This window comes from Streptomyces sp. NBC_00224 (assembly GCF_041435195.1).
GTDB lineage: Bacteria > Actinomycetota > Actinomycetes > Streptomycetales > Streptomycetaceae > Streptomyces.
The window spans coordinates 7914344-7972014 of the sequence record NZ_CP108106.1; the positions used below are offsets into that span (position 1 = coordinate 7914344).

Genomic DNA, 57671 nt, shown 5'->3' on the forward strand with positions numbered 1-57671 from the left:
CTCGTGCTCCGATCCGTGCACCCCTCCAGATCCCCGCTGCGCTCCCGGTACGCGGGGGCGTTGAGCGCCCTCGCCCTGGCCGCCTCGGGCCTCGTCGGCCTCGCCGCGGCGGCGCCGGCCCATGCGGCGGCGCTGCCGCTGAACCAGTACGTCGACCCGTTCATCGGCACCGACGACAGCAACGCCCCCAACCCCGTGCCGGGCGGCGCCGGGGGCAGCACCTACCCCGGCGCCGTAGTGCCCTTCGGCGGCGTGCAGTTCAGCCCCGACACCCCCACCGCCTCCCCGTCCGGCTACCGCTACAAGGACACCTCCGTCGAGGACTTCAGCCTCACCCACTTCGACGGCGCGGGCTGCGCCAACAACGAGGACCTGCCGCTGCTGCCGGTCACCGGCGCGCTCGGCACCTCACCGGGCTCCAACTGGACCGGCTACGCGTCCGGCTACACTAAGGCGAACGAGGTGGCCGGACCCGGCTACTACAAGACCCGCCTCGACCGCTACGCCACCGACGTCGAGCTGTCCGCGACCACCCGCACCGGCATGGGCAAGCTGACCTACCCCGCCTCGGCCACCTCCCGCCTGCTGGTCGGCACGGGCCGCAGTGCCACCGGCAGCCGCGCCGGAACCGTGCACGTCAACGGAAACGAGCTGACCGGCAGCGTGACGGCCGGAGGGTTCTGCGGCTCGTCCAAGACGTACCAGATCTACTTCGACATCCGCTTCGACCGGACCCCGACCGGCTTCGGCACCTGGTCGGGCTCCACCGTCACGGACGGCTCGGCGAACGCGTCGGGCACCAACACCGGCGCCTACGTCACCTTCGACACCACCGCCAACACCACGGTCCAGTTCAAGGTGGGCCTGTCGTACGTCAGCGTCGCGGGCGCCCAGGCCAATGTGACCGCGGAGAACGGCGGCTGGGACTTCGGCGCGGTACGCACGGCGGCCGACGACTCCTGGAACCAGATGCTCAACCGGCTCCAGGTCTCCGGCGGCAGCACCGCGGAGCGCCAGAAGTTCTACACCTCGCTCTACCACGTCCTGCAGAGCCCCAACGTCTCCAGCGATGTGAACGGCGACTACCGGGGCTTCGACAACGCCGTGCACAACTCGGCCCGGCCGGTGTACCAGAACTACTCGGGCTGGGACATCTACCGCTCCTGGGCGTCGCTGATAGGGCTGATCGCGCCCACCGAGGCCAGTGACATCGCCAAGTCGATGGTCCTGGACGGTCAGCAGGGCGGACTGCTGCCCAAGTGGTCGCAGCAGACCAACGAGGACTTCGTGATGACGGGCGACCCGGGCCCGATCATCGTCGCCAGCCTGTACGCGTTCGGGGGGCGCGACTTCGACACGAGCGCGGCGCTCGCCCTGATGGAGAAGGCGTCCAACGGCGGCACCACACAGGGCAGCGCGATCCGCGGGCGCCAGTCGACGTACATGAACCTGCACTACCTCGACGACCCATCCGACTCCCTCGAATACTCCGCGTCCGACTTCGCGGTGGCCCAGTTCGCCAAGGCGCTCGGCAACACCTCCAGCTACACCACCCACATGAGCCGCGCGCAGTGGTGGCGCAACACCTTCAGCCAGGAGTCGTCGTACGTCCAGCAGCACAAGAGCGACGGCTCCTGGACCTGGCCGCTCGACCCGGCGAGCCAGTCCACCTTCACCGAGGGCAACGCCTCCCAGTACACCTGGATGGTCCCGTACGACTTCGCCGGCCTGATCAACTCCATGGGCGGCCGGCAGACCGCCGTCCAGCGCCTCGACCACCACTTCACCGAGGTCAACGCCGGTCAGAGCAGGCCGTACTACTACATCGGCAACGAGCCCGAGCACGGTGTGCCGTGGGCCTACAACTACGCCCGCCACCCGGCCGGAGCCTCGGACGCGGTGCGCAAGGTGATGGCCGAGTCCTTCACCACCGGCGCCGGCGGTCTGCCGGGCAACGACGACCTCGGCGCCACCTCCGCCTGGTACGTGTGGGCGGCGCTCGGTATGTATCCGGCCACGCCGGGCGCGGACACGCTCGCGCTGCACGGGCCGCAGTTCCCGTCCGTCCTGATCCAGCGCGCCGCCGGGAACATCACCATCAACACCTCCGGCTCCGGCCCCTATGTGCAGGGGCTCGGCGTCAACGGCACCGCCACCAGCCACAGCTACCTGCGCTATCCGGACCTCGCGGCCGGTGCCACCCTCACGTACACCATGGGCGCGGCGCCCAGTGCCACCTGGGGCACCGGGGCGTCCGACGTGCCGCCCTCCTTCCAGGACGGCGCCACTCCGGTACCGGCCGCGCCCGAGCTCGGCGCCGACCTCGCCCAGGGCGCGACGGCGACCGGATCGGCCGCCTGCGCGTCGGCCGAGTCGCCCGACAAGGCCGTGGACGGCTCGTTGAAGAACAACAGCAAGTGGTGCTCGGCCGCGAGCGGCCCCTCGCTCCAGGTCGATCTGGGATCCGCCAGGACCGTGTCGTCGTTCGTCGTGAAGCACGCCGGTCTCGGCGGTGAGAACACCGGCTGGAACACCGGTGGCTTCCAGATCCAGACCAGCAGCGACGGCTCCTCCTGGACCACGGCGGCCACCGTCACCGGCTCGCGCTCCAGCCGGACCTACCACCCGGTCCCGGCCCGCTCGGCCCGCTACGTCCGGCTGCTGGTCACCAGCCCGTCCAACACCTCGGGCAGTGCGGCCCGCGTCTACGAGCTGGAGGTGTACGGCGGCGGGAGCGGCAACCTCGCCCTCGGGCGGGCGGCGACCGGCTCGGCGCCGTGCAACGGGTCGGAGACCCCGGACAAGGCGGTCAACGGAAGCGTCAGCGGCGGCAACAGCGACAAGTGGTGCTCGCTCGCCTCCGGCACCAAGGACCTCCGGGTCGACCTGGGCGCCTCCCACCCGCTGAACTCGATCACCGTGCGCCACGCGGGCGCGGGCGGCGAGAGCGCCGCTCTGGACACCAGGGACTTCGACCTGAGCGTCTCCGCCGACGCGGCGACCTGGACCACGGTGGCCCAGGTCCGCGGCAACAGCGCCGACTCCACCACCCACCCGGTCGCCGTCTCCGCCCGCTATGTGCGGCTCTCGGTCGTCACCCCCGCACAGACCGCGGATCAGGCCGCCCGGATATACGAGCTGGAGGTCTACGGCACCTGACGCACGGGCCTGGTCGACGGGATGTCGTCGCGCGCCGCCGGGCACGTGAGGTCGGCGTCCGGCAGTCGCCCGTCGGCCAGGTAGGCGTTGACCGCGCCATTGACGCAGGCACTGCCGTAGGCGATGCCGTACACGGCGTGCCGGTAGGAGTTCTCGACCGTGATCAGTCGGGAGCTCGGCCACTTGGCGTGCATGGCCAGGGCCTCGGAGTACGGGACGCGAGGATCGCCCGTGGCGTTGACCATGAGCGCCGGGATGTCGTTGTCCACGACGGTCGGCCGCTCGCGCGGTGCGGTCCAGAAGGGGCACGGGGTGATGTCGTTGAGGACCGGACCGAACAGCGGATGGGCCGCGCGGCTGCGCTCGACGGCCCGCCGGAAGACCTCCGGGTCGCTCGGGCCGGGGGTGTCGGCGCACAGATACGCCGTCTGGGTGCTGCCGTAGGCCGAGTACTGACCGGTGAACAGCGCCGGCAGCAGCTCCGCGAGGCCGGGGTCCGGCTCCGCGTGGCCGGTCTCGGCGGCCCGCTTGAGGGTTCCGACCATGACGGCGATGTCCGCGTCGCTCCGCGCCAGGTCGTCGCCGAGGACTCCGTACACGAGCAGGGGCAGGAGGTGCTCGTCGATGCGGTAGGTCCCGACCGTGAACGGGCGGCGGGTGGCGGCCGCCTGGATGCGGTCGACCGTCGCGAGGACCGCGTCGGCCGTGGTGCCCAGGCCGTAGGCGGCGTCGCGCGGCGCGGCCCACCGGGCCCAGTGGCGCAGGGCGTTCTCGTTCACCTCCTCCGTTCCGTACTCGGCCCAGGGGGCGAGGCGGTGCGGCTCGTGCACGCCGTCGAGGACGACCCGGTCGGTGCGGCCCGGGAACATCGCGGTGTACACCTCGCCGAGATAGGTGCCGTAGGAGATCCCCAGGTACGAGATCCGCCGCTCGCCGAGCACCGTGCGCACCATGTCGAGGTCGCGTGCGGCGTTACGGGTCGACGCGTACGGCAGCAGACCGGCCGCGTTGCGGCGGCACTTGGCGGCCAGATCGCGCTGGAAGGCCGTCATACGGGCGAAGCCCGCCCGGTCCTTGCCCGCCGCGCGGAAGTACGTGCTGGTCGGCCAGCGGCAGTCGATGGGTGCGTTGCGGCCGGTGAACCGGGGGTCGACGCCCACCACGTCGTACCGGGCCGCGAGTTCGCCCATCGCGGCCCGGCGCTCCAGCAGGTAGTCGATCACCGGGTCGGCGGGGCCGCCCTCGTTCACCACGAGCGCGCCGATCCGGTGAGCGGTGTCGGCGGCCCGGATGCGGGCGACCGCGACGGTGATGCCCGGGCCGCCGGGGCGGGCGTGGTCGAGCGGGACCTTCACCTCGGCGCACCGGGCGCCCGCCTTCTCCAGCTCCTGGCCGGAGGTGTCCTGGGCGTCGCGCACACAGCTGTGCCAGGCGGGGACCTGGCGGGCGGGATCGGCGGGGCGGGCGGCGGCCGTCGACGGCGGGGCGGCCGTCAGGGCGAGGAGGGCGGCCACGGCGGTGGCCGCCCCGAGCCGGACGCGGGTGTGCTGGCCGTACGCGATCCTCATGTCACCGAGGGTAGCGGGACGTTTCGCCACTCCGCCGCCAAAGCGGAAATTCCGTCAGAGGACCGCGACGGGCGAGGCGCGCTCGAAGTCCGCGAGGACGATGCCGCCCTCCTTGGTGTCGTCGTTGATGAAGACGATCGACTCGATGGGTACGTTCCGTTCGTCGCTCAGCGCCGCCACCAGCTCCTGTGCCACGACCGTCTCCAGGACGACCCGGGCGCTGGGTGGGCTGTCGGGCAGCCTTACGACGGCGAGGTTCCCGGACGCCTTGACCCGCGCGGTGGTCACCAGCAGGGTCAGATGGCCCGCGGCCGACAGGGAGCGGGCGAGCGCCACCTCGCGGCCGCAGCCGAAGACGAGGTGCAGCGTGTTGCCCGCCGACTCCATCTCGCCGTGCAGGTAGTTGCGCGTGACCGAGGCCGCGGCCGGCATCCGGGGTACCTCGCGCAGCAGCAGCGCCGCCTCCTCCGCGGTGACCCGGGAGGCGCCGGAGGCGACGCAGTCGGCGGCGACGCAGCGCGCGGCGCGGGTCCGCAGCGAGGCGACGGCGTGGGCCGCCCGCGTCCGTACGGCCTCGGCCTGCTCGGGGACGCCGTCCCAGGTGTCCCCGTCGCGGCCCGCGATCACCCCCGCGATCAGGTCGAGGGCGACGACCGTACCGGTGAAGCCGACGGTCGAGGCGCAGGAGTCCGGCTCGTTGCCGAGGTCGACGGTGAGTCCGGCGAGGGCGCCGAGGGGGGAGGGGGTGACGTTGAGGACCGCGAGGGTCGGTACGCCGCGCGCCGCCCGGAACGCCGCGATCGTCTCCGAGCTGCGGCCGCTCTGCGACACGCCGATGAGGAGATCGGTGTCGAAGCCGCCCAGCCCTTCCTCGATCTCGCTGGCGAGCACCCGCTGGGCGGGCACGCCGTGGCCGCGCAGCACCTCGACCGGCAGCGCCAGGGCCGCGTACGAGGCGCCGATGCCGGCGAGGAGCGGGCGCCTGACGCCACGCAGCCGGTCGCCGACGGGACCGTCCAACTGCCGCCGCACATGGGCGATCACGCGCTCCAGCGCCTGCGGCTGGCCGGCCTGGCCGTCGAGGAAGGTGATTCGCGTTCCGGGCATGAGGAGTCCTTTCGTGCGCCCCCGGCGTGAGCGGGCGGGAGCGCGGAGCGGGGGACAGAAGGCGGACGAACCGGGCAGGTAGGGCGTTGAAGGCAGGATCATCCTGCGAAGTGCCGACCGGGGGAATGGCGCCCGGGGAGCGCATGGTGGCGGTCGAGTCCGCCGTGACCGCAGGCGCCTCATCCGCAACGGTGGCGCGCCGGGGCCCACGGCGCACGGCGCCGTGTTCGTGCCGTCCGGCCGGGCGCCGGGTGTCCGCCCATGTACGCGGGCCGTCCCCCGCTCCGAAGAGGCGGGGGACGGCCCGGAAGGTCAAGCGGGGGAGGCGGAGCGTCAGATGAGGTCCATCGCGGCCACCTCGTCGGGGCTGCCATAGCTGACCGGGCCCTGGAAGCGGTGGCGGGCGGTGACGAACCACCACACGGTGGCGATGAACAGCACCGCACCCAGCGCGATCGGGGCGTAGTTGAACGAGGTGGTGGTGATCGGCGAGGTCTGCGGCAGCATGAACAGCACGCTGCTGAGCGCGATCCAGACCACGGCGACCGCCGCCACAGGCTTGCCCCACCGGCCCAGGTTCCACGGGCCGGGCTCGAAGTCGTTCAGGCGCAGCCGCAGGAAGATGGGGACGCCGTAGGCGAGGTAGAGGCCGACGACGTTGACGCTGACGATGGCGGTGAAGGCGGTGTGCGACCACCAGCCGGGGATGATCAGCACCAGTGAGCAGGCCGCGGCGAGCCACACGGCCTTGACCGGAGTGCGGGTGCGCAGCGACACCGAGTGCCACCAGCGCGATCCCGGCATCGCGCCGTCGCGCGAGAAGGCGAAGATCTGGCGGGTGTTGCTGGTCATGTTGGCGAGGCCGCAGAACAGCATGGCGCCGATCACGATCAGCAGGAGCAGCTTGGCGGTGCCCATGCCGAGCGCGTCGACGAGGATCTGCACCGGCGGGGCCGCCGAGCTCGCCTCGCCCGCGTAGTCGCGGATCGCGTACACCAGGGCGAGCATCAGGACCAGCCCGGCGAGCGCCGAGTAGATGATCGCGCGCATGATGCCCTTGGGCGTGTTGACCGTGGCCTTCACGGTCTCCTCCGACATGTGGAAGCTGCCGTCGAAGCCGGTGAACGTCCAGCTGGTCACCAGCAGACCCAGCATCGCCGCGTACAACCCGTTGCTGAACCCGGTGGTGTTGACGAAGTGGTTGGCGAACGACGCGGACTGGTGGTGCGAGGGTTTGAAGCTCAGGGCGGCCACGATCACCACCATGCCGACCAGCAACCACCACACGGAGATACGGTTCACCACGGCCACCAGCTGCACCGTGTACGTGTTGGCCAGCGCCTGCACCACCAGGATCACCGCGGCGATGCCGACGGTCTGCTGGGGCGTCGGGTCGTACGACGGCCACTGCATCGAGACGAACGCCTGGATGAAGGTCGCGGCCGCGTAGTTGGTGGCGGCCGTGCCGCCCACCTGGCCGACGAAGTTCAGCCATCCCGTGTACCAGGACCAGGCGCCGCGGTGCCGCTTGGCGAGCTTGCCGGCGGAGAAGTACAGGGCGCCGCTGGTCGGGTAGGCGGAGGCGATCTCGCCCATCGCCGCGCCGACGAACAGCACCATCACCGACACACCGATCCAGCCGAAGATGAGGATGCGCGGCCCGCCGGCGCCCATTCCGAATCCGAAGGCGGAGAATATGCCGGAGATGATGTTGATGATCGTAAAAGATATCGCGAAATTGTCGAACGCGTGGAATCTGCGGGTGAGTTTCCGCGGGTAGCCCATCGCGTGGAGCGTCGCGTCGTCGTCGAGGGCGACGGGTGCTTCACGGCGAGGGGCTTTCGAGCGGAGCGGGGACGTGCGCTCGGACACTGGGGCAGCCTTTCCTGATGGGGGTGGACAGGGCGCGTCGAGTCTCGTACGGGTGCCGCGGGGACGTGCGGCCGCAGGGGCGGATCAGGCCGGGCCGGGGGTCGGCAGTCCGCAGGACCGCCTGGCCCTGGTCAGCCGCTCCTCGGGGTCGCCGAACGCGCTCCAGGGCATGCGGGAGGCGTAGGGCCCCATGGCCGTGAGCACTTCCCGGGCCTCGAACTCGCGCTTCGCCATGAACAGCGCGTGCGCAAGATACGCCAGGTCCAGGACCGGTGTGAAGCGGTAACTCGCCGTGTGGGGAAACCAGTTCTGGTAGATGCCCAGCGCGGTGGCCGTCCACTGGGGCTGGAGCCAGGTGCTGTCCGCGAGCAGGGCGGCCGGGTCGTAGTCCTCGACCAGTGCGACCAGGGGGAGCAGCCGCAGGGGTGAGTTGAGCGGTGCGCGGTGGCTGAGGAAGGAGGCGACGTCCCAGCGGGCGCTCGCCGAGCCGCCGTGGCGGGTGAAGAAGAAGGCCAGGAACCGGTGGTGGGCCTCGCGGTTCCAGGGGTCGAGCCGCAGGATGTGGGAGAAGAGCAGCCAGGGTCCCGGGGGCGCGGTCAACAGGCCTTTGGGGGCCGGGTCGTGGGAGCGTTCGTAGCGGGCGAGGGCGAGCTGGGCGACCCACGGGGTGGGGTCCTGCGGGAGCAGCTTCGCGGCCCGTCCGCAGGCGGCGGTCGCTATGCGCACCAGCGCGCCGGCCCGGCCGTCCTGGGCGTCGGCCATGCGTAACGCCCGTACCATCGCGACACGCGCGGCCAACAGCGCGGCCTCCGCGCTGGGTTCCTCGGCGAGCCACCGCTCGGCGAGGTCGGAGTCGGCGGCCTCGGACGCGAGCACCAGAGAGCGGTGGGCCCGCACCTCGAAGTCCGTGCGCGCGTCCTTGAGGACGTTGTGCGCGCTCAGATACCGACCGGCCCTCACGTCCGTGCAGGCTTGTGCCAACTCGCGATCGTCGGCGGCTGGATGCCACACGTACTGTCCCTCGAACGAGCCCGCAGTCACGATCCCCTCTCCATCCCGAAGACGACGCCACCCGCATGCGCATTCCGGCCATGGCGAATTCGGCCAAGGGACGTAACCCCTACGCAGGCTCACTGACAGCGAGGCACACCTTACTCATCATTAAGTCGTATCGAAACTCGTCGCCCGGAATATCTGGTTCCTTGTCATTTATGGGCGGGACAAATGAGGTTCGCCCCACCGGCGCCGCCGTCCGGCTTTTGGGGCGGTGCCGGTACGGGGTATGTGTACGGCATATTCCGCGGTCGAACGCGCCTTTTCGGCCGTGGCCGGATTCAGCTACGGCGGGCGCGACAACCACCGCGAGCGCCCTGCCGGTGCGGCCTACCGGCCCTAACGGCACAGCGCCGCCAGCTCCGTTCCGGCCAGCAGGAAGGCTCCGACGCCGAAGTCCGCCGTGGTGTCGTACGTGACGGGCCGGCTGGAGTCGGGGCGGTCGCCGACGCCCTGGACATAGCCGAGGAAGCCGTCGGGGTGCACGGCGGTGGAGACGAGGCCGCGCCAGGCGCGGGCGGCGACGGGGAGAAAGGCCGCGCGGGCGACGAGCCCGGCCCGTACCGCGTACGCGGCGCCGTAGGTGAGGAACGAGGTGCCGCTGGTCTCCGGGCCGGGGAAGTGGCCCGGGTCGGCGAGGTTCACGTTCCAGAAGCCGTCGGGGCGCTGGACCCGGCGGGCGGCGGTGAGCAGGCGTACGAGTGCCTCGCGGTACTCGGGCACGTGCGGATCCCCCGGGGGCAGCGCCTTGAGGGTCTTCACATGGGCGCCGGCGACCCAGCCGTTGCCGCGGGACCAGACGACGGGGCTGCCCGAGGGCGAGGTGATCGCGCCGGGCAGGCCGGGTATGAACCGCTTGTCGCGGAACCACAGCCCGCTCGCCGTGTCGCACAGACCGGGGCCGCCCTCGGTGCGCCTGGTGTGGGTGTAGAGGCGGTGGAGCTTGTCCGTGTACGCGCTGTCCTGGCGCAGCACGCCCAGCCGGGCGAACGGCGGCATCGCCATGTGCAGCGCGTCCGCCCACCACCAGTCGTCGTCCTTGGCGGGCCGGTCGACGGCGACCATGCGGTGCAGGCACTCCTCGATGGCCGCGATCTTCAACGGCTCGGGCTCAAGACGGTGGAGGTCGAGATAGGTCTGCCCGGCGCACTGGTTGTCCGCGTGCCGGGTGGTCACCCCGCCGATGAGTCCGTACGCGTGGCTCTCGGCCCAGCTCCGCGCGTACATGAGGTAGTGCGTGTCGCCGGTCAGCCGGTGCAGTGCCATGAGACCGCTGAAGAACGTGGCCCGGGCCCAGCCGTTGTCACCGGGGTCGCTGTGCGCCGCCAGCCAGTGGTCGGCGACCCTCCGCAGGACGGCCACGATCTCGTACCTGGACGGAAGACCACTATGGGCGCTTGCCGGAGACGGCGCCGCCAAAGATCCGCTAGTCGCCAACACGGCACTTGCTGCTAGTAGTTGACGACGATTCATCTCCCGGCACCTCTCCATCCGTGGAGTTCCGTATCCTGCACGGGAATCAGAGATGTGTCCACGGGGCATTGCCCAAAAGGGCCACCCGGGTGGCGCGCGTGACGCGGGTGTGCGGCGCGTGCCACCCTTGCCGTCTGCGGAGGCCCTGGTCACGGGGCCGGGAGCCGGCGCCGGCCGACTCCGACGGAACCGATACCTGGAGTAGGGCTGTTGCTGCATCTGCGTCTGAACGTGCCCGCCGACCTCACCGACGAGGTGGTGCGGACCCTGGAGGCCACGGTGGGCACCGCCCATCTGGCCGTCGTCCCGGGCGCCTCCCGCAACCCCGCGGGCGATCTGGTGCTCTGCGACGTCGCCCGCGAGGCCGGGGACGGACTCCTCGGCAGTCTGCGCGCCCTCGGCCTCGACCGGTCCGGGGCGATCGCCGTCGAGAACATCGACCTGTCGCTGTCCAAGCGCGCCGAGAAGGCCGAGGCGGAGGCCCCGGGCGAGGGCGTGGACGCGGTGCTGTGGGAACAACTGGCGGACGCGACCCACGAGGAGTCGACGCTCACGGTCACCTATGTGGCGTTCCTGGCGATCGCCACGATGCTCGCGGCGTGCGGCGTGATGCTCGACAACGCCATCCTGATCGTGGGCGCGATGGCGGTCGGCCCCGAGTTCGGGCCGCTGGCCGGGATCTCCACGGCGCTCGTCCAGCGTGCGCCCGGGCTCGTGTGGCGGTCGCTGACGGCGCTGGTGGTGGGCTTCGCCGCGGCCATGCTGCTGACGGCCGGATTCGGCTGGCTGCTTGACCAGGTGGGGCTGTTCGACAAGGCCATGCTGGAGGCGGACCGCCCGAACACCGCCTTCATCTGGAAGCCGGACTGGATGTCGTTCGTCGTCGCCTTCCTGGCGGGTGTCGCCGGAACCCTCTCGCTCACCTCGGCCAAGTCCGGGGCGCTGATCGGGGTGGCCATCTCGGTGACCACGGTCCCGGCGGCGGCCAACGCCGCCATGGCGTTCAGCTACAAGGAGTACGCCCAGACCTGGGGCTCCAGCGGGCAGCTCCTCGCCAACCTGGGCGGGATCGTGCTGGCGGGGATCCTCACCCTGCTCACCCAGAAGTCACTCCTGGCGAGCCTGCGCCGGCGCCGTACGCCCGCGAGCTGAGAGCTCGTGCCGCGTGGCGCGGGGCGGGGGCAGCCCGCCGCTCCCGCGCCACACGCGAAGGCCGGTCAGTACGTCTCGTGGTGCCCCTTCTTGGACCAGCCCTCCGAGTCGCAGTTGTGCTCGTAGTACGAGCCCTTGTTGGCGTTGCTGCCCGCCGCCGTGTGGCAGCTCTTCTTGTAGCCGCCGTCCTCGCCGTGGCCGCGGCCGTACTTGTCGTCGTGGTCGCGCCCGTGGTCACGCCCGTAGCCCTTGTCACGGTCGTGGTCACGGCCGTAGTCGCGCCCGTGGTCACGGTCGTGGTCGCGGCCGTAGTCACGACCATGGTCACGGTCGTGGTCGCGGCCGTAGTCACGGCCGTGGTCCTGGCCGTAGCTGTGCTCGCGGCAGTGGTCGTCGTTGTCGTGGGCGAGCGCGGTCGCCGCGCCGCCGAAGACGATGCCGACGGCAAGGACGCTCGCAGAGATCGTGGTACGCAAACGCATGGGTGCTCCTGTGAGGTGGGTGAATTGTGACGTCCTCAGCGATCACCGTTACGGGAGGTGGCGAAACCTGACTTCACCCGACTGCCCGGTGTGTGACTACCGGTGTGTGACGCCCTTCACGTCTATGTGGCGGAACGTGATGAATTCCTTACAGGGCCACTACGTACAGGTGTGCACAAGGATCGGCGTGACGTTTCTGCAGGAGGTTCCTCGTGAGGCCGTTCACTCTGCACTACACGGTGCCGCATGAGCCGGAGGCCGTGGCGGTCCCCTACCACTTCGACGCCTCGCGGCAACTGAACGTGCTGCCCGACGGGCGCCCCGCCGTCGCCGACCGCGCGGTGCTCAGGGCGACCGGCACCACCACGTCCACCGCCGGTTCCCAGACCCACTTCGACGACTGACGGCCCGGCAGTCGGATGACGGTTCTCATCCTCACCTGCGAAGGCGACGTCACCACGGACATGGTGGTGACCGAGCTGCACGAGCGGGGTGTCCCGCTGGTGCGCCTCGACCCCGCCGATCTGCCCGGCAGAGCGGTGCTGTCCGCCGAGTACGCCCACGGGGACTTCGCCGGGCACCTGTCGGTCGACGGGTTCCTGGTGAGCATGTCCGGGCTGCGCTCGGTCTGGGTGCGCCGGCCGGGGCAGCCCGCCGCCCATGCGCCGGAGCCCTCCCAGTGGCTCACCGCCGAGGTCCGGCAGGCGCTGTTCGGCATGCTGTACTCGGCCTCCGCGCGCTGGATGAACCATCCGCGCGACGCCGAACAGGCCCGTCACAAGCCCTGGCAGCTGCGGGTCGCCCACGCCGGCGGGTTCGCCGTGCCGCCCACGGTCGTCACGACCGTTCCCCGCGTGGCCCGGCAGTTCGTGCAGGAGTACCGGGACGTGGTGGTGAAGAGTGCCGCCGGGCCGCCGCCGGACGAGCCCCTGATGGCGCTGCCGACCACACTGATCGGGCCCGACGCGGACTTCTCCAGCGTCCGGGCGGGCCCGGTGCTGCTCCAGCGCTACATCCCCAAGAAGGCGGACATCCGGCTGACCTGCGTGGGTGCCCGGCTCTTTGCCGCCCGGAAGGTCTCCGACCCCCAGCAGGTGGACGGGCGATACGACGACAGCGGTCACCGCTGGGAGCCCACCGGGGTGCCCGACCGCATCGCCGAGTCGGTGCACGCGTACACCCGCCGCACCGGGCTCGCCTACGCGGCGTTCGACTTCGCGGAGGACGCGGACGGGGTCTGGTGGTTCCTGGAGTGCAACCAGGGCGGGCAGTTCGGCTTCGTCGAACTCGACACGGGCCAGCCGATAGCCGCCGCGGTCGCCGCCTGGCTGGCTGAGTGAACCGCGACGGGGCCGCGGCCGCGCACGGTCGCCACCAGCGGCACCCCCGGGCTGCGGCAGCTCAGGCGTCGGAGGCCTGGAGCTCCTGCCGTTCGTCCGGCGGGTGCAGCTCCGGGTGGGTGTCCCACCAGGCCCGGTGGAACGCGTTGTTGTCGACGTTGGACAGATACGCGCAGACCGCCGCGCGGTAGAGCAGCTCCGCCTGCCGGGTCGGAACGGCCGAGCGGTTCCAGGCCAGGCGGATGCGGCCGTGCAGCGGGGCGCCGACCAGGGGGCGCATCACGGTGCCCTCGGCCCGCGGCGCGGTCGGCTGGCTCAGGGCGACGGCGCGGCCTCCGGCGATCAGGGCGTACTGCATCTGGCGGTCCGCGATCCGGTGCCGCAGCCTGGGCACGAACCCGGCTCGCGCGCACGCCTCAAGGAAGGCCTCCGGGCCGCCGTCGTCGTCCTCCACGAGGGTCATCCACGCCTCGTCGGCCAGGTCGGCCAGCTCGATGTGCTCCCGGTCGGCCAGGGGGTGGCGGGCCGACATCCGGATGGAGAACGGTTCCTCCGGGATCAGTGTTCTGGCCAGGACCCCTTCGGGGAGCGGGACTTCGTGGTCGTTCACCTCCCCGTACACGATGGCGTCATAGCGTCCGGCGCCGAGCATCCGGGTCAGCGCGGTCACCGAGTGCTCCAGGTCCACGGTGATCTCCTGCCCGGAGAGCGAGAGATCGGTCTGCTCCAGCAGGCCGTCGACCAGGACGAGCAGGATGCAGCCGAGCCGCATCGGGGCGTCGGTGGCGACCGCGCGCGCCCGGGTGCCGAGCGCGTCCATCTCGCTGAGCACACGGCGCGCCCTGGCCAGCACGAACCGGCCCAGCGCGGTCGGCTCCGTGCCCTGGCGGCTGCGGATGAACAGATCGCCGCCGGTGACCTGCTCGATGCGGCGCAGCTGGGCGGAGAGCGAGGGCTGGGACACCCCGAGGCGGCGGGCGGCGCGTCCGAGACTGCCCGCTTCCGCAATCTGGCAGACGGCCTGTAAGTGCCTCAACTCCAGCTGCATCTTCCGAGCGTACGCAGCGGCCCCCCGCCGCACCATAACTCGCGCCGTATGACCAACTGGTATGTACCACGCTTGCCATGTCCACGCCCATACTGCGCGAAGAACAGGCCCCCCACGATCGGAGTGGACGTTGCGCCCCTTCAGATTGACGGCCGCCGTGGCAGCGCTGGCACTGACCACGAGCCTGACCGGCGCTCTAGCCGGTACGGCGTCGGCCGCACCCCATTCGCAGTCAGGGCCGGACCAGCGGCCCACCCCCCTCTCGCGCGCCGTCGCCGCCGCCGACCAGGCGGTCCGCAGCGGGCTCGACACCTTGGTCAACTCCCCGCAGGAACAGTACGAACGACGCATGGTCACCCCCTGGGTGAAGAACCTCTACTCGGTCGCCTACGAGCGGAGCTACCGAGGGCTGCCGGTCGTCGGCGGCGACGCGGTGGTGCTCGCCGACGGCGACGGCGACATACGCGCCGTGCAGTCCGCCTCGGCCGTACGCGTCGACGTGGCGACCACCCCGTCGGTCACCGCGAAGAAGGCCGAGACCACCTCGCGCACCAAGCTGGCGAAGGTCGACAAGGTCGTCGACAGCCGGCTCGTCGTCCGGCTCGCGGACGGCAAACCCGCCCTCGCCTGGGAGACCGTGCTCGCCGGACGCACCAAGACCGCGCCCAGCAAGCTCCACGTCTTCGTGGACGCACGGACCGGGAAGGTCCTCGCCACCCACGACGACGTCGAGGCGGGCACCGCCAGCAGCAAGTGGAACGGCCCCAGTCCGCTCACCATCGACACCACCAACTCGGGCGGCAGCTACTCGCTGCGCGACCCCAACCGGCCCGGCCTCAGCTGCGCCGACTACAGCACGGGCTCGGTCTTCACCAAGTCCTCGGACTCCTGGGGCACGGGCAACCCCACCAGCAAGGAGACCGGCTGCGCGGACCTGATGTTCGCCGCGCAGAAGCAGTGGGACATGCTGGGCCAGTGGCTCGGCCGCAACGGCGTCAACGGCAGCGGCCGCAGCTTCCCGGGCAAGGTCGGCCTGAGCGACCTCAACGCGTACTGGGACGGCAGCTCGGTCACCATCGGCCACAACAGCGCCAACGAGTGGATCGCCGGAATCGACGTGGTGGCCCACGAGTACGGGCACGCCATCGACTCCAACACCCCCGGCGGCACCAGCGGCCAGGAGGCCGGACTCGGCGAGGGCACCGGTGACATCTTCGGCGCGCTGACCGAGGCGTACGTCAACGAGCCCTCCCCGTACGACACCCCGGACTACACGGTCGGCGAGATGATCAATCTCCAGGGCCGGGGTCCGATCCGGAACATGTACAACCCGTCGCTCGTCAGCAACGACCCGAACTGCTACAGCTCCTCGATACCCGGCACCGAGGTGCACAAGGCCGCGGGCCCGATCAACCACTGGTTCTACCTGCTCGCCGAGGGCAGCAGCCCCGGCGGCGGCAAGCCCAACAGCCCCACCTGCAACAGCTCCACGGTGACCGGCGTGGGCGTCCAGAACGCCGGCAAGATCTTCTACGGCGGCATGCTCCTCAAGACCAGCAGCATGTCGTACAAGAAGTACCGGACGGCGACGCTGAGTTCGGCCAAGTCGCTCGACCCCACGTGCGACCTGTTCACCAAGACCAAGGCCGCCTGGGACGCGATCACCGTGCCCGCGCAGACCGGTGACCCGACCTGCACGCCGAGCGGCCAGAACGACTTCTCGATGGCGCTGAACCCGGCGTCCGGCACCGTCCAGCAGGGCGGCTCGGTCACCACCACGGTGAGCACGGCCGTCACCACCGGCAACGCCCAGTCGGTGGCGCTCACCGCCTCCGGTCTGCCGTCCGGCGTGACCGCCTCCTTCAACCCGGCCACCGTGCAGTCCGGCCAGTCCTCGGTGCTCACGCTCTCCGCCACCAGCAACGCGGCGCCCGGCGCGTCCACCGTCACCATCAAGGGCCAGGGCACCACGCTCTCCCACACCGTCGACTACGCGCTCAACGTCGGCGGCACCCCGCCCGGCACCGACCCGCCCAACATCGACGTCGCCAACATCCAGGCGCACCTCTCCCAGCTGGGCACCATCGCCACCCAGAACGGCGGCAACCGCCGTGCGGGCAGCGGCGGCTACACCCAGTCGGTGGCCTACATCAAGGGCAAGCTCCAGGCCGCCGGATACACCGTGGCCGAGCAGAACTGCACCAGCTGCACCTACCCGTCGAACAACCTGATCGCCGACTGGCCCGGCGGCCCCGCCGACCAGACCGTCATGTTCGGGGCGCACCTCGACAGCGTGTCGGCCGGACCCGGCATCAACGACAACGGCTCGGGTTCCTCGACCCTCCTGGAGAACGCGCTGGTCCTGGCCCAGAAGAACCCCACCATGACCAAGCACGTGCGCTTCGCCTGGTGGACCGACGAGGAGCAGGGCCTCAACGGCTCCAAGTTCTACGTCAACCGTCTGAGCACCACCGACCGCGCGGCCATCAAGGCGTACTACAACTTCGACATGGTCGGCTCGCCCAACGGCGGCTACTTCATCAACAACGTCAACTCGACCGCCGGCGCGCCACTCAAGGCGTACTGGACCTCGCTCAACCTCGCCCCCGAGGAGAACGTCGAGGGCCAGGGCCGCAGTGACGACGCGTCCTTCCAGGCGGCCGGCATCGCCACCTCCGGTTACGCGGCCGGCGCCAGCGACCGCAAGACCTCGGCACAGGCGGCCAAGTGGGGCGGCACGGCCAACGCCGCCTACGACTCCTGCTACCACAGCGCCTGCGACACCCCGAGCAACATCAGCGCCACGGTCCTCGACCGCAGCGCAGACGGCGTGGCGTACGCGATCTGGAAGCAGGCCGTCGGCGGGACCACCCCGGCGCAGGACTTCTCCCTCGCCACCAACCCGGCCTCCGGCAGCGCCAACCCGGGCGGCAGCGTCACCAGCACGGTGAACACCACCACCGTCAGCGGTGACCCGCAGACGGTCGCCCTGTCGGTCTCCGGCGCGCCCAGCGGTGTGACCGCGACCCTCGACCCGACGTCCGTGCAGTCCGGCAAGTCCTCGACCCTGACCGTGCAGGTCGGTGCGAGCACCGCACCGGGCACGTACACCCTGACGGTCACGGGCGCCGGTACGGTCAGTCACAGCACCACCTACACGCTGACCGTCGGCGGCGGCACCTGCACACCGCGCCAGCTCGTCGTCAACGGCGGGTTCGAGAACGGCTCCAGCCCGTGGACAGCCACCTCGGGCGTCATCACCAACCAGGCCGGCGAGGCGCCGCACAGCGGCTCCTACATGGCGTGGCTGAACGGCTGGGGCTCGCCCCGTACGGACAGCGCCTCCCAGTCGCTGAGCATTCCGTCCGGCTGCTCCCGCTACCAGCTCTCGTTCTTCCAGCACATCGACACGGACGAGAACGAGAACGTCGCCTATGACGTCTTCACCGTCTCGGTGGGCGGCCAGACCCTGGCCACCTTCTCCAACCTGGACGCCAACTCCGGCTACACGGAGAAGTCCTACGACCTCTCGTCGTTCGCCGGGCAGACCGTCACCCTGAAGTTCAACGGCGTGGAGGACCAGTCACTGCAGACCTCGTACGTCGTGGACGACATCACCCTCCAGGTGAGCTGACAGCCATCTGAGAGTGCTGTGCACAGCGTCGGCCCCCGCCTCACCCGGCGGGGGCCGACCCGTCTGTCCAGGGTTCGCGATCAGGCGCCGCTGGCCCTCAGCATGTCCTCGCGCTCGACGATCTTGACGCGCGCGCGGCCCTGCGGCTCGCCCAGCGCCTTCTCGGCCTCGTCCAGCCGGTGCCAGCCCTCCCACGTCGTCCAGCGCACCCCGCGCTCGGCGAGGAAGGCGTCGACCGCCTCCGGCTCCGGCGCAGGCGGGGTGCGCAGCCGGCCCTGGGCGTGGTCGTCCAGGAGGTTGGCAACCGTCTCGTTGGCATCGCCCTTGGTGTGGCCGATCAGACCGACCGGGCCGCGGCGGATCCAACCGGTGACATACGTCGACGGGAGGGGCTGCCCGGCCTCGACGACGCGGCCGCCCTCGTTCGGGACCGTGCCCGACTCGACGTCCCAGGGCAGCTTGGGCAGCTCGTCGGAGAGGTAGCCCACGGCCCGGTACACGCCCTGGACGTCCCAGTCGTGGAACTCGCCGGTGCCCTCCACGTTGCCGGAGCCGTCGAGCCGGGTGCGCTCGGTGCGCAGGCCGACGACCGTGCCGTCCTCGCCGAGGATCTCGGTGGGCGACTCGAAGAAGTGCAGGAACAGCTTGTGCGGGCGCTCGCCCACGTCGCGGATCGCCCAGTTCTCCAGGGTCTTGGCGACCATGTCCGCCTGCTTGTTGGAGCGGCGGGTGGCGATGGAGCCCTCGTCGTAGTCGATGTCCTCGGGGTCGACGATGACCTCGATGGTGGGGGAGTGGTCCAGCTCGCGCAGCTCCATCGGGCTGAACTTCGCCTGGGCGGGGCCGCGGCGGCCGAAGACGTGCACCTCGCGCGCCCGGTTGGCCTTGAGGCCGTCGTACACGTTCGCCGGGATCTCCGTGGGCAGCAGCTCGTCGGCGGTCTTGGCGAGGATGCGGGCCACGTCGAGGGCGACGTTGCCGACGCCGAGCACGGCGACCTTGTCCGCGTGCAGCGGCCAGGTGCGCGGCACGTCCGGGTGCCCGTCGTACCAGGACACGAAGTCGGCGGCGCCGTACGAGCCGTCGAGCTCGATGCCGGGGATGTCGAGCGCCCGGTCGGCGTCGGCGCCCGTCGAGAAGATCACCGCGTCGTAGAACTCGTGGAGCTCGTCGAGGCTGATGTCACCGGGGTAGTCCACGTTGCCGAAGAGCCGGATCTGCGGCTTGTCGAGCACCTGGTGCAGGGCGGTGACGATGCCCTTGATGCGCGGGTGGTCGGGAGCGACGCCGTAGCGGATCAGTCCGAAGGGTGCGGGCATCTTCTCGAAGAGATCGATGGAGACGCCGGGGTCGAGGGCGGCCGCGGACTTCAGCAGCGCGTCCGCGGCGTAGATCCCGGCGGGACCTGCGCCCACGATGGCTGTCCGCAGGGGGCGGGGCATGAGTGTTTCCCTTCGACCGACAAACGAAATGGCTCGTCGGACACCCTAAGCTTAGGTAAACCTAAGTGAGTACCCGCCCCCTGTTTATGACCTCATAAGCCAACCTTATGACATCCCAAAGCCATGGTGATGGGCAGGGTGGCGAACGGCGCGAAACGGTCGCCACGGCGGGGTGTCCCGGGGCCGCTCCGGGGCAAGGGAGAATACAAAGCCTCAGCAGGAGTGGGAGGTTGCCCCTTGACCGTCTACGTGGACGACGTGAAGGACTACGGCGCTCTCGCGCGACGACGAGGTCTGCCGTCCGCGCACTGGTGCCATATGACGGCCGACACGGAGGACGAACTGCACGCCTTCGCGGCCGCCCTCGGCATGCGCCGCGCCTGGTACCAGCGCAAGGGCCCGCAGGACCACCGGTGGCACTACGACATCACCCCGCCGACCCGCGCCCAGGCCGTACGGCTGGGCGCCCGGGAGGTGGACCGGCGGTTCATGGGCAACCTGATGATCAGCCGCAGCGACGACGTCCGGGTCTGACCCGGCAGGGCGCGACGGCCCCGGCGCCGGGCTACGGGGCCGCGCTCGGCTCCGGCACGGCCGGCTGCCGGGCCGAGGCGGTGATGCCGGGGCGCTTTCGGCACGCGAAACCGTGCCGGACCAGGGCCGCCCCGGTCAGCAGCGCCACCAGGACGCACACCCCCGGCCAGCCGAAGGCGGCGTACGCACGGGCCCCGGTCCACGAACCCAGGCTTCCGCCGATGTAACCGCAGGTCATGTACGCGGTGTTGAGCCTGCTGCGGGCCTCGGGGCGCAGCGCGTAGAACCGCACCTGGTTGGCGATCATGCCCGACTGCATGCCGATGTCGAGCAGCAGCGTGCCCACCACCAGGGCGGCCATTCCCAGCGATCCGCCGAGACCGCCGAACGCCAGGACGGCGGCCGCCGCCAGGACGCCGAGCATGCTGACGAGGTTGACCGCGTCGGGCCCCCGGCGGTCGGTCTGGCGTCCGGCGAGCGGGGTGCAGAGCATGGTCGCCGCGTTGACCAGGGCGAGCGCCCCGACCGCCCGCGCGCCCATGCCGTACGTGGAGCTCGTGAGCAGCAGGGCGACGCCCGTCCAGACGGCCGAGAAGCCGCCGAACAGCATGGCCTGGTAGAAGCAGGACCGCCGCAGCTCGGGCTCGGCGCGCAGCAGGCGCAGCGGCTCGGCGAGCAGCGACGGATACCGCTGCCGCGACGGCGGAGTCGTCTTCGGCAGCACGCGCCACAACAGCACCGCGGTGATCAGGGCGAGCGCCGCGGCGATCAGATACGGGGCGCGCCACCCCAGCCACTCCCCGACGGTTCCGCCGAGCGTCCGGGAGAGCAGCATGCCGCCCAGGGACCCGCTCAGCAGGGTCCCGCTGACCGCCCCGCGCCGGTCTTCGGCCACCAGGCCGACCGCCAGCGGCCCCGCGATCGGGGCGATCACCGTGGTGATCCCGATGAGGGCGCTCGCGCCGACCAGCGGCCCGAGCCCCGGCGCGGCGCCCGCGGCGAGCAGCCCGAGCGCGGTGAGGCCGAGCAGCGTGACGATCAGCGACCGGTGCGGGAACCGGTCCCCGAGCGGTACCAGCAGGAAGATCCCGGCCGCGTACCCGAACTGCGCCGCGGTCACGGTGAGGGCGGCCGCGTCCGGGGAGACGTCCAGCGCGGCGGCGACCGTGGGGCTGATCGCCTGCGGGAAGTAGACGTTGCCCACGGCCACCCCGCAGGTGACCGCCAGGAGCAGGATCACCTGCCGGCTCACCTGGGCCCCGTCACGTATGGGGCCAGGGGGACGGGACCGGCCGGGATCACTCATGCGCGCAAGTCCACGGGACCGATGAGCGATTGCCAACTGATTTAGCGCCCGGCTGAAGGGTGGTGGGTCAGCGGCGGGACAGCACGCCCCGTACGAACGCGGCCTGGCCGGCGTGCTGGAGGTCGTCCGAGACGACGCTGATGAGCCGGACCGCCAGGGTGACCGGCGGGTCCCACGACGTGTCGACGACCCGGGCGAGCGCGTCGCCGTCGAGCCCCGCGAGATAGGCGACGGTCTGCGCGTGGACGGCGTCGTGATAGCCGGTCAGCGCTCGGCGGAGGCGCTGACCGAGGCGACGTCGGCGGAGGTGTGGCCGTAACCCGTGTCCGTCTGCGCCAGCGGCAGCCCGAACCGCCGCGCCCACCCCTGTCCGGTCCACACCTGTTCGAGTCCGGCCGCATCCGCGATGTGGTCGTCCTGGATCCTGGTCAGATGCCAGACCAGCCAGGCGATGGAGTTGGCCGAGCCGTCGACGCGGAACGCCAACTCCTCGGTGCTCAGGCCTTCGACGGCCTCCGCGACCGTTTCGCGGATTCTGCCGAACGCGTCTACGAGGAGATCGGAACTCGTCACCGTGGTCACGGGTGCCAACCTAGTGCACGGGGAATCACATGCGCCGGTGCGCGCCGGGTGTCCGGGACCGGGCGTCCTGCACCTCTGGTCCTAGGACCAAAAGGTGAGCTCAGCACCACCTTTGAACAGAGGTTCCCTCACGTCACGCGGCATAGGGTCGACGTCGTAAAGAATGATCGTCGTGAAGCCGACGAGGCGTTGACCCACGGCGTACGGGTACACCGGCGCGGGGTCCGGAGGAGGGTGAGCCATGACTGAGGCACGGAACGACGGGCGCGGCTGGTCCGGCGACCGGTTGGACCTGGACGCCTACCTGGCCCGTATCGGGTACGAGGGGGAGCGCACGCCGACGCTGGAGGTACTGCGCGGGCTGCAGCGGGCGCATGTGACCTCGATCCCGTTCGAGAACGCCAACGCCGTGCTGGGCAAGCTGGTCGCGCTGGACATCGAGACGGTTCAGGACAGACTCGTGCGGGGCGGCCGGGGCGGCTACTGCTACGAGCACGTCGTGCTGTTCGCCAGTGCGCTGGAACGCCTGGGCTTCGAGTTCACCGGCCTCATCGGGCGCGTGACGCTGGGCAACACCAAGGTCCTCCCCGCCACCCACGCGCTCATCGCGGTGCGTCTGGCCGACGACGACCGGCTGTGGCTGTGCGACGTGGGATTCGGCAGCGGGCCGCTGGCGCCCATCGAGATCGCCGACGGCGTCGAGGTGGATCTCGACGGCTGGCAGTACCGCATGGAGCGCAGGGCGGGCGTGCTCGGCATCGACGAGTGGTGGCTGCACCAGTACGGCGAGAACGGCTGGATCGACCGGCACACCTTCACCCTGCTGCCGCAGTACCCCATCGACTACGCGGTGGGCAGCCACTTCGTGAGCACCCACAGCCGCTCGCCCTTCACCACCCGGCTGTTCACCCAGAAGTTCAGCGCCACCCAGTGCCACCGGCTGGACGCGGTCACCTGGACCACGTACGGCCCGGACGGCTCCGCCGTCGAGCGCAAGATCGAACCGGCCGAGCTGGGGCGGGTGCTCGCGGAGGAGTTCGGGATCGTGGTGGACGGGGAGGAACTCGCACAGCTGGAGCAGGGTCTCGCCTCGGCCTGACGCGTCGGGGCCTGCCGCAGGGCACAAGGAAATGCCGGTGATCTTCGTGGTGGCGAAGATCACCGGCAGCGTCCACGACCCGGGACCCGGGTCCGGACGGCGATGCTCGTGGTGGAGCTCAGGAGCGCTTGTCCTTGGACTCCTCGGCGCTCTGGGCGTTCTTCTCCTTGATGCGGACCGCTTCCTTGCGCACCTCGGCCTGGGTGGAGCGCTCCTTCTGGAGCCACTCCGGGTTGTCCTGCTTCAGGGCGTCGATCTGCTCGGTGGTGAGCGCGTCCGTCACGCCGCCGCGGGCCAGGCCCGCGATGGAGACGCCCAGCTTCGCCGCGACCACCGGCCGGGGGTGCGGGCCGTTGCGGCGCAGCTCCTGGAGCCACTCGGGCGGGTCGGCCTGGAGGGCGTTCAGCTCGGTGCGCGAGACGACACCCTCCTGGAACTCTGCGGGGGTGGCCTCAAGGTACACACCCAGCTTCTTGGCCGCAGTCGCGGGCTTCATGGTCTGGGTGGTCTGGTGCGACGTCATGGTGTCAAGAGTATCGAGCGTGTGCGCCACCTCCGACCATCACCGGTAACCTGGCGGGGTGACAGGCTCGGAAGCAACCCCCTCGTTCCGGCTCGCCTACGTTCCGGGCGTGACACCCACCAAGTGGGTGCGGATCTGGAACGAGCGGCTGCCCGACATCCCGCTGACCCTGGTCGCGGTCACGGACGCCGAGGCGTTCGACGTGCTGCGCGGCGGCGACGCCGACGCCGGTTTCGTACGGCTGCCGGTCGACCGTACGGACCTCAGCGCCATCCCGCTGTACACCGAGACGACCGTGGTCGTGGTCCCGAAGGACCACGTGGTCGCGGCGGTCGAGGAGGTGTCCGCCGAGGACCTGGCCGACGAGATCGTGCTGCACCCCCTCGACGACACCCTCGACTGGGAGCGTCCGCCGGGACAGCCCGCGCTGGAGCGCCCCGCCACGACGGCGGACGCCGTCGAGCTGGTGGCGGCGGGCATCGGCCTGCTCGTCGTCCCGCAGTCGCTGGCCCGGCTGCACCACCGCAAGGACCTCACCTACCGGCCGCTCACCGGTACCCCCGAGTCGCGTGTCGCCCTGTCGTGGCCGGAGGACCGGACCACCGACCTGGTGGAGGACTTCATCGGGATCGTCCGCGGCCGGACCGTCAACAGCTCCCGTGGCCGCGCCCAGACCCCGGCCAAGGCCGAGCCGAAGGCCAAGCGGCCCGACGCGTCCGCCGCAGGGCGCAAGCCGGCCGCGGGCAAGCCGGCCGGGAAGAACCAGCGGACCGGTTCCGGCTCCGGCGGTTCAAAGGGCGGTTCGAAGGGCGGCGCCAAGCGCGGCAAGCCCCGCGGACGCTAGTAGCCCCGGCGCCGTGGGGGCGCCCTACCCCGCCAGCAGCTCCCGTACGGACTGTTCGGACCAGTGCGGGTGCGCCCCGGGGCGGGACGCGACATACGCGGCGACCGCGTCGGCGTCCCACGCTCCCGCCTCCAGCAGACCCGAGACCAGATGGCGTACGTACGGGGCGGACGGCGCCGTCGACGGGACGGCATCCACCCTCCACGGCGCCGTGAACGTCAGCAGGGGAAGGCCGTCCACCTGCCCCGCGCAGACGAGGGTTTCGTAGCGGCCGTCACCGAACGCCATCCTTCCTCGGGACAGCACCTCGCTCAGATCGAGGTCGGTGCCCGGCTCCCGGTACATCTCCTGCGCGGCGATGTCGGCGAACTGGGAGGCCGACACGAGGTGGGCCCGCGCCAGGACCCGGCCTTCGGCGTCCGGGTCGTAGAAGGCCCGGCCGCCGCCCCAGACCGGCGACCGGGTGGCGAAGTACATGACGCCCGGGAGCTCCACGGGGATCGACGCGGTCGGCAGGCTGCGGTCCCGGCAGCCCGGGTAGACGCGGGTTCCGCCGGCCGGGCGTCCGCCGGCGAGATAACAGGCGAGCCGGTCCAGGAACATGTTCGAGCCGTACGAGGTGTACCAGACCTGCCGAGGGGCTGGATCGTCCAGGTCCAGTGGGCCCGGCTCGATGGCGCGCGGGGTGCTCACGGGCGCTGCCGTCCCTCCTCGCCGTCCAGGTTCCGCTCGAAGCGGAGGCCCGGGCGGCCGTCCAGCTCGGTCTCCCCGCAGGGGGTGAATCCGGTACGGGCCAGTACGGCTCGCGAGGCGGCGTTGTCGAGGGTCGTCGCGGCCCGCAGCCCGGTCAGGCCGTACTCCGCGGCGGCCAGGGCGCAGGCTTCGCGGACGCCCGCCGTGGCCAGTCCGCGCCCGGCGGCGCGCTCGGCGATGCGGTAGCCGAGGTCGGCCGAACCGTCCGCCACGTCGACCAGGTTGACCCGCCCCAGCACCTCGCCGCCGCTGCCCACCAGCAGGTGGAAGAAGTGCAGCCCCGCCGCCTGCTCTGCCAGCAACTCGTCGTGGCGTGCGTCGAAGTGGGCGAAGTAGTCGTCGCCCCGGTCGGGAACCGATGCGGCGAAGTAGGCGCGGTTCTGCCGCTCGAACTCAAGGAGTGCCGGAGCGTGGTCGAGGCGTAGGCGCTGAAGCTGAGGCATGGCCCGCATGCTACGCACCCGGTGCCGTGGCGACCGCGATTCACGGCTCCGCCCGGCCCCCGGCGCAAGCCCCTTCGCGGCGGCGGCCGCGCTCTGCCACGACGTCCTCCCGCCGGATGCCGGCGTCACGGGGCGAGGGTGAACTCGTGGACCAGCTCCACGAATTCGTCCTCCTTCTCGAAGAACGCCACATGGCCCGCGTCGATTTCCGCGTACGTGCTGTCCGCGATCGCGGTGTGCAGGGCGCGGCTGTTCTCGACCGGGATGGTGATGTCCTGGGCGCAGCCGATGACCAGGGTCCTGGCCCGGATGTGCGGGAGGTGGTGGCGGATGTCGATCCGGGTGTCGAGGTCGACGTGGCGCAGGGTGCCGGGAGTGGGCGGCATGTTGGGGATGAGGAGCTCGACCTGCTCGCGCCCGATGGCGTTGAGGAAGCCCCGGCTGAAGCCCGTCATGGCGATGGCGCGGCCGAAGGCGGCCGGGTCGGACGTGCCGAGCTGCCCCCACAGGGCGAACAGGTTGCGCAGGTACTCGTCGCCGTCGGTGTGGGCCCAGCCCGCGACCAGGACCAGACGGCGTACGAGGTCGGGGCGCAGGGCGGCGACGGCGGCGGAGACCGGGGCGCCCATGGAGAAGCCGAGCAGGTCGACCGGGCCGACGGCAGCGTCCTCGATGACGGCGATGACCTGCGCGGCCAGTCCTTCGACGGTCAGTGGCGCACCGTCGTCCGTGGTGCGTTCGGCGCCGGAGAGGTCGGGCGTGATGACCGTGTGGTCGGCGGTGAAACGGGGCGCTGTCCGGCCCCAGTTCACCGCGGCGCCGCCCGAGCCGGTGCCGTGGACGAGGACCAGGGCGGGGCCCGAACCGGCGCGCTCGTAGTGGACCCGCGCTCCGGCGACGGTCACGGTCGTGGAAGTGGCGGGAGCGAGGACAGGGGCGGTGGACATGGGTTTCTCCTTGGTGTGTGGCTGCCGGGGGCGTTCGCTCCGGCTGTGCCCACACTGCCGCCGTGACGCGAGGGGTGGGAGAGCCCGCCGGGACCCGGGGACCGGGAGTCCCTGGCTGGGGCGCGGGGGGCATCCGGCAAGATGATCCACATGACGATCGACCGCCGTGAACTCGCCGACTTCCTCCGCCGTTCGCGTGAGCGGGTGAGCCCCGGGGACGCGGGGCTCGCCGAGGGTTCCCGGCGCCGCACCCCGGGACTGCGGCGTGAGGAGGTGGCCCGGCTCGCGGGCATGTCGACCGACTACTACACCCGCCTGGAACAGGCTCGCGGACCGCAGCCCTCGCCCCAGATACTCGCCGCGCTCGCCCGCGCCCTGCGGCTGAGCGACGACGAGCGCGACCACCTCCACCTCCTGGCCGGGCACCGCCCGCCCGCCGCGCGCAGCAGGGACGACCAGGTCGGCGCGAGCCTGCTGCACCTGCTCGACCGCCTCCCCGGCACCGCGGCCCAGGTCCTCAGCGACCTCGGCGACGTGCTGGCCCAGAACGACCTGGCCCGCTCCCTGCTCGGCGGGGTGTGCACGGTCTCCGAACACGGGCGCAACGTGGTCTGGCGCTGGTTCGCCGACCCGGCGGCGCGGGACGCGTACCCGGCCGAGGAGCACGCGCACTACAGCCGGGTCCACGTCGCGGACCTGCGGGCCGCCGTGGGCCGCCGGGCCGGGGACCCGGCCGCGACCCGGCTCGTGGAGCGGCTGCGCGGCACCGGCGAGGAGTTCGCCGCCCTGTGGGAGCTGCACGAGGTCGCCGTGCGCCGCCACAGCCGGATGCGTGTGCTGCACCCGGTGATCGGCCCCGTCGACCTCGACTGCCAGGTGCTCCTCGCCCCGGAGGGCAACCAGCGGCTCGTCCTGCTCACCCCGCCGCCCGGCACGGACGCGGCCGACCGGCTGGCCCTGCTCCCGGCCGCCGGGGAGGAACGGCTGGTCGGGTGATTCGGCGCGCCGTGCCGTGGAAGCGGCGGGTCGCTGGACATCAGTGGAGGGGAAGCCGCCGCGAGGGAAGGTGCGGGAGGTGCCCGAGTTCACTGATCCCCTCATCCATCTGGCGCGGCGCCGCCGGGAACCCGCGGTGGTGCAGACACTGCGCTCCACGGCCGCCGCCGTCATCTCGTACGTGGTCGCGCTCCAGCTGAGCAGCGAACCCGCGCCGCTCACCGCCCCGCTGACGGCCCTGCTCGTCGTCCAGGTCACCCTCTACACCACGCTGATCACCGGAGTGCGACGGGTGAACTCCGTGGTGGCGGGTGTGCTGCTGGCCATCGGATTCAGCGCGCTCGTGGGTCTGACCTGGTGGAGCCTGGGGCTGATCATCCTGGCCGCGCTGGTGGTCGGACGCTTCGTCAAGGCCGGGGAGTTCGTCCCGGAGGTCGCGATCAGCGCGATGCTGGTGCTCGGGGTGACCCGGGTCTCGGCGACCGCGTGGGACCGCGTACTGGAGACGCTGATCGGCGCGGGCGTCGGCATGCTGTTCAACGTGCTGCTCGTGCCGCCGGTGTGGGTGGAGTCCGCGGGCGAGGCCATCGTGGAGCTCGCCGCACGGATGCGGAGGCTCCTCCTCGACCTGGCGGAGGAGGTCGGCGGCCACACTCCGGTCGCGCGGGCGGCGGCCCGGCTTCACGAGGCCCGCCGGCTCGACCACGACATCGTGCAGGTGGACGCCTCACTGCGGCAGGCCGAGGACAGCCTGCGGTTCAACCCCCGGGTCAAGGAGGGGCTGCTGTCGCGCATCGTGCTGCGCACCGGACTCGACGCCCTGGAGATCTCGGCGGTGGTACTGCGGGTGGTGTGCCGCTCGGTCACCGACCTCGCGAAGGAACGCACCCAGGAGCACCTCTTCGAGCCGGAGACGGGGATCGCCCTGCGGGACGTCTTCGAACACCTCGCCCAGGCCGTGGAGAGCTTCGCCGTACTGATCACCACGCAGGTCAGGGCCAACGCCGAGGAGGCCGAGAACCGCTTCGCAGCCGAGCTGGCGGCCGCCCGCGCGAGCCGCGACCGCGTCGCCCTGCTGCTGCTCGCCCAGGTCCGGCGCGACCCCCGGCAGTGGCAGCTGCACGGCGCGCTGCTCGCGGAGGTCGACCGGATCCTGGACGAACTCGATGTGGAGAAGCGGTCGCAGCGCCTGGTGGAGGAGCTCGACCGGCACTCCCGCGAACGCCGCGAGCGCCATCGGTTCCTCCGCCGGCTCACCAGCCGGCTCCAACGCGGCCTGCGTCTGCGGGAGTCGGCGGACTGAAGCCGCGATCAGGCACCCCACCCGCCGCACCCCGGCAGTGTTACGTACGGGGCACGCGCAGTTTCGTCCAGGACACCGGGCCCGGCCAGCCGTCGGCGTCGCTGCCCCGGTAGCCGATCTTCCGCTGGAAGTTCGCGTACGACCTGCGGTCGGCGTCGGTCCACCGCGGGCCCGGGCCGTCCTCGTACACCGCCGCACCCTCGGCCACCAGCCTGCGGCCCATCGCGGTGACGACCGGGCTCCGCGGCGCGGTGTGGAACCACTGGGCACCGGGGAACGGCTCCAGGCCGTCGGGGTGCGGCACGGGGGCGGGCGGCGGCCAGGACGGGTCGGCGGAGTCGATGCCGCCGGGGTAGTCCGGGTATCCGTATCCGTACACCCGGATCGACCTGCGCTCCCGTACGCGCCGGTACACACCGTCGCCCTCGGAGGAGCCGTTCACGTTGGTGTTGCCCTCGACGGTGTAGATGTGTGTGTCGTCGTACCGCTCGACCACGCCCGTGTGCTCGGAGCCGCCGGGGCCGTAGAACACCTGGGCGCCCACCGCCGGATACTCCGAGAAGCGGCCGCGCTCACGGAACCAGGCGACCCCCGTCGCGCACGACGCGGTGCGCGGGAACAGGCTCGCGGACCCGGCCCGCATGGCCACCCAGGAGACGAAGGTGGCACACCAGGCCTGTCCCTGCGACCACTTGAGCCCCGGGACCTCGTCGCTGTAGCGCTGGATGTTGTTCCAGTGGCCGTGATCGCGCCCCTCGTGGACGCCGACCTGCCCGGCGGCTGTCAGCAGCACCGCGCCGGCATCCCCCTCGACGATCTGCCCGTCGGACGATGACGTAGCTGTCTTCATCGGTTGATTCCTCCCCCGGATACGAGCGCGCTCGGACGCCCGGCTGCCCGGACTTCCCAGCGCCAACGACCGTTCCCCCGGCCGCACTTGAGCGTCGCACCCGTGTCTGTGAGCACCAAGCGGTGTTCCGCTGAGCGGACCGGCACACCCGTCCCACCGCGTCCCTGGCGGTGCGGCGGTGCGCGCGCCTAGCGTGGGCGAACCAGCGACCAAGAGGGGGAACCATGGCAATCCAACGCATCGGGCGGCGGCAGACGTTGCGGGCGGCGCTCGCCGCGACCGTGGTGGCAGGGGCCGGGATCGGCGGCATCGGCGGTGCGCACGCCGCCGGGCGGGACACCGGAGGCCGGGGCGGGCACGGCGGGCATCTGCCGCCGGTCCCCGGGATGCGGGGCGACCGCCTCGCCAACGAGTTCTGGTACGTCCTCGACGACACGACGCTCTTCCACCGCTCGCAGGAGCTGGACGACGCCTACACGGCCATCAGAACGTACGCGGGCGGTCTTGAGGCGCCGGTCATCGCGGCCTGGTCCACCAGATACCACCAGCCCGGCTACCCGGGCACCTTCCGTGACTGGGTGGCGCCGATCGCCGAGCAGTTACGCCTGCTCTCGAAGGTCCAGCTCGATGTCGTCGACCGGTTCTACCGGCGCCGCGACCCCCGGCTCGTCACCGCCTTCGCCGGCTTCGGCCAGGGAACCCTGTACGACCCGCGCCGCCCGGAGCCGGCGCTCTCCGTGCACACCATGAACGGGGAGGCCGGCTACCACGCCTGGCACGTGTATGCCCGCGCGATGGCGCTGCTCGGGATCGACCGGCGGCGATGGGAGGAGATCGGTCCGCTGGTGGGCTTCGCCTGGGCGCTCCAGAGCATCGCCAAACCTTCGACGCAGTCGCCCAACCCCCCGCTGCCGCCCCGTACGGTCGTCGAGCAGGCGGCGTACTGGCTGCCCAGGGGGATCGAGCGGCAGGACGCCGACTTCCAGTCCTATCCGTATCCCGCCGCGGCCCCGCCGTCACCCCTCGCCTGACACCCGCTCCCGGCACTCGGCCCGGCGCTCCTCCAGGGCCTCGCGGTCGGCGCCGGGCAGCTCCAGGGCGCGGGTGTAGTCGTCGAGGGCCCGCGCCCATCGCCCGGCGCTCTCGTGGACGTATCCGCGGTTGTGGAGGAGGTCGGGGTCCTCGGGGGAGAGCGCGAGCGCCGTCGTCAGGTCGCGCAGCGCCTCCTCGTGGTGGCCGAGGGCGAGGTGGGCGGAGGCGCGGTTGGCGTGCGCCCCGGCCGTCGAGGGGTCCAGAGCGAGGGCCCGGTCCAGGCTGTGAAGTGCCGCGTCGGCCGTGCCCAGGGCGAGCAGGGCCGTCCCGTGGACGCAGTGCAGCAGTGGATCGTCGGGGGAGAGGGCGAGCCCCTCGCGGGCCAGTTCGGCGGCCTCGGAGGCGCGGTCGTCGTCCAGCCACAGCTCGGCGAGGGCGATCCGCGCGTCGGTACGGGTCGGCTCCAGCTCCAGGGCCCGCGCGAACTCGGCCGCGGCGTCGCCCCCGCCCGCCGCGCTGTAGAGGTCGCCCCGGTTGTAGTGCAGCTCGGCGAAGGGCGGACTGATCCGCTCCACCTCCGCGTAGTCCGCCAACGCCGCCTTGAAACGCCCCTGTTGGTGGTGGAGGACGGCCCGGTCGAAACGGTACTCGGGGTGGTTCGGGTCCTGGCCGACGATCCGCTCGTACTCCTCAAGGGCCTCCTCGCCCCGGCCGAGGCGGGCCAGCAGCTGGGCGCGGTTGTGGTGCAGGACCGACTTGTGCAGGTGGTGGCGGCCGGGCGGCAGGCCGTCCTCGACCGCCGCGAGGGCGGTGTCCACCAGGCGCAGTGCCTCGGGCAGCTCACCGAGGTGCATGGTGACGAGCGCCTTCCCGTTGTGCATGAAGGCCGTGTGGAAGGCGCGGTCCTCGGCGTCGGGGAGCTGGTCGATGAACGCGATGGCGGTGTTGACGTGGGCCAGTGCCCGGACGTGGTCCTTGCGGGGAGCGTCGTAGAGCCGGGTGAAGAGGACGGAGAGCGCGTAGCTGACGGTGGTGTGCACCTTGGGGTCGGTGGTGCGCGCGAGCACGTCGTAGTACACGGCCTCCGCCTCGGCCGGGCGGTCCAGGAGCGCCAGGCACAGACCCCGCCGGCGCAGTTGGCGGTAGCGGGCGGGCCAGGGCGCGTCCGGGCCGAGGAGATCGTCCAGCTGCGCGTTCAGCTCCAGGGCGGCGGTGTAGTACCCCATGCCCAGGCAGTATTCGACGGCGGATTCACAGGCCGTGCGCCCCGCGTCGGGTGAGCTGCCGCGTGCCCGGTGGTACGGGATGGCGCCCAGCCGCCACGACCACACGGGGGACGCCTCCAGCTCGTCGGCGCGGCTTTCGTGGAGTTTGGTACGGGCGGCGGGGTCCAACTGGCGGTGGACGTCGTCGGGTTCGCCCGTTCCGTCGGCGCCGACGAACTCTCCGGTGTACGTGTCGGGCACGGCCGGGGCCGAGCGGTGCCCGGCGAGGCGGCGCAGCTCGGCGGCCGTCGCGGGGGCGAGTGGTGTGTCCTCGTCGGAGCACACCACGATCCGTACGCGCGCGGGGTCAAGTCGGCGCAGCGCGACGGCGAGGAACTCCGCGTCCGTTTCGTCGGCCTCGTGGACGTCGTGGAAGACGAGGGTGAGCGGGCGGCCGGGGTGGGACGCGAGGTGGTCCACCAGGCCGTTGGCGATGCGCCGGGTCCGCTCGTGGCCGTACCAGCGGGTGCGCTCGCCGGGCGGGGCCGCGGAGGTGAGGGTGGGCTCCGGCGCCCCGAGCAGGACGGAGAGTTCGGGTGCGGCCGCCAGGATCGAGAGCCGGGTGCCGCCGGGCAGCGGGCCCCGCTCGTGGGTGCGCGGCACCAGCAGCCGCATGAGCTCGCCCGCGCCGGTGTACGGGCCGCGCAGCCCTCGGTGGCAGTCCACGCTCACCAGGTCCGGGGAGGCCAGTGCGGCGGCCGCCGCCTCCCGCGCGGCCCGGGTCGGGCCGGTGATCCACAGGTGTGCCGTCGCCTCACGCACGCCGTTTCTCCTTCTGAGCCGATGGGGGCGGTCATCCGGCCCGATGGCCGGTCTTCCCGGGTGGCAGGGCGGTCCTCGCGGCGGCGGCCCGGCGCAGCCGGTCCCGTACCGCGATCCACGCGGCCACACCGAACTGCGTGAACATGATCAGCGCGGCGACCGCCGCGTCCCAGAAACCGTGGTCCGGCGAGCCGGAGGACAGTGCCGTGTGGAAGCGGGTCGTGAAGCCGACCAGGACGGGCACAGCGGCCGTCGCCGCGAGGACGCAGAGCAGCACGCTGCCGACGAGGAGGAGCGGAACGTACCAGCGCAGCACGGCCAGTTCGCGGTCCGTGGCCCGGGCGGACACCGCTGCCGTGGCGGCGCGGCGACGGCGGCGGAGCCACGCGGTCCGCTCGCGCAGATACGCGCGCGCGAGCTCCTGGAGGTCGGGCAGGGCCAGGGTGTGGGCGAACAGATGGTGCAGATCCGTCTCCAGGAAGAACAGGCACTGCCAGGCCATCCGCATCAGCGCGCCGAACGCGAGCGCGAGGGCGAGACCGCCCCACACCGTCACCTCGCCGTGCACCAGCAGGTCGGCCTCCGCCGCCAGGGTGAGCACCGAGGCGACCAGGGCGTCGGCGACGAGCCCCGCCAGGACGGGCAGGACGCGCTTGCGCCTCGGTACCCCCATCAGCCCGACCAGGGTGGTCTGGAACACCACGAAGTACAGCCGGCGCCCCAGGCTGAGCCGGCTGGGCAGCCCGAGCCGCCGTCCCGCCAGCACATGGAAGGACTCGTGCAGCGCGATGCCGGGGAACTGGCCCAGGAACGAGGCGAGTTCGACCAGAAGCAGTGACGGTGTGAAGAACACCTTCGACGGGCCGGGGCGCAGTTGGGGGTGGCGCACGGCCACCGCGACGGCCGCTGCGGTGAGCACGGCGTACAGGCCCCAGGCGGGTGCGGAGAAGACGGCGGTGCCCAGGCGCTGGAGCGGCACGTTCCGCGGGGTGTCCGGTGGCGGCCCGGTCTCGTCGTCCCGGCGGATGAACCGCAGCTCGTCGAGGGTGTCGACGAGGTCCTCGATGTCGGCTTCCTCGCCGTACGCGGCGGTGTACCGGCGCGCGGCGTCGGCGAGCGTGGCGCCGTCGCGCAGCCAGCCGACCACGGCGGCGGCGTCGGCGGGGAACACCGCGAAGGAGTCGATGTCGGAGCGGCCGATGACGACGTCCTCGCCCTCCTCGACGAACGTCAGCGGATGGAGTGCGACACGGACGCCTTCCACGGCCCTCCCCTCGGGGAAACGGGCGTGTGCGGCCCGGCGTCGGCGGACCGCACACGCCGTGCCCTGGTGCTCAGCACCACCAGTCGTAGACGGACGTACCGCTCGTCAACCGAACCGGACCGGTCTTGCGGATCCTGAACTTCTTCATCCCGGCCTTGGGCTGCTTGAGCTGCTTCATCCCAACCGTCCTCCGTCTTCGTGGGAGTGGGAGGCCACCGCGCCCGCACGGGTTGGCCCGTCGGCGTGGTCGTCGCGCTGTGGTGGCTGCCCCTGCCGAGAGAGTCGCGGTGGATCTGACTGTTCGTCAATGGCCATAGTTGAACCCATGTAGGTGTACGGCGAAGTCGGGCCACGGCGGGTGTTCCGACCCTCGGAAAATCCGGTGTCGGCAACCCGGTCCACCTCACTACACTCACACCGCAGCGGCCACGGGAACCCGGGCCGCCAGTCGACCAGTTGAGGGGAGCCCGGCATGCGTGCGTACACCGCTGTCGCCGTTCCCACGTCGCGGTTCGACGTGATCCTGGTGTCCACGCCCTCCCGGTGACGGCTGCGCGGCCGCCACCGGATGCCCGCGACGAACTACTGACTGCTGCCCGCACCGTGAACCACGTACGGGCGGCCCGGTCATGCCCCCGATGCGTCCTCAACTCTCCCGCCGCATCAGGGGTTTCCCTTCCCTGGGTCCAGACCCATCGTGTCGTCCGGGAATCGCGCTGCCCATTTTCGCTTCATCCTGAAAGGCCTCGGGCCGTGCGTACCAACCTCCGACCCCACCCCACCCGTCCGCTGACCGTCATACGGAATCTCGGCATCCTCGCCCACGTGGACGCGGGCAAGACCACCGTCACCGAACGCATCCTGTACGCGACCGGCGCCACCCACAAACGGGGTGAGGTCCACAACGGCACGACCGTCACCGACTTCGACCCGCAGGAGCGCGACCGCGGCATCACCATCTTCGCCGCGGCCGTCAGCTGCGACTGGGACGGTCACCGGATCAATCTCATCGACACACCCGGCCACGTCGACTTCTCCGACGAGGTGGAGCGCTCGCTGCGGGTGCTCGACGGTGCCGTCGCCGTGTTCGACGCGGTCGCGGGCGTCGAGCCGCAGAGCGAGTCGGTGTGGCGGCAGGCCGACCGGCACCAGGTGCCCCGGATCGCGTTCGTGAACAAGCTGGACCGCGCCGGTGCCGACCTGGACACGGCGGTCGCGTCGATCCGGGACCGGCTGCACACGGTCCCGCTCGTCGTCCAGCTGCCGATCGGTCGGGAGGACGGCTTCACCGGCGTGGTGGATCTGGTGCGCATGCGCGCGCTCGTCTGGGGCGCGGGCGGCGAGGCGTACCAGGAAGGCCCGGTCCCCGACGGCCTGCGCGAGGAGGCACTGCGGCGGCGCCGACTGCTCGAAGAGGCGGTGGCGGAGCTCCACCCGGTCGCCCTGGAGGAGTTCTGCGCCGGTGCGGCGCTGCGGGACGCCACCTTGGCCGCGGCGCTGCGCGACCTCACGCGCGGTGGCGAGGGCGTCGTGGTGCTGTGCGGCTCGGCGTACCGCAACCGCGGGATCGAGCCGCTGCTCGACGCCGCGGTGGCCTACCTTCCGTCCCCGCTGGACGTGCCCGCCGTACGGGGCACCCTGGGCGGGGAGGTGCGGGAGCGGGCCGCCGACCCGGCCGCGCCCTTCGCCGGGCTCGTCTTCAAGGTGACCGCGACCGCCACCGGCCGCCTCACCTATGTGCGTGTGTACGCCGGAACCATCGAGAAGGGAGACACCGTGCTGGACGCCACGGCCGGGCGCACCGAGCGCATCGGGCGGATCCTGCGCGTACAGGCGGATCGGAACACCGAGGTGGACCGGGCGCTCGCCGGGGACATCGTCGCCGTGATCGGGCCCAAGTCGGCCCGCGCCGGGGCAACTTTGTGCGCACCGGACGCACCGGTCGTCTTCGAACCGCCGTCCGTCGCGGCCCCGGTCGTGTCGGTGGCGGTCGAGGCCTGCAGGAGCCTCGACACGGACCGGCTGGCCTCGGCGCTGGCCCAACTCGTCGAGGAGGACCCCTCGTTGGCGGTGCGAACGGATGCCGAGACCGGGCAGACGGTGCTGTCCGGGATGGGCGAGCTGCATCTGGAGGTCGCGGTGGAGAAGATCCGCCGCGCCCAGGGCCTGGAGCTGAGCGTCGGGCGGCCGCAGGTCGCCTATCGCGAGACGGTTGCCCGTGGGGTGTCCGCACTGCTGTACCGGCATGTCAAACAGGAGGGAGGAGCGGGCCAGTTCGCCCATGTCGTCCTCGACGTGGAGCCGCTCGACGCCGCCGAAGCCACCGGCGGCAACGCGGAGGGCTTCGTGTTCCGTTCGGCTGTCACGGGTGGCCGGGTGCCGCAGGAGTATGTGCGCGCGGTCGAGGCCGGATGCCGGGACGCGCTGGCCGAGGGTCCCCTCGGCGGGCACCCGGTCACCGGGCTGCGGGTCACGCTGACCGACGGCGCCACCCACGCCAAGGACTCCTCGGAGATGGCGTTCCGCACGGCGGGCCGCTTCGCGCTGCGCGAGGCCCTGCGCACGAGCACCATGGCGCTTCTGGAGCCGGTCATCGAGGTCACGGTCACGGTGCCGGACAGCGCGGTGGGCGCGGTCCTGGGTGACCTGGCGGCTCGGCGCGGCAGGGTCTCGGGGTCGGTCGCCCGGGCGGGCACCGCGGTGGTCACCGCGACCGTGCCGCTGGCCGAGCTGTTCGGCTACGCGTCCCGGCTGCGCGGCCGCACCCAGGGTCGGGGCACCTTCACCACGCGGCCCGCGGGCTACGCCCAGGTCCCGGCGGGGGTGGCGGACACCCTGCTGACCCGCTAGCGCCCCACGATGGCCCCGCCCGCGGAGGGCGGGGCCATCCCGGTGTCCGGCCGCGCCCTCCGCCCGTCCTCCTACCGGTTCTTGATCTGTACGCGCTTGATGTTCACCGGCAGCGTCGGGAACCCGTCACCGGGCCCGTTCTGGTCGTCCTCGCCGCCCGCGGCGATCTTCTGCAGCACGTCGAGACCGGCCGTGACCTTCCCGAACGGCGTGTAGGCCGGGGAGAGTTTGGTGTCCTTCCAGACGAAGAAGAACTGGCTGCCGTTGGTGTTCGGCCCGGCGTTGGCCATCGCCACCGTACCGGCCGGATAGGTGGCGCCGGTGAGGTTCTCGTCGGGGAAGGAGTAGCCGGGGCCGCCGCTTCCGGTGCCGGTGGGGTCGCCGCACTGGAGCACATAGATGCGGGCCGTGGTGAGCCGGTGGCAGTGCGAGCGGTTGAAGTAGTCGCGCTGGGCGAGGAACTTGAAGGAGTACGTGGTGCACGGGGCCTTGTCCGTGAGCGCCTGGAAGGTGATGGCGCCCTGGCCGGTGCGCAGGGTGGCGCTGTAGGGCTTGGCGGCCTTCACCGGGTCGAAGACCGGTATCCCCTTGAAGTTGTCCGCGGGCACGGCCGGCGTATAGGTGCAGGCGGTCGCGGACCCGGGGGCGGCCGGGGCGGCGGCTGCGGCCTGCGTCGCGGCACCGAGGGGCAGCAGGGCGGCAGCGGCGAGCAGGGCGTACGGCTTACGGAGCACGAGACGGGTCCCTTTCGGATCGACACCGGACGGGTGTGTCATGGCCGCCTCATCCTGCCCGCTGCGGCGCGCGCCATGCCAGGGGGCGGGGAGGACCGCCTCGGCGACGGGAACAGGGGCGCGAGTTCGCGGCGGCCGCCCACCCAACCACTCGTAACGGCCGAGTGGTTGGGTGGGCGGCGTGAGCGTACGCGTCCGGGTCAGGCCGCCCTGGTCTGGCGGCGGTAGCCGCCGGGGGCCAGGCCGTACTCGCGCTTGAAGGCCTTGGCGAAGGCGAACTCCGAGCCGTAACCGGTGCGCGCCGCGACGGACGTCAGCGGGGCGTCGGTCTCGCGCAGCAGCCGCGCGGCCGTCGTCATGCGCCAGCGCGTCAGATACGCCATCGGCGGCTCGCCCACCAGCGCGGCGAACCGCCGGGCGAACGCGGCCCGGGACAGCCCGGCCCGCTCGGCCAGCGACTCGACCGTCCACTGGGCCGACGGGTCCGCGTGGATGGCCGACAGGGCAGGTGCCACCGCCGAGTCGCCCAGGGCCGCCGCCCAGCCCCGGGCCGCGGCCGGAGACTGCTCCTCCAGCCAGGCCCGCAGGATGTAGAGCAGCAGCGAGTCGATCAGCGTGGGCACGATGCCGTCCGAGCCGATGCGCGGGTTCTCCAGCTCGGAGCCGAGGAGCTGGACGGCGGCGCTCAGTTCGGGGTGGCGGCCGTGCCGCGTCTGGAGGTGGATCACCTCGGGCAACTGGTGCACCAAGGGGTGCGCGCGACCCTGGTCCAGGTGGTAGTTGCCGCACAGCAGACTCGCCTCGGGGCCCTCGCCGCCGACCGTGACCGAGCCGAGCGGCGCACCCCCTCGGCACTGCTCGGCCTTGGCCTCCACCGCCACGGTGGAGGGGTGGTCGGCGAGGATGTGGCCCCGCCCGTCGCGCAGGAAGACCACGTCGCCGGGGTTCAGCGGGATCGGTTTGAGGTGCGGTGGTGAGTCCTCCAGGGGGACCAGCCAGCACGTCCCGTACAGCACCACATGGAACCCGGCCCCCGCGACCGCCGGCAGCCGCAGGCCCCAGGGGGCGCGGCCGTTGGTCCGTACGGACGTCGGGTGTCCCGTGCGCATCGAGGCCAGCGCCTCAGTGAGGATGTCCATCCGGCCTCGCCCTCCCTGGTGGTCCGTCGGTCAGACCGTCAGGACAATCTTGCCCTGGACGTGTCCCGCGCCGACGAGCTCGTGCGCCTTGGCGGCCTCCTCCAGCGGGAACGTCTCCTCCACGTACGGACGGATCGCACCCGCGTCGACCAGCTCGGCGATCGCCTCAAGGGCCGCGTGGTCCGGCTCGACGGAGATGCCCGCGAAGCGCCGCCCGGCCGCCTCGACGCGCGCGGCGAGCTCCGCGTCGCCGTGCTCCAGGATGGAGACGAGGGTGCCGCCGGGGCGTACCGAATCCAGCAAGAGGTCGCCCTGGGCCGCGGAGTCGAAGACTATGTCGGCGTCCTTGACGGCCTCGGTGACGTCGGTGGTCCGGTTGTCGATGACCTCGTCGGCGCCGAGGCCGCGCACGAAGTCGTGCCGGGCCGCACTGGCCAGGGCGATCACATGGGCGCCGCGCGCCTTGGCGATCTGCACCGCGAAGTGCCCGACGCCGCCGGCCGCCCGGTGGATCAGCACCCGGTCGCCCGCCTTGACGCCCGCCGCCTGCACCAGGCCCTGCCAGGCCGTGAGCGCCGCGAGCGGGATGGCGGCGGCGTGCACGTGGTCGACGGAGGCGGGCTTGCGGGCCACCTGGTGGGACGGGACCAGGACGTACTCGGCGTACGCGTTGGCGGCGCGGGGGAAGAACGGCATCCCGTACACCTCGTCGCCCACCTCGAACCGGGCGCCGGGGCCGGCCTCCTCGACCACCCCGGAGATGTCCCAGCCGACGCCGAACGGCGGCTCGCCGAGCAGCGGGTAGGCACCGGACCTGACGGCCACGTCCACCGGGTTGACCGCGCTGGCGTGCACCTTGACGAGGAGCTCGCCGCCCAGCGGCTTGGGCCGCTCGACCTCCACGAGCTTGAGAACCTCGGGACCGCCGAAGGACTTCTGGATCACTGCACGCACGGTAACTCTCCCTAAGTCGACACGAGTTGCCGCCCGACTCGACGCCCAACTCGGTGTGCCCTGCTTGATGTCCTCAACCTTAGGGAGATCGAATGAGCCGCAGAATGGCTTTCCGTCTCACTTATATGTCCCATCGTCTCGCTGCTGGGTGTTCTCGGTGGGGGAGCGGGCCGCCGACGACTGGTTCTGGGCGGCCCGGGTTCAGCGCAGCCGTGGCGTCGTGCCCGGCCCCCAGTGCTGCTGGTAGCGGGCGGCCGAAGCGCCTGTGGTGAAGGCGGTCGAGGACGCGGGGGAGGTGCCCACGCGCCAGTCGATCTCCTTCACGGCCTGGTACCAGATGACGCCGATGATGTCGCGGTGGCGGGGCAGCGAGCGGAACATGCCGGTGATCCACTCGGCCTTGCGTCCGGCCGCGTCGGTGGCGCCGACCTCGGTGATGACCAGCGGCTTGCGGGTGAAGCGGCGCAGTTCGGTGCGGGTGGGGGTGAAGAGGGCGTCGAAGGACTGGTAGTTCTCCTTGCCCACGGTGCCGTAGTAGCCGGACAGACCCACCCAGTCCACGTACGCGTCTCCGGGGTAGAGGCGGGTCAGTGGTGTGGAGTTGGTGTAGCTCACGTTGGGGCTCCACACCCACACCGCGTTGTGCGCGCCCGCCGCGTCGAAGACCTGGTGGATGTGGCGCCACGCCTGCACGTACTCCCCGCGGCTGTTGCCGTTGGACTGTTCGCACCAGGGATACCAGTAGCCGTTCATCTCATGGGCGAAGCGGATGGCCACCGGGTAGCCGAGGGAGGCGATGCCGCGTGCCCATGAGCGTACGTACGCGTCGAAGTCGCCGTGGGCGATCCGGGACAGGCGGTACGCGGGTTGTTCGCCGCGCAGTCTAGGTTCCTTGGCCTCCTTGACGTGGTCCCACGGCTCCCAGGCGACCATGGGCAGCATGCCCCGCTCGGCCACCCGGTCGATGGCCGCCGCGTCGAAGCGGTCGTGCGCCCAGTCGGCCGAGAACTCGAAGACCTGCGGCCGGTGCCCGGTCTGGCGGGTGAAGTCGGCGGCCTCCGTGAAGTCATGGGTGCCCTGGGAGGTGAAGACGCCGAGGAACGCCTTTCCGGGGGCGGGGAAGGGTGTTCCGGGGTGAGGTGTGCTGTTTCCGGCGCCCGGCAGTCGGGTCGTCGGGGGCAGGACGGCGTCGGCGCGGGCGGCCGCCGCGCGGCGGCCTCGGTCCGCGAGGTCCGGGGCCACCTGGAAGGTGTACCAGCACAGGACGACGGCGCAGAGCAGCGCGAGCACCCGTGGCGCGGTGATCCTCACGGGTCGGCCCTCGCGGTGCGCAGACGCGTGGAGACACCGTCGGCCAGTGCGAGCAGGGGCGGCGCCGACCCGGCCGCCAGACACAGCAGCGTCCAGATCCGCATGCCCGTGTAGTCGTGGTGGTGCAGGAAGCTGACGACAAACAGGCCCCCGGCCAGCAGCGCCCAGATCAGATGCAGCCGGAAGGTGCGCGGCGACTCGGCGCTGCGCAGGTCGCCCTTGGCGGTGACGACGTATGCGAGCGGGCGCCGCAGCAGGGCGTTCACCGCGGCGGCGATGTACACGGGCCCGGCGAACAGCGTCAGCAGGATGCCCGCCATGCCGATCTCGCGCCTCTCGTGTTCGGCGAGGTTGAACCGGCGCAGCCACAGCCACAGCGCGAACGACCCGGCCATGCCCGCCGACCACAGCAGGAACCAGGGCAGCCCAGGTAGTTGGATCGACGACACCCCCAGCAGCATGTACAGGGCGGTGGCGAGGGTGCCGAGCGCCAGGTTCACCGCGATGCTCGGGTAGTAGAACTGCACGAGGTCGTACAGCAGCCGCTGGCGGGGCCTGAGGCGGATGCCCTGCCTCAGCCTGGGGTTGAGCTTGATCTCCCAGATGCCGTACGCCCAGCGCTTCTGCTGGTTGAAGTAGTCGGTCCAGGTCGTCGGCCCCTCGCCCACGGCCACCACGTCGGGGGTGTAGACGCCCTTCCAGCCTTGTCCGGTGGCGGGGTTGAGCGTCCCGTGCACCCGCATGCTGGTCAGATGGTCCTCGATGATCGAGTCCTGGTAGCCGCCGATCTGCTGCCAGGCGGCCACCCGGTAGAGGTGGTTGGTGCCGATGAGCAAGGGGGCGTCCAGGCCGTTGCCGCCCCGCTCGACGATGCTGCTGAACAGGTACTGCTGTACGGAGGCGCCGTGCGCGACCCAGTTGTCGTACGCGTTCCCGTACACCTGCGGGGCGACCACGAACGCGGTGTCGGGGTCGTGGAAGTAGCCCAGGGTCCGCTCCAGGAAGCACGGCAGCGGCACGTGGTCCGGGTCCATCTGGGCGACCACGTCGTACCGGTTCTCGTGCTCGGCGCGCCAGGCGTTGTGGTTCCCGGACTTGGTGCGGGCGCGGAACGGGCCCGACGGGCGGTTGTACTCGGGCCGGTCCTTGCGGCTGAAGTGGTGGACGCCCAGGCGCGCGGCCATCTGCCGTACGGTCGGGTCGTTGCCCTCGTCCAGGATCCACACGTCCACCGCGCAGTCCCAGCGCTCCACTTCCAGCATGGCCCGCAGTGTCCGCTGTACGACGGCGAGGGGCTCCTTGGAGGGCACGATCGTCGTCAGCATGGCGACCCGCAGCCTGCCCGGCGGGGTCATGGGAATGGGGTCCCGCGCCCGGTAGGCGAACACCCAAATCGCCACCGCCTGCACGACTTTGATCGCCTCGACCGCGATGACCAGGCAGAACCCGACCCGGGCCAGACACAACCCGAACCCGCCCAGGCCCGTGACGCCGGGGCCGGGCACATGCTCGGGCAGGAGCAGCCAGCCGATGAAGACGAGGTCGGCCAGGGCGGTCGCGGTGACCAGTGCCGTGAGCGAGATCCGGTCACGTGTGTCCAGCACGGAGAGGAACCCCACCTCCCGGCGCGGGTTGGCCAGCGGGCCGCAGCCCCGGGCCGCACGCCGATAGGCCGTGACGGCCGACGCGTTGCGGCGGCGCCTCTTCTCGGCGCGCCGGTCCGGCCGGGATGGATAACTGGACATGTCCCCCCTTGCTGACCGACAACATCACCTTGGCGTGAAAAGGCCGCTACTTGCGGTGAGTAGGACTGCCGTCGTCCGCTGTCCGGTTCCCGCCCTTCGCCGTGATCGGGTGTTCGGACGCGCGTCAGAGGCGAACGGCGTACAGGGCACTGTCGTCGCAGCCGAAGTACACCGTGTCCTGTGCGACGGCCGGGGAGTGCACCGGACCGGGGGCGAGAAAGCTCCAGAGCTCCTTGCCCGTCGCGGCGTTCAGCGCGTACAGCCTGCTGTCGTCGCTGCCCACGTACACCATCGCTCCCGCCACCGCCGGGGTGTGCACATCGCCGGCGGCCATGAACGTCCAGACGGTCTTCCCGGTGGCGGCCTCCAGCGCGTACAGCGCCTTGCCGCCTCCCACGTACACCAACCCCCTGGCGATCGCCGGGCTGGAGCCGACGGACGCGCCCTCGAACCGCCAGACCTGCTTCCCGGTGCCCGTGTCCACCGCGTACAGACCCCCGTCGGTGCTGCCGAAGTGGACCAGGCCGCTCGCCACGGCCGGGATACCGGACACGGCGCCCCGGGTGGTGAACGCCCACTGCTTCTCGCCGGTGGCCGCGTTCACCGAGTACAGGTTGGTGTCGCTGCTGCCCACGTACACCGACTCACCGGACACGGCGGGGGAGTGGGTGTCGTTTCCGGCGGTGAAGGCCCAGCGGCGCCTGCCGGAGGCCACGTCGACGGCGTACAGCCGGTGGTCGGCGCTGCCGACGTAGGCGACGCCGCCGGTCACCACCGGGGTGTGGACGATGCCCTGGGTCGTGAACCGCCAACGGACCGCCCCCGAGCGCGCGTCGAAGGCGTACAGGACGCGGTCGTCGCCGCCCAGATAGACGCTGCCGCCCAGCACGGCGGGCGCGGAGCCGATCGCCGAACCGGTCGTGTACGCCCAACGCCGCCGTCCGTCGGCCGTGTTCAGCGCGTACAGGGTGCCGTCGTTGCTCGCCGCGTACACCAGGTCACCCGCCACTCCGGGGTACGACAGGACCGTGCCGGTGGTCGCGAAGCGCCAGCGCGGCGACCTCGCCCCGGACGGCTCGCCGCCGCGCGTGAGTGCCCAGCCGACGGCCGCCGCGCCACCGGCCGCCAGGGCGCCGACGGCGCTGTACAGCACACGCCGACGGCCGACCGGCCGCCCACGGGTGGCTTCCGGCCGGTCCGGCGACTGCTGGGGGCGCAGGGGTACGGAGACGGGCGACGCGGTCGTCGAGGTCGGCGCGTCCGGAAGGGCCGGCGCCGTATCCTCGCCGTGCCACGGCTCCGGCAGCCAGCCCGGGGCGAGCAACTCCACCGGTGACCGCCCGCCGGTCAGGGCGTGCATCAGCGCGGGCAGTTCCGGGCGGTCGGCGGCCTTCTTCGCCAGGCACCAGCCGATCAGGTCGCGCAACCCCGTGGGCACCGCCTGGAGATCGGGCTGCTCGTTCACCACCCGGTACAGCAGCGCCGGTACCGACGCCTCCCCGAACGGGCTGGTCCCCGTCGCCGCGTAGGCCAGCACCGAACCCAGCGAGAACACGTCGGACGACGGCTCGACCCGGTACCCCTGGATCTGCTCGGGCGACATATAGCCGGGTGAGCCGATCGTGGTGCCGGTCAGGGTCAGCCCGCTGTGCTCGCAGAGCCGGGAGATCCCGAAGTCGATGACGCGCGGCCCGTCCTGGGCGAGCAGCACATTGGCGGGCTTGAGATCCCGGTGGATGAGGGACGCGCCGTGGATCGCGGTGAGCGCCTCCACCAGCGCCGCGCCGAGCGCCCTGACGGACCGCTCGGGGAACGGGCCGCTCTTCTGCACCGCCCGCTGCAGGGAGGGGCCCGGAATGTACGCCGTCGCCAGCCACGGCCGGGCTCCCTCGGGGTCGGCGTCGACCACCCCGGCCGTGAAGAAGTCGCTCACGGCACGGGAGGCGATCACTTCACGGGCGAACCGCTGCCGGAAGGCCGGGTCCTGGACGTACTCCGGCCGGATGACCTTGATCGCCACCTTGCGGCCACTGGGGGAGTACCCGAGGTAGACCCGGCCCATGCCACCGCTGCCCAGCTGGGCGACCAGCCGGTACGGCCCCACGGTGGCCGGGTCGTCAGGCCCCAACGGCTCCAAGGTGCCCCCCGGGTCGCTTCCTGGACTTCACCACGTCGCTCGCCCGAAAGCGTAGCGCCGGTCAGGCCGCGCCGCTCACCCCCGGAGCCACGAACCGCCGGTGCATCGGCAGCAGTTGGGTGTCCGGCTGACCGACGATGCCGGCCTTCTCGACGGCGGGCGCGAGCCGTTCGCCGAAGAACCGCTCGAACTCCTCCTGGGAGTCCCAGACATCGGTGACGTGAAGTGAGCCGGCGTCGAACCACGCCACGTGCAGACAGGCACCGTCGGGCGCCTGCTCCTCCCAGCCCACGGCTTCACGCACCGCGTCGTACTGCTCGGGGGTGACTCCGGCCCAGCTCAGCGACAGGACAACGGCCATCGACTGCTCCTCTCCCGGTCTTGCCCGCCTCTTGCGTCGGGCGGGCCAATTCTCGCCGTGAGGGTCCCCTTTGAGACACCGAACCCGAGGGCGTGCGGCAGCGTACGGGAGCACGTACGGGGACCGCCGCGCCCCCGGCCACCGGGCCACCACGATTCGTGCTGCGGTGAGTTGATCGATAAGGTGCCAGGTCACGACCGCACCCCCGTTCGATCCACGGGCCGGTCAGGGCTCTGCCGCAGTTGGTGGCACCTCCACAACTGCCGTGCTGATCTCTGCCTGCCCGGGCCCTGCGATACGGGGGCGGTCCTCACGGCGGGGCAGTCGGGCCCCGGCCGACGGGTCAGGAGGAACGAGTGGCACAGATCATCGCCGAGGTCTCGCGGACGTTCAACGAGTTTCTGCTCTTGCCGAACCGGACGCGGACCGACTGCTCGGCCGCGACGGTTGATCTGCGCACGCCGCTGGTGCGGCACATCGCGGGCGAGGCGTCGGCGATCGAACTCCAGTCCCCGTTCACGTCCGCGATCATGCAGGCCGTGAGCACACCCGAACTCGCGATCGCGCTCGCGCGAAACGGTGGATTCAGCTTCCTGCACCACAACCAGTCGATCCAGGACCAGGCCGCGGCGGTCCGCCAGGTGAAGAACTTCAAGGCCGGGTTCGTCACCAGCGACACCAACGTCCGCCCCGAGGACACCCTGAGCCTCCTGGTCGACGTCATGCGCCGCACCGGTCACAGCACCGCCGCGGTGACCCACGACGGGACCGCCACCGGCCGCCTGCTCGGCCTGGTGACCTCCCGGGACTTCCACCCCCAGCGCCATGATCTGGACGGACCGGTCAGTGGCCGGATGACCGCTGTCGCCGACCTGGCCCATGCCGGGCCCGACATCACGCTCTCCGAAGCCAACGCGCGGCTGTGGGACGAACGGCTGGACTGCCTCCCGGTGCTGGACACCGAGGGGCACCTGCAGCATCTGGTGTTCCGTTCCGACTACGCGGACAACAAGCGCTTCCCGAACCAGGTCGTGGACGCCGCCAAGCGCCTGCGGGTGGGCGCGGGTATCAACACCCACGACTACCAGGAGCGCGTCCCGGCCCTGCTGGAGGCAGGCGCGGACGCGTTGTGCTTCGACTCCTCCGACGGCTACAGCGACTGGCAGGCGCAGGCTCTGACCTGGGTGAAGAAGCACTATCCGGAGATCCCGGTCGGCGGCGGCAACGTGGTCGACGGCGAGGCGTTCACCTTTCTCGCCGAGGCGGGAGCGGACTTCGTCAAGGTCGGGGTGGGCGGCGGCTCCATCTGCATCACCCGGGACCAGAAGGGCATCGGCCGCGGCCAGGCCAGTGCCGTGCTCGACGTCGCGGCGGCCCGGGACGCCTTCCGCGAGCGCACCGGTGAGTACGTGCCGATCTGCTCCGACGGCGGGCTGGTGCACGACTACCACGTGGCCCTGGCGCTGGCGATGGGCGCCGACTTCGTCATGATGGGGCGTTACTTCGCCCGCTTCGACCAGGCGGCCGGCGCGAAGCTGCCCACCCGTGACGGCTTCGTGAAGGAGTACTGGGGCGAGGGCTCGAACCGGGCCCGCAACTGGCAGCGCTACGGCCAGGGAGGCCAGGGTCTGGTCTTCGAGGAAGGCGTGGACGGCTACGTCCCCTACGCGGGCGACCTCAATGAAGGCCTCGCCCTGACCGTGGCCAAGCTCAAGACCACGATGGTCTCCTGCGGCTCCACCACCCTGCCGGAGTTCCAGTCCACGGCCCGGCTGACCCTCGTTTCGGACCAGAGCTTCCAGGAGAGCCACGCCAACGTCACCCTGCGGGACACCCCGGGGACGGTCTCCTGACGAGCTGCTGAGTCCCGCCGTCCTTCGAGCCCGCAGGATGACCCGGCCCCCGGCGCGGTGACGCGGCGGGGCCCGTCGGCGCCGCTAGCCTCGGGCCCATGACAGACACCTTTGAGCACAACCCCCGGGTGTGGACCGCCGCGCGCCTGCGCGAAGCACTCCAGGGGCTGCCGGACGACACCCCCATCCACGTCGGTGTGGCGGACGGGCCGGGCGACTTCGACGGGTACACCGAGTACGCGCTGGTCAACCTGGAGCCGGTCGAGAAGGACACCGCGACCGCCGGGCCCGCCGCCGTGCACAGCGACGTGGAGTACACGCTCTTCGCGGACTTCAAGGCGGGCCAGTACCACTACGACCTGGACTGACCGCCCGCCGATGTGTGTCCGGGGCGAGGTGTGTCCGGCGCCCGCTACTCGAAGCGCGAGGTGTCGCCCGCCCCACGCCGTACGATCTCGACCTCGCCGCCGGAGAAGTCGATGACGGTGGTCGGCTCGGTGCCGCAGTCGCCCGAGTCGATCACGGCGTCCACCACGTGGTCGAGGCGCTCCTTGATCTCCCACCCCTGCGTCATCGGCTCGGCCTCGTCGGGCAGGAGCAGGGTGCTGGAGAGGAGCGGCTCACCCAGGTCGGCCAGCAGGGCCTGCGCGACGGTGTGGTCGGGGATGCGTACTCCGACGGTCTTCTTCTTGGGGTGCAGCAGCTGGCGCGGCACCTCCCTGGTCGCGGGCAGGATGAAGGTGTAACTGCCCGGCGTCGCCGACTTGATGGCGCGGAACACATCGTTGTCGATCTGCACGAACTGGCCGAGCTGCGCGAACGTCTCGCACACCAGGGTGAAGTGGTGACGGTCGTCGAGCTGCCGGATCGACCGGATCCGGTCGATGCCGTCGCGGTTGCCGAGCTGGCACCCCAGGGCGTAGCAGGAGTCCGTCGGGTACGCCACGAGCGCGCCGGACCGGATGCTGTCCGTCACGCTGCTGATGGTGCGCCGCTGCGGATTGTCGGGGTGCACATCGAAGTACTTGGCCATCCGCCGAGTCTACGGGCCGCGCCGCGATGGTGCCCGGGGCGCCCGTTCACTCGTCGGGGTGGTGCGATGATCGCGGTGTGACCAGCACTCTTATGGATACCGCCGATGCCACCGCGGTGGGCAGGCACGTTCTGTTCGACGTCGACGGTACGTTGATCGACGCCGTCGACAACCAGCGCCGGGTGTGGCGGACATGGGCGGAGCGCTACGGCCTGGACCCCGACGAGGTGTACCGGGTGGCGCTGCGGACCCGGCCCCTGGAGACCTTCGCGAGCGTGGCCCCGCACCGCGATCCGCACGAGTGCCTGGCCGCGCTCCACGAGCTGGAGGACGAGGACGTCCGCTCCGGTGTGTACGCCGCATTCGCGGGGGCGGCGGAGCTGCTCTCCGCCCTGCCGCCGGGCTCCTGGGGGCTGGTGACGTCGAACTACGAGCACCGGGTGCGCGGACGGTTCGCCCGGACCGGGCTGCCGGTGCCGGAGGTCCTGGTGGACGCCGCCGCGGTGACGGAGGGCAAGCCGTCGCCGGTGCCCTATCTGCTCGCGGCCGAGCGGTTCGGCGCGCTGCCGGAGAACTGCCTGGTGGTCGAGGACGCGCCGTCCGGGGTGCTGTCCGGGCTGCGCGCGGGCATGACGGTATGGGGGGTGAACGCGCCCGTCGCGGTGGACGGAGTGCACCGCCACTTCGCGAGCCTGAAGGAGGCGGGGCCGGAGATCCTCGCGTTTGTGACCGGAGCGGGGTGAGCGGGCGGGCGGCGCGTGTACGGGCCGTCCGCGCCGCCGCTCAGGAGCGGGGACCGAGGGCTTCCACGACCAGGTCCGCGAGGAGGCGGCCCGCCGTGCCGTCCGGGTCGAGATCGGGGTCGTAGATCGTGAGGTTGAAGCCCACACACCGCTCCGACCGCACCAAGGCGCCCAGGAGCAGGGCGAGTTCGTCGGGCAGCAGCCCGCCGGGGTCGGGGCTGTCGACGGCGGGCATCACGCTCGGGTCGAGGACATCGGCGTCCAGATGCACCCAGAACCCGTCGAGCGCGGCCGTCTCCAGGGACTCGCGCACCGATGCGCCGATCTCCGCCGGGCCCCACTGCCTGATCTCCCCGACCGTCGCCGTCGGGACCTTCAGTTCGGCGAACTCCGCCCGGTCCTCGTCGTCGTCCCGCATCCCCAGGATCCGGACGTCCTCGTCGCGTACGTACGGGCGCAGCCCTTCCAGATCCGTCAGGTCGGCCTGGCCGCGCCCGGTGGCCAGGGCCAGCTCCTCGCCGCCGGCCGCGCCGATCCGGTCGGAGTTGCCCGGGTGGCGGAAGTCCGCGGAGCCGTCGATCACGACGATCCCGTACCGGCCGGTGCGGCGCAGTGCCAGCGAGGCGCCGAGCTGGATGGAGCAGTCCCCGCCGAGCACGACGGGGAAGTCGCCGGCCCGGACGTGGTGTTCGACGCGGTCGGCGAGTTTACGGGTGTAGGAGGCGATGGCGGCCGCGTTGAAGACGCCGTCGCCCTCCTGCCAGTCGCCGCGGTCGTAGCGCGGCGGCACCACCACCCCGCCCTCGTGCGCCCCGAGCCGCCGCACGATGCCGAACTCCCGCATCGCACCGGCGAGTTTGTAGCAGCCGGGGACCGTGCCCGGGGTGGGCGGGCGCAGGCCGAGGTTGGACGGGGCGTCGATGACCACGAGACGTCGCATGCCGGACATCCTCACCGAGGACGGGCCTCCTCCTCAACAGTGATTCCCCTGTGTGAGGGTGATCCGCCCGGCCGGGCGTCAGGACGTCAGGTGCAGGGCCTGGGCCACGTCCGCCGTGCGGGCCGAGGACGTGGTGGACTCGTAGCCGCCGCGCATTGAGGCGTCGGGGTCCTTGAGGCCGTTGCCGGTGACCGTGACGACCACGCGCTGCCCGGCGTCGAGGCGGCCCGCGCGGTGCTCGGCGAGCAGTCCCGCGATGCCGGCCGCCGACGCGGGCTCGACGAAGACGCCCTCGTGGCGTGCGACGAGCCGGTACGCGTCGAGGATCTGCTCGTCGGTGACGGCGCCGATCAGGCCGCCGGAGCTGTCGCGCGCCGCGATCGCGCCGCGCCACGAGGCGGGGTTGCCGATGCGGATCGCGGTGGCCACCGTCTCCGGCTCGGCCACCACCTCGCCGTGCACCAGCGGCGCCGCGCCCGCCGCCTGGAAGCCCCACAGCCGGGGCCTGCGGCTGGCGATTCCCGCGGTGCCGTACGCGTCGTAGCCCCGCCAGACGGCCGTGATGTTCCCGGCGTTGCCGACCGGCAGGCAGTGGATGTCCGGCGCGTCGCCCAGCGCGTCCACGACCTCGAACGCGACGGTCTGCTGGCCCGCCAGGCGGTGGTCGTTGACCGAGTTCACCAGCGCGACCGGGTGGTGCTCGGCCAGCTCGCGGGCGATGCGCAGACAGTCGTCGAAGGAGCCGGTCACCTCGACGATCTCGGCGCCGTAGCGGACCGCCTGGGCGAGCTTGCCGAGGGCGATGTGGCCCCGGGGGACCAGGACGGCGGCGCCGATGCCCGCACGGGCCGCGTACGCGGCGGCCGAGGCGCTGGTGTTGCCGGTCGAGGCGCACACCACCGTGCGCGCGCCCGCCTCGACGGCCTTGCTGACCGCGACCGTCATGCCCCGGTCCTTGAAGGAGCCGGTGGGGTTGGCGCCCTCCACCTTCAGCCACACGTCGCAGCCGGTGAGCGCCGACAGATGGGCGGCCGGGACGAGCGGCGTGTTGCCCTCGTGGAGCGAGACGACGGGTGTGGTGTCCGTGACGGGCAGCCATGCGCGGTAGCCGTCGATGAGGCCGCGCCAGGGGCGGGGCCGTACGGAGGTGGTGGTGGCGGAGGAGCGCTCGTCTATGGTCACGAATGTTACTGTAACCCGAGAGTTTCAATAGATGCGAAACAATCGTTTCATCACCGGCGATGGCGGCGGGGAGTGGCATGGCGAACGACGACGAGGTGGCGGCCCGGCTCGGGGCGGTCTATCCGGAGCTGCCGCGCGGGGAGCAGGCCATCGTGCGGGTGCTGCTCGACGACTATCCGTTCGCCGCCCTGGGCTCGCTGCGCTCCCTCGCGGACCGGGCGAAGGTCAGTCCGCCGACCGCCTCCCGGCTCTTCGCCCGGCTCGGCTGGTCCGGCTTCGCCGACTTCCAGGCCGCGGTCCGGGCCGAGGGCCGCGAGCACGACCGCTCCCGGCTGCGCGAGTTCGTGGCCACCGCGCCCGACGGCCCTCGCCGGGCGGCTGAGCAGCTCAGGGCCGGGCTCGACGCCACCGTCGCCGCGGCCGGCGAACCCCTGCTCGCCCGGATCGCCGCACTGCTCTCCCAGGCGCGCGGAGTGTGGGGGATGGGCGGCCCCCTGAGCGAACTCGCCGCCGACTATCTGGTCCGCCAGCTCGCCAGCCTGCGCCCGGGCGTGCGCCGGGTGCCGGACGGGGCGGCCGAGCGGGCCCGGGTGCTGCTCGACCTGGGCCCGGGCGACCTGATCGTCGCGTACGACTTCCGCCGCTACAGCGACACCACCGCGCGGTTCGTGCGCGCGGCCCGGGCGCGCGGGACGCGGCTCGTGCTGGTCACCGACGCCTGGGAGTCCCCGCTGGCCGCACACGCCGAGGTGCTGCTGCGGCTGCCCCGCGACGCGGCGGGCCCCATCGCCCCGCTCACCCACGAGATCGCGGTGACCGAGCTGATCCTGGTCGCGACCGTGCCGCTGCTGACCGAGTCGCCCGGTCGACTGGAGAACCTCGACGCCCTCACCGCGGAACTCGGCCAGGACTGAGCGGCCCGCCGCCGGGCGAAGGAGAGGGGCGTACGGGGGCGCTTTCCATCGGGCCGCGCGCGCAGGGCGCAGGTCTTCGCGCTCTGCCGGGCCGCTCGGGCGGTACGAGACGGTGGCACGGTCCGATCGCCGTACGGGAAGGCCCATCGATGCCACGAGGTGTGCAGCCGACCACCGTGACCCGCACCGGCGTCCTCGCGTACACCGCCGGGCCCGCCGGATTCGCGCGATGATCCCCGCGCAGGCTTCCCGTCCCGGCAGGGACGCGCACGTGGTGGTCGTCGGAGCGGGCTTCTCCGGCATCGGCGCCGCCATCCGGCTGCGGCAGGCGGGGTTCCGCGAGGTGATCGTCCTTGAGAGGGCGCCCCAACTCGGCGGCACCTGGCGGGAGAACACCTATCCCGGCTGCGCCTGCGACGTGCCCTCCACGCTCTACAGCTACTCGTTCGCCCCGGACACCGCCTGGACGAGGTTGTTCGCCGGGCAGCCGGAGATCCACGCCTATCTGCGCTCGACGGCCGAGCGGTACGGGCTGGGCGAGGTGCTGCGCTGCGGGGTGCGGGTACTGGGGGCTCGCTGGGACCCGGCGGGCGCGCGCTGGCGCCTGGAGACCAGCGACGGCTCCTACAGCGCGGCGGTACTGGTCCTGGCCACCGGGCCGTGGCATGTGCCGCGCCCGCTGGAGGTGCCCGGCATCGAGGACTTCGCCGGACCGGTCCTCCACACCGCCCGCTGGGACCACGAGGTCGACCTCACCGGCCGCCGCGTGGCCGTGGTCGGCAGCGGCGCCTCCGCGGTCCAGCTCGTGCCCGAGATCGTGTCCCGCGCGGCGGAGGTACGGGTCTTCCAGCGGACCGCCCCCTGGGTGCTGCCCAAGCCGGACGTGCCGGTCCCGGCCGCGTTCAACTGGTGCCTGGACCGCGTGCCCGGCGCCCGCAAGGCCCTGCGCGCCGGGCAGTACGGCCTCCAGGAGGGCCTGGGCTGCGCCTTCCGCCACCCGGAACTCGCCCGGCTGGTCGAGGCGGGAGCCCGGGCACACCTGCGCCTCGCGGTCCGCGACCGGCGCACCCGCCAGGCGCTCACGCCGGACTACCGACTGGGCTGCAAACGCCTGCTGACCTCCAGTACCTACTACCAGGCCCTGGCACAGCCGCACGTCCACCTCCACCCCACCGCCGTGGCGGCCGTGCGCGAGAAGGCGGTCGTCGGCGCCGACGGCACCGTGGCCGAGGCCGACGTCCTCGTCACGGCCACCGGCTTCCGGGTCGGTGAACTGCCCCTGGCCGAGAGCCTGTGCGATGCCGACGGCCGTACGCTGCGAGCGGCCTGGGCCGGTGAACCGCAGGCGTACCTGGGCAGCAGCGTCAGCGGCTTCCCCAACCTCTTCCTGCTCCTGGGGCCCAATCTGCTCGGCGGTTCCACCTCCGCGATCAGCGTCCTGGAAGCCCAGCTGACCTACCTCACCGCCGCCCTCGCCCATCTCCGGCGCACCGGGCACGCCGCCCTGGACGTCCGGCCCGCCGCACAGGCCTCGTACAACGCGGCGGTGCAGGAAGCGCTGGCGAGCACCGTGTACAACACCGGCGGCTGCACCAGCTACTACCTCGCGCCCAGCGGGCGCAACACCTTCGCCTGGCCGTGGTCCACCGGGCGGCTGGTGCGCCGGCTGAGCCGCTTCGACCCCGGCGCGTACACCTGGCGGGCGCCGGCTGTCCTGGGGCCGGAACTGCCCGAGACGGCCGAGGCGTTGTAAGGGGCGGCGAAGCTCCAGCGGGGCGGTGTCGGGACGGTGTCAGGAAGCGTCGGTCTCCTCCGCCGCGCGTTCGGCGGCAGCGACCTGCGCGGCGAATTCCTTCGCCGTCAGGCGCTGCAATGCGCCGCCGTGGCGCCGGGTCAGTTCGTCGGCGGGCTCCGGCGACGCCTCGTGGAGGTCGAGGACGAGCATGGCCGCGCCGTCCTCGACCCGGCTGCTCAGCATGATCAGGCCCGCGCCGTCCTCGATGAGCTGGCGGTTCTCGGCGGCGTTGGCGAGTGCGGCCCCGGCCGCGCTGCCCAGGAGCACGCCGATCGGTCCGCCGAGCAGTCCCACGAGCCCGCCCACCACTCCGCCGCCCACCGTGGGCACCCCGGCGCCGCGCACATGGTTGTCGGGTACGTCGAGCAGGCCTTCCGCGGACCGCTCAAGGACCGCCGCCTGGCGCAGCCCCGGCAGGGAGACGGCCTCCTCGTACGCCGCCCGGCACCGCGACGGATCGGTGAACGAGATCAGCAGCACATGATGAGTGTCCGCCATGGCAGGTGCTCTCCCTTGTCGTGCGATGCGCCGACCTTGCCGTGCGGTCCGCCGCTTCCGCCCCTCCAGTGGAACGCCCGCACCGGCGCCCCGCCACGTGAGCACGCCCGTCGGGGAAAAGGGCCGGTCCGGCCGGGCGCCGATTCGGGTCATTTCCCGAGTGACCGAAAAGCAATTCAGGAATGCACTAATCGCCGGAAAGGGATTCGGTCACGCTGGCTTGCGGGATTCAGGTGTTTCTGGCCAAAGGGGGATTGTGGGTGTCACGCCGAAGAACTCTCCCATACGCTGCGCGAGTTGTTGGGAGTTGACTGACTGTCAGCTCTGGTGATCCTCAATCGAGAGGAGAATCATGAGGATCTGGAGAAGGGCCGCCGTGGCCCTGGCCACGCTGGGCGCCCTGTTCCTGGCGGCGCCGACGGCGGGTGCCGTGTCCCCCGCGCCGGACCATGCGCGTACCGGCGTGGCGAAGGCGAAGGACGCCGTCCGGGCGGCGCCGGACCCCAAGCTCGACCTCACGGCGGCGGCGACGTTCGTCCACCTCGTGAACAACGGGACGGGGCAGTGTCTGGCCGTCCCCGGCGGCAGCCTCAACCAGGGCACGGGCCTCATTCAGTGGCCCTGCGGCACCTGGAACGACCACTACTGGAACCTTGAGCCGTGGACCATCGGCGGGGTCCGCTACTACCGGCTGGTCAACTACAACAGCAACCAGTGCCTGGCCGTGCCCGGCGGCAGCCGGCAGAACGGTGTCCAGGTCATCCAGTGGCCGTGCGGAACCTGGTACGACCACTTCTGGAGGTTCGATTCCACCGGTGGCGGCACCTACCACGTCGTGAACTACAACAGCGGCCAGTGCCTGGCGGTGGAAGGCGGAAGTCGTAACGCCGGTGCGAAAGCCATCCAATGGCCGTGCGGAACCTGGCCCGACCACTACTGGCGGTAAGGAGTAACCTGCGAGAAAACGACGATGCCCTCCGGCGGCCGGATGCAGCGACCCGGCCGCCGGTCGGTCGTCCCGTGATTTCCCGGTTTCACAGCGGACTTCTTCCCCTTTTTAATTTCGCATTTCGTACGGCTGTGAAGTCCGCTCCCGGCACTCCTCGCGCTTTCGAGGCTTACGTCCCGTCGGTCACGGAAAGGTACGGCTCGTGCCGACGAACGACGAGATGGCCAGTGAGTTCGCAGCCGAGCTACGGCGGCTGAGGAGCCTGCGCGGGATGTCCCTCACCGAGCTCGCCCGCTCGGTCCACTACAGCAAGGGCTACCTCAGCAAGATCGAGAACGGCGGGAAGCCCCCGACGCTCGACGTCGCCCGGCGCTGCGACGCCGTCCTCGACGCGGGCGGGGGGCTGACCCGACTCGTACCGAAGACACCCGCCGGACCGCCCGCCGCCGCCGGCGTCCCCCCGGCCCGCTCCGGCGAGGCCGACCCGGACGGGGCGCGGTGCCCGTACCGAGGACTCGCCGCCTACGGGCCGCGGGACGCCGAGTGGTTCTTCGGCAGGGACGGGGCCACGGCGGAGCTGGTGGGGCGGCTTGCCGAGCGTGTGGGCCACGGTCCGCTGGCCGTGGTCGCGCCCTCGGGCGCGGGGAAGTCCTCACTGCTCCAGGCCGGGCTGCTGCCCGCACTGCGGCGCGGCGCGCTCCCGGTCACCGGGTCCGCCGCGTGGCCCGCGGTGGTGTGCACACCGACCGCGCACCCGCTCAAGGAACTGGTGCGCTGCACCGCGGACCTGCTCGGCCGCGCGGGCGACGGCCTCACCCCCGAGGCGCTGGCGGAACGGCCGCGCGCCCTGCTGGACGCGGCCCGCGACGCCCATGGGCACCCCGGACTCGTGCTCGTGGTCGACCAGTTCGAGGAGGTCTTCACCCTCTGCGCCGACGAGCGCGAGCGCCGCGCCTTCGTCGCCGTCCTGCACACCTTGGCGACGGGCACCGAGCTCCCGCCCGGGGCGCGGACCCCGGCGGGAGCCGCGGTTCCGGCCGAAGCGGCCGTGGTCCTGGGTGTGCGCGCCGACTTCTTCGGACACTGCCTCGAACACCCGGAACTGGCCGAGGCGTTCACGCACGGCCTGTTCGCACTCGCGCCGATGTCCGGCGCCGAGCTGCGCGCCGCCATCGCCGGCCCCACCGAGCGGGCCGGTCTCGCCCTGGAGCCGGGCCTGGCCGAACTGCTGCTGCGCGACCTGCGCTCCGGCCCCGCCGCCTCCCCGGGCTCGCTGCCGCTGCTCGGCCACGCCCTGCTCGCGACCTGGCAGCAGCGCTCTGGCCGCACATTGACGGTTGCGGGGTACGAGACGACCGGCGGCATCCACGGCGCGGTGGCCCGCACCGCCGAGTCCGTGTTCACCCGCCTCGATCCGGCCGAGCAGCGGATGGCGCGCCACCTGCTCGTACGCCTGGTGCAGGTCGGCGAGGGCTCCGCCGCCCAGACCCGCAGACCGCTCGAACGCGCCCTGATTCCGGGCCAGTCGGCGGATCCGCCGGCCGCCGCCCGCGCCCTCGACGCGTTCGTGCGGGCGCGGCTGGTCACGACGGGTGCCCAGACCGTGGAGATCACCCACGAAGCGCTGCTGCACGCCTGGCCCCGGCTGCACGGCTGGATCGAGAGCGACCGCGCCGCCCTCGTACAGCGCCAGCAGCTCGCGGACACCGCTGTCGAGTGGGCGCGCGCGGCGCACGACCCCGGGCTGCTGTACCGGGGCGCGCGGCTCGACGCGGTCCGCGACTGGGACCGGCGGCCCGGGAGCGGGGACCGGCTGGGGGAGCGGGAAGCCGCGTTCGTGACGGCCTGCCTCACCGAGGAGGAGCGCGGCCGACGGGCGGCGCGCCGCCACGTCCGGGTCCGCCGCGCCCTGCTCGGCGCGCTCGCCGCCCTGCTCGCCGTCGCCATCGCGGCGGGCACCGTCGCCTTCCGCCAGCGCTCCGACGCGTACCGGCAGCGCCGCATCGCCCAGTCGCAGGCCATGGCGGTACGGTCGGAGGCGCTCGCCGAAGGACGGCCGGAGGCATCCATGCTGCTCGCGGCCGCCGCCTATCGGTCGGCCTCCACCCCCGAGTCGCGCGGGGCCCTGCTCAGCACCCAGGCCCAGTACTTCGACGGACGGCTGACGGGACATCAGGGCGCCGTCAACGGCGTGGCGTTCAGCCCCGACGGGCGTCTGCTCGCCTCGGCCGGATCGGACGCCGCGGTACGGATCTGGGACACCGTCCACCACCGTGAGACGGCTACGCTCACCGGGTACGACGGCCCCGTCACGGCCGTGGCCTTCGCGCCCGACGGCCACCGCCTTGCGACCGCCGGCACGGACGGGTCCGTACGTCTGTGGGACATGCCCTCCCGCCGGATGACCGCGATCCTGACCGGCCACCGGGGAGCCGTACGGTCGGTCGCCTTCGCACCCGACGGGCGCGGCCTCGTCTCGGGCGGCCTCGATCGCACGGTACGGCTGTGGAGCGTGCCGGACGGCACCGCGCGCGCCGTGCTCACCGGCCACGACGACGCGGTGATGGCGGTCGCCTACGCCCCCGACGGCCGGACCGTCGCCTCGGCGGGCGCCGACCGTACGGTACGGCTGTGGGACGCGGTCGACGGGCGGCCGGGCGCCGTGCTCGCCGGCCACACCGACCAGGTGCTCGGACTGGC

46 protein-coding genes and 1 pseudogene (1 of these 47 cut by a window edge) are annotated in these 57671 nt (G+C 72.0%); 19 read left to right on the forward strand and 28 right to left on the reverse strand.

The features are described from left to right. Positions 1-3: 3 nt before the first annotated feature. Positions 4-3159: a GH92 family glycosyl hydrolase gene (locus tag OG965_RS35395; protein ID WP_371656152.1), complete on the forward strand. Its 3156-nt coding sequence runs from the start codon at positions 4-6 to the stop codon at positions 3157-3159. On the opposite strand, the gene OG965_RS35400 is transcribed toward OG965_RS35395, so the two are convergent. The 5 genes from OG965_RS35400 to OG965_RS35420 all read right to left on the reverse strand — a co-directional run bounded on the left by OG965_RS35400 (position 3147) and on the right by OG965_RS35420 (position 10121). Continuing rightward, positions 3147-4727, reverse strand: a complete 1581-nt coding sequence (locus OG965_RS35400; RefSeq protein ID WP_371656153.1) for an alpha/beta hydrolase — start codon at positions 4725-4727, stop codon at positions 3147-3149. The genes OG965_RS35395 and OG965_RS35400 overlap by 13 nt on opposite strands. A 54-nt stretch (positions 4728-4781) precedes the next feature. After that, positions 4782-5834 (reverse strand): SIS domain-containing protein, encoded by a 1053-nt coding sequence (locus OG965_RS35405; protein ID WP_371656154.1) that lies wholly within the window; start codon positions 5832-5834, stop codon positions 4782-4784. 333 nt (positions 5835-6167) lie between these two features. Beyond that, entirely contained in the window at positions 6168-7619 is a 1452-nt protein-coding gene (locus OG965_RS35410) for an amino acid permease (RefSeq protein WP_371657148.1), read from the reverse strand. A gap of 171 nt (positions 7620-7790) precedes the next feature. Next, positions 7791-8747: a hypothetical protein gene (locus tag OG965_RS35415; RefSeq protein WP_371656155.1), complete on the reverse strand. Its 957-nt coding sequence runs from the start codon at positions 8745-8747 to the stop codon at positions 7791-7793. A 351-nt stretch (positions 8748-9098) separates the two neighbouring features. Continuing rightward, positions 9099-10121: a glycoside hydrolase family 88 protein gene (locus OG965_RS35420; protein ID WP_371656156.1), complete on the reverse strand. Its 1023-nt coding sequence runs from the start codon at positions 10119-10121 to the stop codon at positions 9099-9101. Positions 10122-10442: 321 nt separating this feature from the next. On the opposite strand from OG965_RS35420, the gene OG965_RS35425 reads away from it, so the two are divergent. Further along, positions 10443-11384: a DUF389 domain-containing protein gene (locus OG965_RS35425; RefSeq protein ID WP_371656157.1), complete on the forward strand. Its 942-nt coding sequence runs from the start codon at positions 10443-10445 to the stop codon at positions 11382-11384. A 65-nt stretch (positions 11385-11449) separates the two neighbouring features. Here OG965_RS35425 and OG965_RS35430 read toward each other — a convergent pair whose 3' ends face one another. After that, entirely contained in the window at positions 11450-11866 is a 417-nt protein-coding gene (locus tag OG965_RS35430; RefSeq protein ID WP_371656158.1) for a hypothetical protein, read from the reverse strand. Between the two features lie 212 nt (positions 11867-12078). Between OG965_RS35430 and tgmA the strand changes: the two genes are divergently transcribed. Together tgmA and tgmB are read left to right on the forward strand one after the other, a co-directional pair. Continuing rightward, entirely contained in the window at positions 12079-12270 is a 192-nt protein-coding gene (gene tgmA, locus OG965_RS35435; RefSeq protein WP_371656159.1) for a putative ATP-grasp-modified RiPP, read from the forward strand. A 15-nt stretch (positions 12271-12285) separates the two neighbouring features. After that, entirely contained in the window at positions 12286-13206 is a 921-nt protein-coding gene (tgmB, locus tag OG965_RS35440; protein ID WP_371656160.1) for an ATP-grasp ribosomal peptide maturase, read from the forward strand. Between the two features lie 61 nt (positions 13207-13267). Here tgmB and OG965_RS35445 read toward each other — a convergent pair whose 3' ends face one another. Beyond that, positions 13268-14254 (reverse strand): LysR family transcriptional regulator, encoded by a 987-nt coding sequence (locus OG965_RS35445; protein ID WP_371656161.1) that lies wholly within the window; start codon positions 14252-14254, stop codon positions 13268-13270. Positions 14255-14399: 145 nt separating this feature from the next. On the opposite strand from OG965_RS35445, the gene OG965_RS35450 reads away from it, so the two are divergent. Then, positions 14400-17888 (forward strand): M28 family peptidase, encoded by a 3489-nt coding sequence (locus OG965_RS35450; RefSeq protein ID WP_371657149.1) that lies wholly within the window; start codon positions 14400-14402, stop codon positions 17886-17888. Positions 17889-17968: 80 nt separating this feature from the next. On the opposite strand, the gene OG965_RS35455 is transcribed toward OG965_RS35450, so the two are convergent. Beyond that, complete coding sequence (locus OG965_RS35455; protein WP_371656162.1) at positions 17969-19330, reverse strand: FAD-dependent oxidoreductase; 1362 nt, start codon at positions 19328-19330, stop codon at positions 17969-17971. A gap of 237 nt (positions 19331-19567) precedes the next feature. Here OG965_RS35455 and OG965_RS35460 point away from each other — a divergent pair, with 237 nt between their 5' ends. Next, positions 19568-19864 (forward strand): DUF4031 domain-containing protein, encoded by a 297-nt coding sequence (locus OG965_RS35460; RefSeq protein ID WP_218976541.1) that lies wholly within the window; start codon positions 19568-19570, stop codon positions 19862-19864. A 31-nt stretch (positions 19865-19895) separates the two neighbouring features. Here the strand turns inward: OG965_RS35460 and OG965_RS35465 are convergent, their stop codons facing one another. Beyond that, positions 19896-21116, reverse strand: a complete 1221-nt coding sequence (locus tag OG965_RS35465; protein WP_371656163.1) for an MFS transporter — start codon at positions 21114-21116, stop codon at positions 19896-19898. A 121-nt stretch (positions 21117-21237) separates the two neighbouring features. Then, positions 21238-21743: pseudogene (locus OG965_RS35470) on the reverse strand (DUF664 domain-containing protein). 250 nt (positions 21744-21993) lie between these two features. On the opposite strand from OG965_RS35470, the gene OG965_RS35475 reads away from it, so the two are divergent. Next, positions 21994-22851: an arylamine N-acetyltransferase gene (locus OG965_RS35475; RefSeq protein ID WP_371656164.1), complete on the forward strand. Its 858-nt coding sequence runs from the start codon at positions 21994-21996 to the stop codon at positions 22849-22851. Positions 22852-22969: 118 nt separating this feature from the next. On the opposite strand, the gene OG965_RS35480 is transcribed toward OG965_RS35475, so the two are convergent. Beyond that, positions 22970-23374: a DUF5997 family protein gene (locus tag OG965_RS35480; protein WP_371656165.1), complete on the reverse strand. Its 405-nt coding sequence runs from the start codon at positions 23372-23374 to the stop codon at positions 22970-22972. A 58-nt stretch (positions 23375-23432) separates the two neighbouring features. Here OG965_RS35480 and OG965_RS35485 point away from each other — a divergent pair, with 58 nt between their 5' ends. Continuing rightward, the gene (locus OG965_RS35485) at positions 23433-24218 is read left to right on the forward strand and encodes a LysR family transcriptional regulator substrate-binding protein (RefSeq protein ID WP_371656166.1); all 786 of its coding nucleotides are present in this window, start codon (positions 23433-23435) and stop codon (positions 24216-24218) included. A 24-nt stretch (positions 24219-24242) separates the two neighbouring features. Here OG965_RS35485 and OG965_RS35490 read toward each other — a convergent pair whose 3' ends face one another. The 3 genes from OG965_RS35490 to OG965_RS35500 all read right to left on the reverse strand — a co-directional run bounded on the left by OG965_RS35490 (position 24243) and on the right by OG965_RS35500 (position 26361). Further along, the gene (locus OG965_RS35490; RefSeq protein WP_371656167.1) at positions 24243-24911 is read right to left on the reverse strand and encodes a histone deacetylase; all 669 of its coding nucleotides are present in this window, start codon (positions 24909-24911) and stop codon (positions 24243-24245) included. Continuing rightward, positions 24908-25414: a GNAT family N-acetyltransferase gene (locus OG965_RS35495; RefSeq protein WP_371656168.1), complete on the reverse strand. Its 507-nt coding sequence runs from the start codon at positions 25412-25414 to the stop codon at positions 24908-24910. Before OG965_RS35495 ends, OG965_RS35490 begins: the two co-directional genes overlap by 4 nt. A gap of 125 nt (positions 25415-25539) precedes the next feature. Then, positions 25540-26361 carry an alpha/beta fold hydrolase gene (locus OG965_RS35500; RefSeq protein WP_371656169.1) on the reverse strand — a complete coding sequence of 274 codons (822 nt, stop codon included), beginning with the start codon at positions 26359-26361 and terminating at the stop codon, positions 25540-25542. Between the two features lie 141 nt (positions 26362-26502). On the opposite strand from OG965_RS35500, the gene OG965_RS35505 reads away from it, so the two are divergent. Next, positions 26503-27357: a helix-turn-helix transcriptional regulator gene (locus tag OG965_RS35505; protein WP_371656170.1), complete on the forward strand. Its 855-nt coding sequence runs from the start codon at positions 26503-26505 to the stop codon at positions 27355-27357. 79 nt (positions 27358-27436) lie between these two features. Continuing rightward, complete coding sequence (locus tag OG965_RS35510) at positions 27437-28660, forward strand: aromatic acid exporter family protein (protein ID WP_371656171.1); 1224 nt, start codon at positions 27437-27439, stop codon at positions 28658-28660. A gap of 40 nt (positions 28661-28700) precedes the next feature. Here the strand turns inward: OG965_RS35510 and OG965_RS35515 are convergent, their stop codons facing one another. Continuing rightward, on the reverse strand, positions 28701-29510 hold the full coding sequence (locus OG965_RS35515; RefSeq protein WP_371656172.1) for a peptidoglycan-binding protein: 810 nt from the start codon (positions 29508-29510) through the stop codon (positions 28701-28703). A gap of 224 nt (positions 29511-29734) precedes the next feature. Between OG965_RS35515 and OG965_RS35520 the strand changes: the two genes are divergently transcribed. Next, positions 29735-30541 carry a hypothetical protein gene (locus OG965_RS35520; RefSeq protein WP_371656173.1) on the forward strand — a complete coding sequence of 269 codons (807 nt, stop codon included), beginning with the start codon at positions 29735-29737 and terminating at the stop codon, positions 30539-30541. Here OG965_RS35520 and OG965_RS35525 read toward each other — a convergent pair. Then, the gene (locus tag OG965_RS35525) at positions 30527-32569 is read right to left on the reverse strand and encodes a tetratricopeptide repeat protein (RefSeq protein ID WP_371656174.1); all 2043 of its coding nucleotides are present in this window, start codon (positions 32567-32569) and stop codon (positions 30527-30529) included. The two genes, OG965_RS35520 and OG965_RS35525, sit on opposite strands and share 15 nt — an antisense overlap. 31 nt (positions 32570-32600) lie before the next feature. Further along, entirely contained in the window at positions 32601-33833 is a 1233-nt protein-coding gene (locus tag OG965_RS35530; RefSeq protein WP_371656175.1) for a hypothetical protein, read from the reverse strand. A gap of 753 nt (positions 33834-34586) precedes the next feature. Between OG965_RS35530 and fusA the strand changes: the two genes are divergently transcribed. Next, positions 34587-36683, forward strand: coding sequence for an elongation factor G (fusA, locus tag OG965_RS35535; protein ID WP_371656176.1), 2097 nt, complete (start codon positions 34587-34589; stop codon positions 36681-36683). Between the two features lie 71 nt (positions 36684-36754). Here the strand turns inward: fusA and OG965_RS35540 are convergent, their stop codons facing one another. From OG965_RS35540 to OG965_RS35570, 7 genes are all read right to left on the reverse strand, one after another. Then, positions 36755-37417, reverse strand: a complete 663-nt coding sequence (locus tag OG965_RS35540) for a peptidylprolyl isomerase (RefSeq protein WP_371656177.1) — start codon at positions 37415-37417, stop codon at positions 36755-36757. Positions 37418-37617: 200 nt separating this feature from the next. Continuing rightward, on the reverse strand, positions 37618-38556 hold the full coding sequence (locus OG965_RS35545) for an AraC family transcriptional regulator (RefSeq protein ID WP_371656178.1): 939 nt from the start codon (positions 38554-38556) through the stop codon (positions 37618-37620). A gap of 30 nt (positions 38557-38586) precedes the next feature. Beyond that, positions 38587-39510: an NADP-dependent oxidoreductase gene (locus OG965_RS35550; RefSeq protein WP_371656179.1), complete on the reverse strand. Its 924-nt coding sequence runs from the start codon at positions 39508-39510 to the stop codon at positions 38587-38589. A gap of 201 nt (positions 39511-39711) precedes the next feature. Further along, a complete protein-coding gene (locus tag OG965_RS35555) occupies positions 39712-40821 on the reverse strand; it encodes a glycoside hydrolase family 26 protein (protein ID WP_371656180.1) in 1110 nt (369 codons plus the stop codon). Then, positions 40818-42566, reverse strand: a complete 1749-nt coding sequence (locus OG965_RS35560) for a glycosyltransferase family 2 protein (RefSeq protein ID WP_371656181.1) — start codon at positions 42564-42566, stop codon at positions 40818-40820. Before OG965_RS35560 ends, OG965_RS35555 begins: the two co-directional genes overlap by 4 nt. 124 nt (positions 42567-42690) lie before the next feature. Next, complete coding sequence (locus OG965_RS35565) at positions 42691-44694, reverse strand: PQQ-binding-like beta-propeller repeat protein (RefSeq protein WP_371656182.1); 2004 nt, start codon at positions 44692-44694, stop codon at positions 42691-42693. 70 nt (positions 44695-44764) lie between these two features. After that, complete coding sequence (locus OG965_RS35570) at positions 44765-45064, reverse strand: hypothetical protein (protein ID WP_371656183.1); 300 nt, start codon at positions 45062-45064, stop codon at positions 44765-44767. Between the two features lie 356 nt (positions 45065-45420). Between OG965_RS35570 and OG965_RS35575 the strand changes: the two genes are divergently transcribed. After that, positions 45421-46917 carry an IMP dehydrogenase gene (locus OG965_RS35575; RefSeq protein ID WP_371656184.1) on the forward strand — a complete coding sequence of 499 codons (1497 nt, stop codon included), beginning with the start codon at positions 45421-45423 and terminating at the stop codon, positions 46915-46917. A 98-nt stretch (positions 46918-47015) separates the two neighbouring features. Further along, positions 47016-47285 carry a DUF6225 family protein gene (locus OG965_RS35580; RefSeq protein ID WP_371656185.1) on the forward strand — a complete coding sequence of 90 codons (270 nt, stop codon included), beginning with the start codon at positions 47016-47018 and terminating at the stop codon, positions 47283-47285. A 44-nt stretch (positions 47286-47329) separates the two neighbouring features. Here OG965_RS35580 and OG965_RS35585 read toward each other — a convergent pair whose 3' ends face one another. Next, positions 47330-47950, reverse strand: a complete 621-nt coding sequence (locus tag OG965_RS35585; RefSeq protein ID WP_371656186.1) for an L-threonylcarbamoyladenylate synthase — start codon at positions 47948-47950, stop codon at positions 47330-47332. A 92-nt stretch (positions 47951-48042) separates the two neighbouring features. On the opposite strand from OG965_RS35585, the gene OG965_RS35590 reads away from it, so the two are divergent. Continuing rightward, complete coding sequence (locus OG965_RS35590) at positions 48043-48693, forward strand: HAD family hydrolase (RefSeq protein ID WP_371657150.1); 651 nt, start codon at positions 48043-48045, stop codon at positions 48691-48693. 40 nt (positions 48694-48733) lie between these two features. Here the strand turns inward: OG965_RS35590 and OG965_RS35595 are convergent, their stop codons facing one another. Together OG965_RS35595 and thrC are read right to left on the reverse strand one after the other, a co-directional pair. After that, entirely contained in the window at positions 48734-49633 is a 900-nt protein-coding gene (locus OG965_RS35595) for an arginase family protein (protein WP_371656187.1), read from the reverse strand. Between the two features lie 78 nt (positions 49634-49711). Next, the gene (gene thrC, locus OG965_RS35600; RefSeq protein WP_371657151.1) at positions 49712-50809 is read right to left on the reverse strand and encodes a threonine synthase; all 1098 of its coding nucleotides are present in this window, start codon (positions 50807-50809) and stop codon (positions 49712-49714) included. Between the two features lie 83 nt (positions 50810-50892). Between thrC and OG965_RS35605 the strand changes: the two genes are divergently transcribed. Then, the gene (locus OG965_RS35605; RefSeq protein WP_371656188.1) at positions 50893-51729 is read left to right on the forward strand and encodes a MurR/RpiR family transcriptional regulator; all 837 of its coding nucleotides are present in this window, start codon (positions 50893-50895) and stop codon (positions 51727-51729) included. Positions 51730-51958: 229 nt separating this feature from the next. After that, on the forward strand, positions 51959-53482 hold the full coding sequence (locus tag OG965_RS35610; protein ID WP_371656189.1) for a flavin-containing monooxygenase: 1524 nt from the start codon (positions 51959-51961) through the stop codon (positions 53480-53482). 39 nt (positions 53483-53521) lie between these two features. Here the strand turns inward: OG965_RS35610 and OG965_RS35615 are convergent, their stop codons facing one another. Further along, the gene (locus tag OG965_RS35615) at positions 53522-54022 is read right to left on the reverse strand and encodes a histidine kinase (RefSeq protein ID WP_371656190.1); all 501 of its coding nucleotides are present in this window, start codon (positions 54020-54022) and stop codon (positions 53522-53524) included. A 352-nt stretch (positions 54023-54374) separates the two neighbouring features. Here OG965_RS35615 and OG965_RS35620 point away from each other — a divergent pair, with 352 nt between their 5' ends. Further along, entirely contained in the window at positions 54375-54968 is a 594-nt protein-coding gene (locus OG965_RS35620) for an RICIN domain-containing protein (RefSeq protein WP_371656191.1), read from the forward strand. Between the two features lie 205 nt (positions 54969-55173). Further along, on the forward strand, positions 55174-57671 hold the 5' portion of the coding sequence (locus OG965_RS35625; protein ID WP_371656192.1) for a helix-turn-helix domain-containing protein. It continues 1309 nt past the right edge of the window; the window shows 2498 of its 3807 coding nt (coding positions 1-2498); it begins with the start codon at positions 55174-55176; its stop codon lies off the right edge, out of view.

What these genes read in the sequence shown, in the direction of transcription:
- OG965_RS35595 (WP_371656187.1), bottom strand. Translation starts at nt 49,633, where the DNA reads ATGCGACGTCTCGTGGTCATCGACGCCCCGTCCAACCTCGGCCTGCGC.
- OG965_RS35560 (WP_371656181.1), bottom strand. Translation starts at nt 42,566, where the DNA reads ATGTCCAGTTATCCATCCCGGCCGGACCGGCGCGCCGAGAAGAGGCGC.
- OG965_RS35570 (WP_371656183.1), bottom strand. Translation starts at nt 45,064, where the DNA reads ATGGCCGTTGTCCTGTCGCTGAGCTGGGCCGGAGTCACCCCCGAGCAG.
- OG965_RS35455 (WP_371656162.1), bottom strand. Translation starts at nt 19,330, where the DNA reads ATGCCCCGCCCCCTGCGGACAGCCATCGTGGGCGCAGGTCCCGCCGGG.
- OG965_RS35505 (WP_371656170.1), top strand. Translation starts at nt 26,503, where the DNA reads ATGATCCACATGACGATCGACCGCCGTGAACTCGCCGACTTCCTCCGC.
- OG965_RS35430 (WP_371656158.1), bottom strand. Translation starts at nt 11,866, where the DNA reads ATGCGTTTGCGTACCACGATCTCTGCGAGCGTCCTTGCCGTCGGCATC.
- OG965_RS35545 (WP_371656178.1), bottom strand. Translation starts at nt 38,556, where the DNA reads ATGGACATCCTCACTGAGGCGCTGGCCTCGATGCGCACGGGACACCCG.
- OG965_RS35480 (WP_371656165.1), bottom strand. Translation starts at nt 23,374, where the DNA reads ATGACGTCGCACCAGACCACCCAGACCATGAAGCCCGCGACTGCGGCC.
- OG965_RS35515 (WP_371656172.1), bottom strand. Translation starts at nt 29,510, where the DNA reads ATGAAGACAGCTACGTCATCGTCCGACGGGCAGATCGTCGAGGGGGAT.
- OG965_RS35620 (WP_371656191.1), top strand. Translation starts at nt 54,375, where the DNA reads ATGAGGATCTGGAGAAGGGCCGCCGTGGCCCTGGCCACGCTGGGCGCC.
- OG965_RS35500 (WP_371656169.1), bottom strand. Translation starts at nt 26,361, where the DNA reads ATGTCCACCGCCCCTGTCCTCGCTCCCGCCACTTCCACGACCGTGACC.
- OG965_RS35615 (WP_371656190.1), bottom strand. Translation starts at nt 54,022, where the DNA reads ATGGCGGACACTCATCATGTGCTGCTGATCTCGTTCACCGATCCGTCG.
- OG965_RS35410 (WP_371657148.1), bottom strand. Translation starts at nt 7,619, where the DNA reads ATGGGCTACCCGCGGAAACTCACCCGCAGATTCCACGCGTTCGACAAT.
- OG965_RS35400 (WP_371656153.1), bottom strand. Translation starts at nt 4,727, where the DNA reads ATGAGGATCGCGTACGGCCAGCACACCCGCGTCCGGCTCGGGGCGGCC.
- OG965_RS35605 (WP_371656188.1), top strand. Translation starts at nt 50,893, where the DNA reads ATGGCGAACGACGACGAGGTGGCGGCCCGGCTCGGGGCGGTCTATCCG.
- OG965_RS35445 (WP_371656161.1), bottom strand. Translation starts at nt 14,254, where the DNA reads ATGCAGCTGGAGTTGAGGCACTTACAGGCCGTCTGCCAGATTGCGGAA.
- OG965_RS35590 (WP_371657150.1), top strand. Translation starts at nt 48,043, where the DNA reads ATGGATACCGCCGATGCCACCGCGGTGGGCAGGCACGTTCTGTTCGAC.
- tgmB (WP_371656160.1), top strand. Translation starts at nt 12,286, where the DNA reads ATGACGGTTCTCATCCTCACCTGCGAAGGCGACGTCACCACGGACATG.
- OG965_RS35580 (WP_371656185.1), top strand. Translation starts at nt 47,016, where the DNA reads ATGACAGACACCTTTGAGCACAACCCCCGGGTGTGGACCGCCGCGCGC.
- OG965_RS35520 (WP_371656173.1), top strand. Translation starts at nt 29,735, where the DNA reads ATGGCAATCCAACGCATCGGGCGGCGGCAGACGTTGCGGGCGGCGCTC.
- OG965_RS35585 (WP_371656186.1), bottom strand. Translation starts at nt 47,950, where the DNA reads ATGGCCAAGTACTTCGATGTGCACCCCGACAATCCGCAGCGGCGCACC.
- OG965_RS35610 (WP_371656189.1), top strand. Translation starts at nt 51,959, where the DNA reads ATGATCCCCGCGCAGGCTTCCCGTCCCGGCAGGGACGCGCACGTGGTG.
- OG965_RS35495 (WP_371656168.1), bottom strand. Translation starts at nt 25,414, where the DNA reads ATGCCTCAGCTTCAGCGCCTACGCCTCGACCACGCTCCGGCACTCCTT.
- OG965_RS35405 (WP_371656154.1), bottom strand. Translation starts at nt 5,834, where the DNA reads ATGCCCGGAACGCGAATCACCTTCCTCGACGGCCAGGCCGGCCAGCCG.
- OG965_RS35475 (WP_371656164.1), top strand. Translation starts at nt 21,994, where the DNA reads ATGACTGAGGCACGGAACGACGGGCGCGGCTGGTCCGGCGACCGGTTG.